The following is a 56,919-nucleotide window of genomic DNA, read 5'->3' as shown; positions in this document are numbered from 1 at the left end:
CTGGTATATGAGTTGATTGACCACCGTACATTTTACGTCCAACTATTCTTTTTGCGTATTGAATAGGGATTCTTCTTTCACCTTCAGATATTAATACGACTGCTATTACTATTAGTACTACTATTATTGCCATTATTATTATCGGAAGATAGTTTACTAGTCCATAATGAAGTTGTGATTTCCAACGACCTAATGTTTTTGGAAAGGATGCTATGATACCCATAAAGATTATTAAACTTGTACCATTTCCAAGTCCTTTTTCTGTTATGGTTTCACCCATCCATGTTACAAACATTGTTCCACCGATTAGAACTACGTTCATTACTAATTTTTGGAATGTCGTTGCGCTTGATAAAGCAGCTCCATATAAACCATTTGTTACTGCTATAGATTGAAATATTGCTAAAAATATTGTTACATATCTAGTATATTTTTGAATTTGTTTACGTCCTTGTTCACCTTCACGAGTTAGTTCTTCAAGTCGTGGAATTACTACTGTTAGTAGTTGCATTACGATTGAAGCTGTGATGTAAGGTTGTACTCCTAGGGCGAAAACTGAAAGTGTTGATAGGCCTCCACCTGTTAGCATATTAAGATAATCTACTAATGTGCCTTGGACATTTGAATAAGCATTTTTAAGTGCTTCTGGATCTATAAATGGTATTGGAATATTATTTCCTAACCTATAGATTAGCAACATTAGTAGAGTAAAATAGAATTTCTTTCTAATTTCTACTTCTTTTGATGCTTTTTTTATTGTTTCTAGCATTGCTTACCTCTTAGATTATTCAGTAATTTCTTTACTTTTTGATGGTTTTACCCATTTTTTTACTTCAATTTCCTCGTATGATCCGCCTGCTTGTTCAATTTTTTCTTTTGCACTTTTTGTGAATTTGTGAGCTTTTACATTTAGTTTTACTGTTAGCTCTCCATCGCCTAGGATTTTAACTCCATCTTTAGCTTTGTTCTTCTTTAGAAGTTTGCTTTCAAATAATAGTTCAGGTGTTATTTCTGTTCCATCTTCAAAAACGTTTAGACTTTCAACATTTATTGTTTCATATATTTTTTTGTTGAAATTTTTGAAACCTCTTTTTGGTAGAAGTCTGTATATTGGCATTTGACCACCTTCAAATCCTGGTCTTACTCCGCCACCGCTTCTTGATTTTTGTCCGTCTTGTCCACGACCTGCACGAGTACCGTTGCCGCTTCCTGGACCTCTACCTTTTCTTTTTTTCTTTTGTAATTTTTCATTAGGTTGTAATTCATGTAATTTCATCTTACACTCCTAGTTTATTTCTTTTACTTCTAGCATAAATGGAATTTTATTAATCATTCCTCTTATTGCTGGATTATCGTCTTTTACAACACTTTGGCCGATCTTTCTAAGACCTAAAGCTTTTGCTGTTGCAATTTGATCATCTTTTCTACCGATAAAAGATCTTTTAAGTTTGATTTCTAATTGTGCCATAGTTTTCTCCTTAATAATCGAATTCTTCTACCGATTTACCACGAAGTTTTGCTACTTCTTCAACAGTTTTCATCTTTGAGAATGCTTCAACACATGCGTTTATGATATTTCTTGGATTGTTTGATCCTAGATTTTTAGCACGTATATCTTTATAGCCCGCTAATTCGCATATAGCACGAACTGGACCGCCTGCTATAACTCCGGTACCTTCGCTTGCTGGCATTAATAGTACATGACCACTTCCTTTGTGTCCTTCAACTCTGTGAGGAATTGTTGTGCCTACTAGAGGAACTCTAATCATGTGTTTTTTCGCATCTTCGCCTGCTTTTCTGATTGCTTCTGGTACTTCTGTAGCTTTTCCTGTTCCTATTCCAACTGCTCCATTGGAATCTCCAACTACTACAAGTGCAGCAAATCTCATGTTACGTCCACCTTTTACAGTTTTTGCAACTCTATTGATTGCTACTACTCTATCTTCGAGGTTTAGCTTTTCTACTTCACTTCTTAATAAATAATTCATCTAATACCTCCTACTAAAATTTAAGACCAGCACTACGAGCGCCTTCTGCTATAGCTTTGATTTTTCCATGGTATAGGTTACCATTTCTGTCAAAAGCAACTTCTGTTATTCCAGCGTCTATAGCTTTTTTGCCAATAGCTTCTCCAACTTTACTTGCAGCTTCAAGATTAGATTTTGATGTTAGTCCTTCTGCTACGTCTTTTTGTAAAGTGTTAGCACTTACTAGTGTTATACCATTTACATCGTCTATAATTTGTGCATAGATATTTGTATTTGATTTATATACTGATAGTCTTGGTCTTTCAGGAGTACCGCTTACTTTAGCTCTAACTCTTCTTTTACGAGTTAGTAGTCTTTGTTTTTTGTTATCTTTAGCCATTTTTATCTCCTACTTACCTGTCTTACCAACTTTACGTCTTACATACTCGCCTTCATATCTGATTCCTTTGCCTTTGTATGGCTCTGGTTTTCTCCATTTTCTGATATTTGCAGCGTGTGAACCAACTAATTGTTTATCTATACCTTTTACAATTATTGTTCTATCGTTTGGTACTTCTGTTTCTATTCCTTCAGGATCTGGCATTGTTACTTGGTGTGAAAAGCCTAAGTTCATTACTAGGTTTTTTGCTTGTTTTTGTGCTCTATATCCTGTTCCTTCGATTTGAAGAGTTTTAGTGAATCCTTCAGTTACACCAACTACCATATTTGCAATTAGTGATCTAAATAAACCGTGGTCTATATTTTGTTGTTTTGTGTAATCTTCTGGAATTTTTATAAGAATTTGATTATCTTCTTCAGTTACTTCAATTGTTTTTGGGAAATCTTGAGTTAATTTACCTTTTGGTCCCTCAACTTTTATTGTGTTTCCTTCGATAGCAACTGTTACTCCAGAAGGTATATCGATTGGTTGTTTACCTATTCTTGACATATATTTCTCCTTACCATACGTAACAAATAACTTCGCCACCTACGTTTTCACTTCTAGCAGCTTTGTCAGTTAAAAGTCCTTTTGATGTTGAAATAATTGCTGTTCCAAGACCGTTTAGTACCTTTGGTACTTCATTTGCTTTTACATAAACACGAAGACCAGGTTTACTTATTCTTCTTAGTCCTGATATTACTTTTTCACCGTTGTCTGTGTATTTTAAGTCTATTGTAAGAATTCCTTGTTTGTTGTCTTCTTCTACGTCAAAACCGTTTATGAAGCCTTCATCAAGAAGAATTTGAGCAATAGCTTTTTTCTCGTTAGAAGATGGTAAGCTTACTTTTTTGTGATCAGCTTTTATACCATTTCTTATTCTAGTTAGCATATCCGCAATTGGATCTGTCATCATAATATTTATCCTCCCTAATTACCAGCTTGATTTTCTTACTCCTGGAATTTTTCCCTCATTTGCTAATTCTCTAAAGCAAATACGGCATATTCCATATTTTCTCAAATAAGCATGTGGTCTACCACAAATTTTACATCTATTGTATTCTTGAGTTGAGAATTTTTGTGGTCTCTTTTGCTTAGCTATCATTGACTTTTTAGCCATTAAGCGCTCCTTTTATTTTGTAAATGGCATTCCCATTAATTCTAAGAATGCTTTAGCTTCTTCATCTGTTTTAGCTGTAGTTACTATTGTAATGTCCATTCCGTGTAGGAAGTCTACATTATCATATTTGATTTCAGGGAAAATTAGTTGTTCTTTGATTCCCAAAGAATAATTTCCACGTCCGTCAAATGAATTTGGATTGATTCCTCTAAAGTCTCTTACACGTGGTAGTGAAATGCTGATTAATTTATCTAAGAAATCATACATTTTTTCACGTCTGATTGTAACTTTTGTTCCAATAGCTTGTCCTTCTCTTAGTTTAAAGTTAGCTACTGATTTTTTTGCTTTAGATTCGATTGGTTGTTGACCTGTGATTAAAGCAAGTTCTTTTTTTACTGAGTTTAGAAGGTTTTGGTTATCTTTAGCTTCGCCAAGTCCAACGTTTATTACTATTTTTTCAAGTTTTGGAACTTGCATTACGTTCTTATAGCCAAATTTTTCCATTAATTCTTTAACTACTTCATTTTCATATTTTTCTTTTAGTCTGTTTGCCATAATATCTCCTTAAAACTAGTCGAATTTCTCGTTTGTTTTATGGCAGACTCTAATCTTTTTGCCATCTTCAAAAACTCTGCTAACTCTTACACCTTTTTTAAGTTCTTCTGAATATAATAGAACTTTTGAAGCATCAATAGCTCCTTCTTTTTCTAATCTTCCAGATTCACCACCCATTTGTGTAGGTTTTTGGTGTTTGATATTTATGTTAGCTCCTTCAACTATTACTCTATTTTCTTTTGGAAAAGCTTGTAATACTTCTCCAACGTGGCCTTTATCTTTGCCTGATATTATTTGAACTTTGTCGCCTTTTTTTACGTGCATGGATTCCTCCTATAAAACTTCTGGAGCAAGGGATATTATTCTCATAAATCCTTCTCTTCTTAGTTCTCTTGTAACTGGTCCAAATATACGTGTTCCTACAGGAGTTTTGTCATCTTTAACGATTACTGCTGCATTTTCGTCAAAGTTGATTTTTGATCCGTCAACTCTTTTTAAGCCTCTTTTGCTTCTTACTATTACAGCTTTTACTATATCGCCTTTTTTTACCGCTCCGCCGGGTGTTGCACTTTTTACAGAGCAAACAACTACATCACCAATGTTTGCGTATCTTATGCCTGTTCCGCCAAGAACTTTGATTACTAATAATTCACGTGCTCCGGAGTTATCTGCTACTCTCATGCGAGTTTCTTGTTGTATCATTATAATCTCCTTAAATATTAAATAATTTCAGCAGTTTCGGCAATTCTTACCAGTCTCCATCTTTTTGTTTTTGATAGAGGACGAGTTTCCATTATTACTACTGTATCGCCAACTTTAGCCTCATTATTTTCATCATGAGCCTTGTATTTCTTACTTCTATTGATTCTTTTTTTGTAAACTGGGTGTGAAATTTTTTCTTCTACTAAAACTGTTATAGTTTTATCCATCGCATCACTTACTACGACACCACGTTCTACTCTTCTACTGTTTCTTTCCATGAAATTTAAGCCTCCCTATTTATATTAAGCTTTCTTTCAGTTTGAATTGTCTTAACTCTTGCGATGTCTTTTTTGACATTTCCAATTTCAGATGGATTTTCTAATTGGCCAGTTGCAAGTCTGAAACGAAGATTGAAAAGCTCACCTTGTAAATCAAATAATTTTTTATCTAAATCTTGATCTGATAAACTTCTGATTTCTTTTGCTTTCATTTTTATTCCTCCGTACCTGTCACTTCAAGTCTTTTGATGAATTTTGTTTTTACTGGAAGTTTTTGTGCTGCAAGTCTCATTGCTTCTCTTGCTATTTCTTCGCTTACTCCACTCATCTCAAATAGTACACGGCCTGGTTTTACTACTGCTACCCAATATTCTGGGGCACCTTTACCAGAACCCATTCTAACTTCTGCAGGTTTTTTAGATACTGGTTTATCTGGGAATACTTTAATCCAGATGTTACCACCTCTTTTTATATATCTTGTCATCGCACGACGGGCAGCTTCTATTTGGTTTGCTGTCATCCAGCAAGCTTCAAGGGATTGTAAACCATATTCACCATAAGCTAATTGATTTCCCTTTTGAGCCTTACCTTTCATTCTGCCTCTATGTTGTCTACGATATTTAACTCTTTTAGGCATTAACATAAGTTATCTCTCCTTATACAAATACTATTTGCTAGTATTTTCATTTGCTTTTCTGCTAGGACGTCTATTATTATTTCTTCTTTTTCTATTTTTGCTGTTTGCAGGTGTTTTCATTTTTGGTTCACGTACAGCTTTTTCTCCTGGAAGAATTTCACCTTTGTATATCCAAACTTTGCAGCCGATTTTACCATATTCTGTATCAGCTTCTGCAAATCCATAATCGATGTCAGCTCTTAGTGTTTGAAGTGGAATTGTTCCTTCGGAATATCCTTCGCTTCTTGCCATATCAGCTCCACCTAGACGGCCACTTACCATTGTTTTTATACCTTTTGCTCCTGCTCTCATTGTACGTTGGATAGGTTGTTTCATAGCACGTCTAAATGCCACCCTGTTTTCTAACGCAGATGCAATATTTTCTGCAACTAGTTGAGCGTTGAGGTCTTGGTATTTTATTTCTTCAACATTTATGATTGTTCTTTTGCCTGGAGCAACTTTTTCGATTTTTTTCTTTAATTCTTCAATTCCTGCTCCACCTTTGCCTATTACCATTCCTGGTTTTCCAGCAAAGATTGTTATCTTTAGATTGTTTACTGCTCTTTCGATTTCTACATCAGCAATACCTGCATCATAAAGTTCTTTTTTTATTAATTTTCTGATATTGTAATCTTCTACCAAAAGATCTGAGAAGTCTTTTTTGTCAGCAAACCACTTGCTATCCCAGTCTTTGATAACTCCAACTCTATATCCTTTTGGGTTTACCTTTTGGCCCATTATTTCCTCCTAGTCTTCTATATTTTCGATTAGTACACCAATGTGGCTACTTCTCTTAAGTATTGGATAAGCTGCACCTTTAGCTTTTGGTCTCCATCTTTTCATTGTTGGAGCATCATTTGCGTATGCTTTTTTAACATATAAGTTTTCTCTGTTTAGATTATTGTTGTTTTCAGCATTTGCAATAGCGCTTTTTAGTACATCAAATAGTAATTTTGCACCTTTTTTGTTTGTAAACTTTAGGATGTTTAGTGCTTCATCTACTTGCTTACCTCTGATTTCTTTTGCTATATAGTTAACTTTTAGAGGAGATATTCTTTGATATTTAGCTTCTGCTTTTACTTCCATTTTTATCTCCTAACGCATTTTGCTTTTCATTTCAGTTGCCTTTTTAGCGTGGCCTCTGAAGGTTCTTGTTGGTACGAATTCACCAAGTTTATGTCCTACCATATCTTCTGTGATATATATTGGAACGTGCTTTCTACCATCATGAACTGCTATTGTGTGTTCTACAAATTCAGGGAATATTGTAGAACGTCTTGACCATGTTCTTATAACTTTTTTCTCATTTTTTTCATTTAATTCTTCAATTTTTTTCATTAAATGATCATCGACAAATGGTCCTTTTTTTATTGATCTAGCCATTATATCCCCCTATTTCTCGTTTCTTCTTCTTACTATATATTGAGTAGAAGCTTTTTTGTTATTACGTGTTTTAAGACCGATTGCTTTTTGACCCCAAGGTGTCATTGGTGCAGGACGACCTACTGGTGTTCTACCTTCACCACCACCATGTGGATGGTCTACTGGGTTCATTGCTGATCCTCTTACATGAGGTCTTCTTCCTAGATATCTAGATTTTCCAGCTTTTCCTAGTCTAATAAGTTCGTGTTCTTGATTTCCAACTGTTCCTATTGTTGCTTTGCAATTTAGATGGATTAATCTTGTTTCACCAGATGGAAGTCTAAGGGTTGCAAATTTGCCTTCTTTAGCCATTAGTTGTGCTCCAACTCCTGCACTTCTTACTAGTAGTGCGCCTTGGCCTGCTCTTAATTCGATGTTGTGAACTGTTGTACCTACTGGTATATCTTTTAGTTCTAGAGCATTTCCTGGTTTGATATCAGCATGTTCTCCTGATAAAATCTCATCTCCAACATTTAGTCCTTTTGGAGCTAAGATATATCTTTTTTCTCCATCTTTGTAAGCTAGTAGAGCAATGTTTGCAGATCTGTTTGGATCGTATTCTATAGTTTTAACTCTTGCAGGGATACCATCTTTATCTCTTTTAAAGTCAATTATCCTATATTTTCTTTTTACTCCGCCACCTCTAAATCTTACTGTGGTTCTTCCAGTGTTGTTACGTCCACCTTTGCTTTTTAGATCAACTGTAAGAGATTTTTCTGGTTTGTTTGTTGTTATTTCTTCGAATGTTGAAACAGACATATTTCTATGGCCGTTTGAGGTTGGTTTTAATTTTCTTATAGGCATTTAAATCCTCCTTATAGACCTTCGAAGTATTCGATTTCAGCACTATCACTTGTTAATGTTACGATAGCCTTTTTCCAATCTGCTCTTTTACCATAACCAAAACGTGTTCTTACTTTTTTGCCTCTGTAGTTCATTGTTCTAACTTTTTTAACTTTAACTCCGTCAAAAATAGCTTCGATTGCTGCTTTGATTTCTGGTTTGTTGGCATTTTTGTCTACTTCAAAAGTGTATTTATTTTCATCTAGCAATCCCATGGATTTTTCTGTTATTATTGGTCTTTTTATTATTTCATAAGGTGATTTCATTAGATAAATACCTCCTCAAGCTTAGCAATTGCATCTTTTGTAATTACTAACTTGTTATGTCTTAATAGATCATATACATTTATTAGGTTTGCAGCACTTACACCAACACCTTCGATGTTTCTAAATGATCTATAAATTACTTGATCATTTTCAGCTGTAACAATGTAAGCTTTTTTACCAGCATCAATGTTGTTTAAGATTTCTGCTGCAGCTTTTGTTTTAAATGTGTCTAATTTTAATTCGTCTAAAACTACTAATTCATTATCATTAACTTTTGATGTAAGAACTGAATAAAGTGCCTTACGTCTAAGTTTCTTTGGAACACTGTAGCTATAATCACGTGGTTTTGGTGCAAATACAACACCACCGCCTGTATAGTGAGGAGCTCTTATAGAACCTTGACGTGCTCTACCTGTTCCTTTTTGTCTAAATGGTTTACGTCCACCACCACGAACTTCTGCACGTGTTTTAGCAGATTGTGTACCTTGTCTTTTATTAGCTAGTTGGTTTTTTACAACTTCATAAACTGTGTGTTCGCTTATTTTTGTTGCAAATAGAGTTTCATTTAGCTCTAATTCACCAACATTTTCTCCTTTTATATTTAATACGTTAACTTTAGGCATTGCTTCCTCCTTAGTTTTGACCCTTTACGGCTTGTTTTACTTCAACAAGGCCACCTTTAGGTCCTGGAACCGCACCTTTAACTAGGATGTAAGAATCTTCACTACTAACTTTAACTACTTTTAAGTTTTGAATAGTTACTCTTTCATTTCCCATTTTTCCTGAGCCTTTTCTACCTTTGAATACTCTAGCTGGATCTGATCCTGCTGCACGAGCACCGGCTACTCTGTGAGATTTTGAACCGTGAGCTTGTGGACCTCTACCATAGTTCCATCTTTTGATGGCACCTTGAGTTCCCTTGCCCTTGCTTATTGCAACTACATCTACGATTTCGCCTTCTTCAAAGATATCAACGTTGACTTTATCGCCAACAGCTAGGTCAACTTGGTCATTTCCAAAGTTTACTTCTCTTAAATATCTCTTATAAGATGCGCCTGCTTTGTCAAAATGTCCTCTTTGAGGTTTTCTGACATTCTTTTCTTTCTTGTCCATATAGCCAATTTGAGCTGCGTTGTAACCATCAACTTCTTCAGTTTTTACTTGTACAACTACATTTTCATCAGCTTTTAGAACAGTGACAGGAGTTATAACTCCGTCTTCATCGATGACTTGAGTCATGCCTACTTTTGTTGTAAATATACTCTTCATTTGAGTACCTCCTTAATTACAGCGGATTGAACTATCAATCATTCTAATTACAGTTATTATAACTTAATTTCGATATCAACACCTGCAGGTAAGTTTAATTTCTTAAGTGCATCAAGTGTTTTAGCATTTGGACTAATGATATCGATTAATCTTTTATGAGTTCTTTGTTCAAACTGTTCTCTAGAGTCTTTGTATTTGTGGACTGCTCTTAAGATTGTAATCTTTTCTACTTCTGTTGGAAGTGGAATTGGTCCAGATACTTCTGCTCCGCTTCTTTTAACCGCTTCTACGATTTTCTCTGCTGAGCTATCGATAACTTCGTGATCGTAAGCTCTTAGTCTAATTCTGATTTTTTGTTTGTTAGCCATTTTCCTCTCTCTTTCTTTACCACCCATCCGGGCGTTTGATATAATTTGGAAATCACTTAGAATGATCTCTAAGCTTGCTAGGCAAAAGTTCCCTTGATCCTTGGCCTAGGATTCAAGCAACATTTTGCTTCAAAGCACTTATATATAATACAACAAAGAAGCTTGCTTTTCAAGTGATTTTTTTTATTTTATATATATTTTTTTAAAAAATGAAGATATATAAAAAAAGAGCCATTACAGCTCTTTTTGTGAAGTTATTTTATATTTAATAGAATATATGATTTTAGCTTACTCTAAAAATTTTTTTATAAACACTAATGTAGGTTATTGGTATAGTGTAATTTTTTTCTAAATTCCTTTTTTAAATTTACTTAGGCTTAAATTATTCTAAAACTAACTTATTGTAAGTTTTTTCTGTTAGCTTAAAAGTAATTAAATAAAATATTATATAAAAGGCAAATACTGAAACTAAGCATATCATGTATAGACTTATGTTTGACAGACTTAATAATGCCAAGAATTTAGTAATTATTGGTATTGCAAATAAGGAGTGGACAAAGGCAAAGATTAGTGGTAGGAAAAAAACTAAGCCCATCTGTTTAGATATAGATTTTTTAGCTTCTGTATCTGTCATTCCCAGTTGTCTCATAGTTTTAAATCTCGCTTTATCATCTAAGCCTTCTGATAATTGTTTATAATATATTGCTAGAACTGTAGATACTAAAAAACCCAAACCAAGAATAATTCCTACAAAAAATATTCCTCCATAAATAGCTGTAAAATCTTTCCTAGCTTTAATATCATCATTAATGCTAAAAAAGCTGTCGTCAAATTCATTTATCAGTTCATCATGAATAATCTCGACCAATTCTGGATCGTATGGATCATCTATATCAAAGTTAATATTACATAAGGCTCCATAACCAGCGCTATCATCCAAAGCTAGAAGCTCTTTAACTTTGTCGAATTTGTCTGGATCCTTAAAAACTAGCATATCTTTTTTATTCAGTGATATATCTTTTATGGAAAAATTTATAGGATAATTATTTCTGTTTTCTTTCTTGACTTTAAGGTTCATATCTCCAATTTTTGTAATGTCAGTCTGCTCATCTTTGGCAAATAATATTGCATCATAATCTCCAAAATCATAGGTGGATTTTTCATCCAAAAATGTATGAATGCCATCTATATCTTCATCCCAAGCAAAGCTAGGTTCATAGTCCAGATGTTTAATCTTTGTTCCATCTCTGCTTACAGCTAAGTAATTACTTTTATATGAGTACATATTTCCATGTTTATTATTTTCTTTTAGAATAGTGGCTAGTAAATTTTCATAGTAGGAAATATCATTATCTCTTTCTGGAAAAGACATACTGTAATCACTTGGTAATAGATTATCTTCTATTTCGCTTATGCCAAAATATAAGGAAAATCCAGAAGTTAGTACTACAATTACCATAGTTGACAATATAGCTATGCTCGCTAAAGTATTGGCACTATTTTTAACCCTATATATAAGTCCAGACACTGCTGTAAAGTTTTCCTTTTTGTAATAGAAGCTTTTTCTCTTTTGTAAAAGTTTCAAAATCCCAGAAACAATTACCGTAAAGGCCGCATAAGTTCCTATTATTACAAGAAGAACTGCTAAGAAAAATGTCTTTAAGGCCTGGAGAGGATTTTCGGTTGTTAGGCTTATATAATATCCTGCACCTATACACAAAATACCAAATATTCCCATAGCTAGGGGATATTTTGGAGCCTTTTGTCCAGCCTTTGATTCATATCTAAAAGACATAGGGGTAAAGTTTCTCATTTTAAGAGTTTGATCTGCTAGTAATAGGATGAAAATCCCCAGAAAAATTAATGCTGTGAGAATTAGTGGTTCTAATACTGGTAGGATTCCACTATCCAAAACATTCAATTTCAAATTCATTAATCTTATAAATCCAGCAAATACCAATTTGTATATGACAGCTGAAATAAGCGTTCCTATAAGGATTGATCTTAAGTATAAATTTACTAGTTCATAAATGTAAATCTTAATTAAATGCTTTTTTTCCATACCCAAGGTTAAATAAAGGGCAGATTCTTCAGCCTTGTTTTTTTGGATAAATTTGTAATTAGTAAGCAAAGTAATAAGGGCAAAGATCAGTAAAATGATGGATCCCAAATTCATAAGCATTGTAATTGTAGTTGATCCAAAAAAGTTTGTCATCAATGGATCGCCACTTATGGATATACATATATTTATTAGAACTATAAAAAACACTGTAGTTCCAACAAAGGGATAGTAAAGTCTCTTGTGTCTTCTTATCCCATCAATGGCTAGTCTATGGTAGAGGGAATTCATCTTATATCACCTCTTTGGAGCATTTGCATGGTGTCGGCTATCTTCTGGCTCATCTCATAGTCAGAAAAACCAGAGTTATAAAGTTCGTGGAAGATCTTGCCGTCTTTTATGAATAGAACCCTCCTTGCTCCTGAAGCTGCTTGGATGGAATGGGTTACCATTATTACAGTTTGGCCATTTTCATTTAGTTCTTTGAAAACTTCCATCAATTCTCTAGAAGAATTAGAGTCCAGAGCACCTGTTGGTTCATCAGTAAGTAGCAATTTGGGGTTGATTATAAGGGCTCTTGCAACGGCACATCTTTGCTTTTGACCACCAGAAACTTCATAAGGATATTTGTTTAAAAGCTCATCTATCCTTAGGGGCTTGGCTACGGACAGAAGCTTCTCATCAAAACTTTTTGAATCATCTTCTGCAAGTATCAGCGGTAAAAGAATATTTTCTTTTAATGTAAGAGTATCTAAGAGGTTAAAATCTTGAAAAACAAAGCCCAAGTGTTCTCGTCTAAATTTTGAGATCTCAGAATCTTTAATTGTTGATAATTCTTTGCCTTCAAGTTTTATAGTTCCATTTGTAGGCTTGTCAAGTAAGGCTAAAAGGTTTAAAAGTGTAGTTTTCCCAGAACCCGACTCTCCCATAATTGCAATAAATTCGCCCTGTTCAACTCTAAAGCTTATTCCATTTAAGGCATGGACATTATTAGCCGAAAACCTGCTTTTGTAAATTTTATCTAAATTTGAAACTTCTAGTAACATAAAATCTTCCTTTCTTATTCTTCCTTTATTATAAAATAGAAAGAAATAAAAATCCTTGCATTAAAATAACAATTTCACAATTTAAGTGACAATTTGTTAGTTTAGCGTTCTCTTTAGATCCAATATTACTTCAGTTCCAATATTGACTTCTGATTTTATATAAACATCAATAGTTAATTTTTCACAGATAGTCTTTACCATATTAAGACCCAATCCTGTGGATTTCTGGTAAATCCTGCCATTATAACCTGTATATGATTTTTCAAAAACTCTTTTTAGATCTTCTTTTCTAATACCAATGCCAGTATCTTTTATCACAAGTTCACTTTCTTTAAGAAAGATAGAAATTTCTCCATTTTTTGTGTATTTATTGGCATTTGAAAATATTTGATCAAGAAGAAAACCAAACCATTTTTTATCTGTAGTTATTTTCACATTCGTTTCTTTAAAATTAATTTTGTTCTTTCTTAAAATAAAAACTTTGGAATATTTCTTGATAGATGTTCTAATTATTTCATCTAAACTCAGGTTTTCAAAGACATAATCAGTTGTTTTAGATTCTAATCTAAAATATGATAAAAGTGTTTGCATATATTCTTCAATTTCAAAAATTTCAGCCTTAGCTTGATGAATATCGATTGGATAATCATCTAATATCAGATTTAAAGAAAACAAGGGGGTTTTTATCTGATGGGTCCACATTGTCATATAATCTTTGAAATCTTCAATTTTTTTTGAATAATCATTGGAAAGTTCCACTTTTTCAGAAAACTCCTTGTTTAATAAATCATATACTTCAGAATTTTTAATAAACTCTGGCGGATTTTTGCTAGGGTCATTTATCCAATCAAGTAACTTCTCTTTTGTGTTTTTATAATTATTGTAAGATAAAACCATATAAATTAGAAAAATAAAACAAGAAATTAGACAAATATATAAAAGATATTTGTAATCTATTCCCAAATTTTTTGAAAATACAAGCAAAAAAACAAAAATTCCAAAGACAATTAGTTCTAGCTTTTTTAGCCTTATAAATCTACTCAGATCTTTCAAGATAATAGCCCACTTTCTTTTTTGTTTTGATTAAATTTCTTAAGCCAATTTCTTCAAGTTTTTTTCTTAGCCTCATAATGTTAACCGTTAGAGTATTATCATCTATAAATTCGTCAGTTTGCCATATCTTATCCATAAATTCTTCCCTTTTAAAAACTTTTCTAGGACTTTTAAACATCATTTCCAATATCATAAACTCATTTTTGCTAAGTGCTATTTCATATTCATTAAATTTTAAGGTCATTTTTTCCCTATCAAGGGATAAATCTTGATATATCAAATTATCATAAACTTCAACATACTCGTAAGTTCTTCTTAATAGTGCCTTTATTTTTGCAACTAGCAAATCCAGATCAAAAGGTTTGGTTATATAATCGTCAGCTCCCATATTCATTGCCATAATCTTGTTAAGATTTATGCTTGCTGAGGAAATAAATATAATGGGAATTTTAGAAACCGACCTTATTTTCTCACACCAATGATAACCATTAAAAAACGGCAATGAAATATCTATCAAAAGTAAGTCCGCCTTGAAATTTATAAATTCGTCAAAAACATTTTCAAAATCTTTGACTCCCGATACAATAAAATTCCAACTTTCTAAATATTTTTTTATAGCTTTAAAAATAACTTCATCATCTTCTATAATAAAAATACGAAATTCTTTCATATTCACCTCTTCTTATTAAAAAGTTAATCGTAAAATTAAAAAATCCTCCTAATTATTATATAATCAGAAAGATATTTTACTAATTTTAAATTTTATTTATGGTATGGGTGATTGTTGATTATCCTAAAGGCTCTGTAAATTTGCTCAAGCAAAATAACTCTCATCAGCTGGTGAGGGAAAGTCATTTTTGAAAATGACAATTTGTAATTTGCTCTTTGGCTAACAGCTTTGCTTAGCCCGTTTGAACCACCTATGACAAAAACTAAATTTCTGCCAAAGCCTTCTAGCATTTCATTTTGTATAAATTCGGCAAATTCCTCACTTGCCATTTGCTTACCCAAAATTTCTAGACTTATAAGATAATCATCATCGTTTATTTTTGCTAAAATTCTTTCTCCTTCTATTTCTTTGACTTTTTCAATTTCTTTCTGGCTTAAATTTTCAGCTGCAGGTTCATCAGTCACTTCCATGATTTCAACATCATTATAAGCTTTCATTCTTTTTAGATACTCGTCTATAGCAGCTTTGAAGAATTTTTCTTTGATTTTGCCTACTCCAATAATTTTTATTTTCATTTTTAACTTAAATAATGTTATCCAATTAACTGTATGTATGAAACATAAGAATCGTAAATCTTGCTAAAGCCTTCATTGTTCAAGGCTTTTTTTACCATTTCTTTTATTTCAGAAGTTTTAAAAACCTTTCTTTGATAAGCTTTCATACTATTTCTTACATCTTCCATAATATTGTTTAAGTCGGAAGTGTTTAAGTATTGGTCTTTAGACTTTGCTGCATCCTTAATAGATCTAAGGATCTTATCTTCAGAAAATTCTTCCAAATTTCCAGATCTTTTTATTACATACATATTTTTATCGTAAATACTATATAAAAATTCTGAAACCACATCCATTTGCAAATTTTCAGTTTCCTTTAGTACGTCTGTAATATCGTAATTTTTATCATTGAAATAGTCTATAATTAATTGAGTAAGTTCACGCATTTTTTGCCTCTTTTCTATATCTTTTTATAAATATACCCAATTTATTGTTATGATTGATTTTTTTAAGATTCTTTAAAGCTAGCATTTGCTAAGTAAACACCAGCTACAATAATTATTCCACCTATAAGTTGAGAAATTGTAAGCTTTTCCCCTAACAAGGATACTCCTGCTAGAACTGAAACAACAGTAGATATCCCAATAAAAGAAGAAGTCTTATTTACGCCAATATTTGCTATCGCAAAATTTGATAAGAAAAATGCAAAAACTGAGCAACCTATTCCTTGAAATAAAATGGCTTTTATCAAATTTTTATCACTTATAGCCAAAGCCAAGGTAGAAGATAGATTTCCATTGTTAATTGCCTCAGCTAGGGCAAGTATAAGAAAGAAAATGCAACCGCAAGTTATCATTGCATATGTGATTTCAACGCTTGTAAAATCACTAAGCTTAGAAACAGTAACACTATACATAGAATAGGCAGCTACGGCAATAAGCAAAAATAAATAACCTTTTAATGAAAAACTAGAATCAGTGCTTACTGCAAAAACTGTTATCATAACACCAACTAAAGTTACAAGAATACCAGAAATTTGAGTTTTACTTGGTTTTTCCTTTAAAAAGATAGTAGAGGCAGTCAAAGAAGCAACAGGAATACAAGCTAGAAAAATACCACTTTCAGAAGCAGTAGAATTAGCTATTCCGATAGTTTCACCAATAAAATAACAACAAGGATCAATAATTCCCAAAATTATAAGTGGTAAAATGCTCTTGCCCTTAAAATTTATTTTCACAACTTTAATAACCACTAAGATACTCATAACAACAAAGGCAACAAAAAACCTAAAAGCTAAAAGAGAAAACTCGCTAGTAGATTGGGTGGCTTGCTTAGTAAAAATATAAGATAAACCAAAAATAGCTTCACAAGAAATAGCAGCTAAGATACCAAGCTTTATAGATCTTTGATCATGATTTTTCAAAATATCCTCCACAAAAAATAATTACCTTAATATAATAACACAATCTGTAAATAAAAGGTAATTATTAAAATAAGTCTTGAGTAAAATAATGATAATACATTAATAAAATAGGGAAATCATAATACTGGAAATTTCCATTGAAAATTAGATAAAAGAAAAGCACCGTAAAAGATGGTGCGAATCTTGTGGGTCTTTAGAAACTCGAACTCTGGACCTAGTCCGCTGTGCGGTTTCAGATGCTTGCATCTGAAATCTCTGAGGTGAACGAAGTGAACCCAGAGAACTGTTAAGAGCCGAAAGGCTCATAACCGGTTCGTAAATATGTACCGATCATTATATAAAAAGAAAAGCACCATCAAAGATGGTGCGAATCTGGTGGGCCTCCAGGGACTCGAACCCTGGACCTAGTCCGCTGTGCGGTTTCAGATGCTTGCATCTGAAATCTCTAAGGTGAACGAAGTGAACCCAGAGAACTGTTAAGAGCCGAAAGGCTCATAACCGGTTCGTAAATATGTACCGATCATTATATAAAAAGAAAAGCACCATCAAAGATGGTGCGAATCTGGTGGGCCTTAAGGGACTCGAATCCTGGACCTAGTCCGCTGTGCGGTTTCAGATGCTTGCATCTGAAATCTCTGAGGTGAACGAAGTGAACCCAGAGAACTGTTAAGAGCCGAAAGGCTCATAACCGGTTCGTAAATATGTACCGATCATTATATAAAAAGAAAAGCACCATCAAAGATGGTGCGAATCTGGTGGCCCTTAAGGGACTCGAACCCTGGACCTAGTCCGCTGTGCGGTTTCAGATGCTTGCATCTGAAATCTCTGAGGTGAACGAAGTGAACCCAGAGAACTGTTAAGAGCCGAAAGGCTCATAACCGGTTCGTAAATATGTACCGTTCATTATATAAAAAGAAAAGCACCATCAAAGATGGTGCGAATCTGGTGGGCCTCCAGGGACTCGAACCCTGGACCTACCGGTTATGAGCCGGGCGCTCTAACCGACTGAGCTAGAGGCCCACAATATAACATTAATCTTAAAATATTCATAAACATTATGGTGGACCTGAGTAGACTCGAACTACCGACCTCACGCTTATCAGGCGTGCGCTCTAACCACCTGAGCTACAGGTCCATAAAATAAAATATTAAATTGGCAGGGGAGACAGGATTTGAACCCGCGACATCCGGTTTTGGAGACCGACGTTCTGCCAGCTGAACTACTCCCCTAGGATTATCTATGGTAAATAACCTAACCTCACGGATTATGATTAACCTAACCTTTATTAATGGTGCCCAGAGGCGGAATCGAACCACCGACACGAGGATTTTCAGTCCTCTGCTCTACCGACTGAGCTATCTGGGCAAAAATTATGGCGGAGAAGGAGGGATTTGAACCCTCGCATCCCTTTTGAAAGGATCTACTCCCTTAGCAGGGGAGCCTCTTCAGCCACTTGAGTACTTCTCCAAAATTAATAAACTATTTATATTATTAAGCATTAAAAAATAAGCTCTATCTGGCGGAGAGGAAGGGATTCGAACCCTTGTGAGCCAATGACTCTAACGGTTTTCAAGACCGCCCCGTTATGACCGCTTCGGTACCTCTCCAAATATTTATAAAAGTATTCAAATGGCAAAAAGATAAATGCTTTCTGATAATAGATGAGCCTATCTCGTGTGAAATAGGCTTATCTTAAATGGTGACCCATCGGAGATTCGAACTCCGGACACCCTGATTAAAAGTCAGGTGCTCTACCGACTGAGCTAATGGATCATATGGCTGGGATAGCAGGACTCGAACCTACGCATACCAGAGTCAAAGTCTGGTGCCTTACCGACTTGGCTATATCCCAATATAAAACATACAAAGATATTATACAAGATATAGGTCATCTTGCAAATCCTATTAACAATTATTATTGGCGCGCCTGGGAGGAATCGAACCCCCGGCACACGGATTAGAAGTCCGTTGCTCTATCCAGCTGAGCTACAGGCGCATATTTTATGGAGCGGGTGAAGGGAATCGAACCCTCGCAACCAGCTTGGAAGGCTGGGGCTCTACCACTGAGCTACACCCGCATACTCAAAATAGAAAACATGCAATAAATAACTTTATTTGGTGGGGATGAGCGGATTCGAACCACTGAAAGCAAAGCTAACGGATTTACAGTCCGTCCCATTTGGCCAACTCTGGAACATCCCCAAATATTAAATTATTGGAGCTGATGATAGGACTTGAACCTACAACCTATTGATTACAAATCAATTGCTCTGCCAATTGAGCTACATCAGCATATTGGATCACTATTGCAATCCAAATGGCGACTCGGATGGGGATCGAACCCACGACCTCCGCCGTGACAGGGCGGCATTCTAACCAGCTGAACTACCGAGCCATAAAGCTATTTAAAACTTAAAAATACTTTTTAAATAAACATCAAATATTTAATTGGTGGAAGTAACAGGGCTCGAACCTGTGACCCCCTGCTTGTAAGGCAGATGCTCTCCCAACTGAGCTATACTTCCATAATGGTGACCCTACCGGGATTTGAACCCGGGATACCACCGTGAAAGGGTGGTGTCTTAACCGCTTGACCATAGGGCCTCAAAAAATATAAAATCTAAAAACATTTATTAATTATAAATTGCAACAAAGTTGCAAGTGTCTTAGTCGACTCCATAACGAAATCAGAGATTTCTATTTCGCGACATTTGACCTACCATCGATTTATTTCATAAATCGGGTTAGGATCAAAAACCACTTGACCATAGAGCCATGTCAAATGACAAAAACTATTATAACATATAAAAAATTACTATGCAAGTTTTTTTTAATAATGGTTGCGGGAGCTGGATTTGAACCAACGACCTCCGGGTTATGAGCCCGACGAGCTACCAAACTGCTCTATCCCGCGATAATTTAACAGAAAATTTGGTGCCGAGGACCGGAATCGAACCGGTACGATGTTTGACCATCGCAGGATTTTAAGTCCTGTGCGTCTGCCAGTTCCGCCACCCCGGCACGTATAACATTAAATAATTGGCGCTCAGGGTGGGACTCGAACCCACAACCTACCGGTTAACAGCCGGGTGCTCCACCATTGAGCTACCTAAGCATATTTTTTTGTGTTCATTTAATTTTCTACTAGCCTATTGGCTAGTAGTTTTTAAATGTTTAGCAGCGTCCTACTCTACCGGGAGGCTTCCCTCCGAGTACCATCGGCGTTGTTGGGCTTAACTTCTGTGTTCGGTATGGTTACAGGTGTATCCCCAGCGCTATCGCCACTATATTTTTTTTAAACCTTCTAAATAGCAACCAATATTTCCAGTCAAGTTTTAATGGTTAGTATCCTTTAGCTTAATACATTACTGTACTTACACCTTGGACCTATCTAAGGTATTTTCTTTACCTTCTTTGAGAAATCTTATCTTGAGGGTTGCTTCGTACTTAGATGCTTTCAGTACTTATCAATTCCATACTTAGCTACCCAGCTATGCTTCTGGCGAAACAACTGGTGCACCAGTGGTATGTCCATCCCGGTCCTCTCGTACTAGGGACAGCTCCTCGCAAATTTCTTACGCCCACGCTGGATAGGGACCGAACTGTCTCACGACGTTCTGAACCCAGCTCGCGTGCCTCTTTAATGGGCGAACAGCCCAACCCTTGGGACCTACTTCAGCCCCAGGATGAGACGAGCCGACATCGAGGTGCCAAACCTCCCCGTCGATGTGGACTCTTGGGGGAGATAAGCCTGTTATCCCCGGGGTAGCTTTTATCCGTTGAGCGATGGCCCTTCCATTCGGAACCACCGGATCACTAAGTCCGTATTTCTACTCTGCTTGATTTGTCTATCTCGCAGTTAAGCTCGCTTGTGCCTTTGTACTCTTCGAATGGTTTCCGTCCATTCTGAGCGAACCTTTGAACGCCTCCGTTACTTTTTGGGAGGCGACCGCCCCAGTCAAACTGCCCAACTGACAATGTCCAATGCCCAGCTTCATGGGTCATTGTTAGAATTTTGATATTAGAGGGTTGGTATCCCAAGGATGACTTCGCCTACACTGGCGTGCAGGTTTCATAGTCTCCCAACTATCCTGTACGTCTAATCTCAAAATCCAATATCAGCCTACAGTAAAGCTCCACGGGGTCTTTCCGTCCTAGCGTGGGTAAGTCGCATCTTCACGACTACTACAATTTCACCGGATCCTTTGTTGAGACAGTGCCCAAATCGTTACACCTTTCGTGCGGGTCGGAACTTACCCGACAAGGAATTTCGCTACCTTAGGACCGTTATAGTTACGGCCGCCGTTTACTGGGGCTTAAGTTCTGGCCTTCGATTGCTCTAAGCCTTCCCCTTAACCTTCCAGCACCGGGCAGGTGTCAGCTCCTATACTTCATCTTGCGATTTTGCAGAAACTTGTGTTTTTGGTAAACAGTCGCTTGGGCCTGGTTTCTGTGGCCAGATCGCTCTGGCTCCCCTTCTCGCGAACTTACGGGGATATTTTGCCGAGTTCCTTAACAAAGGTTCTTCCGCGCGTCTTGGTATTCTCTACCTCCCTACCTGTGTCGGTTTTGGTACGGGCGCTTTGGTCTTGATAGTGACTTTTCTTGGCAATTTGAATTTAACTATTTCTCTACTTGTGTTTTCGATGCCTATCGCACATTGGCTGCTGATCAGCGGATTTGCCTACTGAAAAGCCTTTGTGTTTAGACTGCCTTCCATCAGGCAGCTAGTGTGTCCTCTTGCGTCATCACGTCTCTTTAACGACTTTAAGCGGTACAGGATTTTAAACCTGTTGTCCATCGGCTACGCCTTTCGGCCTTGCCTTAGGTCCCGACTTTCCCTGAGGGGACGAGCCTTGCTCAGGAGTCCTTAGGGTTTCGACGGGAGAGATTCTCACTCTCCTTCTCGCTACTCATGCCAGCATTCTCTCTTGTATAGGCTCCACTTTTGTTTTCACTTTGGCTTCTTCGCTTATACAATGCTCCTCTACCACTGATAGAGAGTTTAAATCTATTCATAAGTAACCACTTTTTTAGGTTTTTGAATACTTTTACCAGGTTCATACTTTTGTATGTCTGTTTCGGTGATAATTTCATGACCTAACCCCAAAACTTGTTTTGGTTGGTAGGTCAGACGTCGCACTGTTTCAAATCTTCGATTTGTCAGAGTGCCGACGATAGTAATTTACAACTTACTTTTTTTTTTATTTACGTAATTTGATTTGTTACTCGTTTATCTTGATTGTTTTTTTATATTTCCTAGTTAAGTTTTCTTTTGCCTTTTTTTATGGTTTCCTTTTTATGAGATAGATTTAAATTCTCTATCAATCCGAAGCTTCGGTACTGGATTTTAGCCCCGTTTATTTTCGGCGCAAACCCACTTGACCAGTGAGCTATTACGCATTCTTTAAATGTATGGCTGCTTCTAAGCCAACGTCCTGGTTGTCTTAGTAGGTTCACATCCTTTTCCACTTAATCCAGATTTTGGGACCTTAGCTGTCGGTCTGGGCTGTTTCCCTTTCGACTTAGGAGCTTATCCCTCTAAGTCTGACTCCATGATTTGATTTTTTGGCATTCGGAGTTTGATAGGCTTTGGTACGTTAACCGCCCTAGGCCATTCAGTGCTCTACCTCCTTAAATCTTTGATCATAGGCTAGCCCTAAAGCTATTTCGAGGAGAACCAGCTATCTCCGGGTTCGTTTGGTTTTTCGCCCCTAGCCACAGTTCATCCGATGCGTTTTAAACCGCACCCGGTTCGAGCCTCCAGTGAATTTTACTTCACCTTCACTCTGACCATGGCTAGATCACCCGGTTTCGGGTCTATCATAGTAAACTTTCGCCCTGTTAAGACTCGCTTTCGCTTGGACTTCGCATCTTAAATGCTTAATCTTGCTTGCTATGATAACTCGCTGGCCCATTCTACAAAAGGTACGACATCAATCTTTTGATCTCTGTCTGCTTGTAGGCTTAAGGTTTCAGGTTCTATTTCACTCCCCTTGCGGGGTTCTTTTCACCTTTCCCTCACGGTACTTGTTCACTATCGGTCACATGTTAGTATTTAGCCTTAGGGGATGGGCCCCCTATCTTCACAGCAAATTCCTCGTGTTCACTGCTACTTGCCCCCAAAAATTTGTTTTCTTTTGTCTACAAGACTTTCACTTTCTTTGGTTCATTTTCCCAAATGATTTGACTAAAAAACATATTTCTTATTGGGTTGGGCTGTTTTCTTTTCGCTCGCCGCTACTTGGAAAATCGAGTTTTCTTTCTTTTCCTCCTGCTACTTAGATGTTTCAGTTCGCAGGGTCTGGCTTCATAAGACTATGTGTTTATCTTATGATGTCTAATTCTTCATTAGACGGGTTTCCCCATTCGGAGACCTAGGGGTTGGTGCTTGTTGTGAGCTTACCCTAGTTTTCGTTCACTTACGTCCTTCTTCGCCTTCATGTGCCAAGGCATCCACCTTGAGCCCTTTCTTTCTTGACTGGAAATATTGTTTGCTATTTAGTTTTGTCTCATTGCTGAGTGGTTCGATTTAATGACTCTATCTTTAGCCAGACTCGTCGGCTTGCTGACAAAGTTGCTTGCAACTTTGATTCGCAGCGACGTCTGATCTTCCATCAATTTTGCTTTGCAAAATTGGAATAGGTCATCATGGTGGAGGTAAAGAGATTCGAACTCTTGACCCCCTGCGTGCAAGGCAGGTGCTCTCCCAGCTGAGCTATACCCCCATGTAATATCAATGATTATTTTTCTTTTCTAATTTTGAGTTACTTTTCTAGTTTTTCTAGTTTTCTCTCTGTTGAGAAGTCGACTTGTCGACTTCTCAATCCTTAGAAAGGAGGTGATCCAGCCGCACCTTCCGATACGGCTACCTTGTTACGACTTCACCCCAGTTACTGACCCTACCTTCGACTGCTGCATTCCTTACGGTTTGCTCACAGGCTTCGGGTATTGCCAACTCCCATGGTGTGACGGGCGGTGTGTACAAGACCCGGGAACGCATTCACCGCGACATGCTGATTCGCGATTACTAGCAACTCCAACTTCATGATCTCGAGTTGCAGAGATCAATCCGAACTGGGACAGGCTTTTTGAGGTTCGCTTGATTTTGCAATTTCGCTGCTCTCTGTTCCTGCCATTGTAGCACGTGTGTAGCCCAAGTCATATAGGGCATGATGATTTGACGTCATCCCCACCTTCCTCCGGTTTGTCACCGGCAGTATTGCTAGAGTCCCCAACTTAATGATGGTAACTAGCTATAAGGGTTGCGCTCGTTATGGGACTTAACCCAACATCTCACGACACGAGCTGACGACAACCATGCACCACCTGTAATACAGCCTTCCGAAAGAAGTAAGGAACTATCTCTAATCCCCTCCGTATTATGTCAAGACTTGGTAAGGTTTTTCGCGTTGCTTCGAATTAAACCACATGCTCCGCTGCTTGTGCGGGTCCCCGTCAATTCCTTTGAGTTTCACACTTGCGTGCGTACTCCCCAGGCGGAGTGTTTATTGCGTTAGCTGCGGCACCCAGATTTACTCCAGACACCTAACACTCATCGTTTACGGCGTGGACTACCAGGGTATCTAATCCTGTTTGCTACCCACGCTTTCGTACCTCAGCGTCAGAATATGACCAGAAAGTCGCCTTCGCCACCGGTATTCCTCCTAATATCTGCGCATTTCACCGCTACACTAGGAATTCCACTTTCCCTTTCATTTCTCAAGTTATACAGTTTTAGAAGCTTACTATAGTTGAGCTATGGGATTTCACTTCTAACTTATTTAACCGCCTACGTACCCTTTACGCCCAATGATTCCGGATAACGCTCGGTCCATACGTATTACCGCGGCTGCTGGCACGTATTTAGCCGGACCTTATTCGTATAGTACTGTCATTTTCTTCCTATACAAAAGATTTTTACAACCCGAAGGCCTTCTAAATCACGCGGCGTCGCTGCATCAGGGTTTCCCCCATTGTGCAAAATTCCCCACTGCTGCCTCCCGTAGGAGTCTGGGCCGTGTCTCAGTCCCAATGTGGCCGTACACTCTCTCAAGCCGGCTACTGATCGTTGCCTTGGTAGGCTTTTATCTTACCAACTAGCTAATCAGACGCAAGTCCATCTTAGAGCGAGATTCTTTGATAAGGCTATCATGCGATGGCTTTATGTTATTGGGTATTATTCTCAGTTTCCTAAGGCTATCCCCATCTCTAAGGCAGGTTACTCACGTGTTACTCACCCGTTCGCCACTAATCCACTTATTTTCATTCCGAAGAAATCAAATGAGTTTCATCGTTCGACTTGCATGTGTTATGCACGCCGCCAGCGTTTATCCTGAGCCAGGATCAAACTCTCATGAAAATTATATGAGAGCTTTTGATTCAAGCTCTTAATTCATTTACACTGATTTAATCAATGCGTGATTTAAGTTTATCCATCCATTTATCATAGATTGAAATCATTTTTTAGACAATTTGTTTTTGTCTATAAGGTTACTCAAATTAATTGATTTTTGTTTAATTACTATTTAATTTATTGGATAAGTTTTCTTATCCGGTTCTTGTGTCGCTTGTTAACGACAAGATATATAATACCATCTTTATTTTAGCTTGTCAAATATTTTTTTAATATTTTTAAGCTTTTGCTAGAAAATTTACCTTTTAGCAGGTGTGGTATTGATATATAATACCCTACTTTAAGAAATTTGTCAAATTGCTTTTGTCGATAATTTCTAAAGTGGTGCTAATTATATTACTATATTTTTCTCTTTTTGTCAAATATTTTATTTTGCCTTATAAAGAACATTTTGGAGTTTTATTTTTTCAAAAAAATAGACCTAACTAATCTCTTTATCTTAGCTAGGTCTATTTGCTAAAGTATATTAATTTACTTTTTGGTATTCTTTTGTTTCTATGGTTATTTTTGATTTATCGCTTTTTACAAGTTCTTCTTTTAATGATAAATTTTCTATTGATAAGTTGCTTAGGCCACTAGCTTTTTTTGGAAATGATATACATTCTTCTGTTTGACAATCAAATATATAGGTGTTTTCCATGTTAATTCCTATTGGAATTTCAATGTTTGACCTTATTGGGGCAGATGAATCAAAACGCATTACTATTATTTCATTGTTTTCTTTTAGCAAGTAACCGTAGGTATCTGAACCCATATATTCTACATTGTCAAATTTTACTTTTATGTTGGAGTTTGCCTTATAGGAAAATTCTTCGCTTCTTACTCCAAATAAAATTTTGTTGTTTTGATTTGTATATCTTAAAAGATCTTTTGTTTTTGATATTGGTAGAGCTAATCTTTGTCCAAATATATCTACATAGTAATTTGAACCATCTCTGTGTAGATTTGTTTCTATTACGTTCATTTTTGGCGATCCTATAAATTCAGCTATGAATCTATTTTTAGGATGGTAATAAAGATTTAGGGGGCTATCAAATTGTACTAGCTCTCCTTGATTTAAGACTGCGATCCTATCTCCCATTGTCATAGCTTCAATTTGATCGTGGGTTACATAGATAAATGTCGTGGCTAGTTTTTTGTGAAGCCTTACTATTTCTGATCTCATCTCTACTCTTAGCTTTGCGTCGAGATTTGATAATGGTTCATCTAGCAAAAATACTTTTGGATTTCTAACCATAGCACGACCTAGGGCAACTCTTTGCCTTTGGCCTCCTGATAATTGTGCTGGTTTTCTATCCAGAAGTTCTTCTAGTTTTAAAGTTTTTGCTATTTCATTTACTTTTTCCTCGATGGTTTTTTTATCTACTTTTTGCATTTTTAGTGCAAAACCTATGTTTTCTCTAATTGTCATGTGTGGATATAAGGCGTAGGATTGAAATACCATTGCTATGTCCCTATCTTTAGGGGAGATATTGTTCATTCTTACATCGTCAATATAAAAATCTCCTTTTGATATTGACTCAAGTCCTGCTATCATCCTAAGTGTGGTTGATTTTCCGCAACCTGAAGGGCCTACTAATACTACAAATTCTTTATCATTTATTTCAAGATTTATATCTTTCGCACCTTCAAATCCATTTTCATAAATTTTATATATGCCTTCTAATTTTACTTTTGCCATTTTTTAACCTTTTACCGCTCCTTGTGTTAATCCCTTTACCATGTTCTTTTGAGCAAACATGAATATTATTAAAGATGGTATCATACAAACTACAACTCCTGCTATCATCAAAAGCATGGATTGAGCATCGGCTGAGTTTAACATTGAAATACCAATTTGTACCGTTCTATAACTATCAGCTCCAGTTATCAAAAGTGGCCACATATACATATTCCATGCACCCAAAAACGATTGAACTGCAAGAGCTCCAATTGTTGGCTTTGATAGAGGAATTAATATTCTAAATATAAAACCTATGTCACTTGCACCGTCAATTTTGCTTGCTTCATAAATTTCCATTGGAAATGTTTTGAAGGCTTGCCTAAACAAAAAAATTCCCATGGCGCTTGTAAGATATGGTGCAACAAGTCCGAAGAAGGAATCTTGAAAACCCCAGCCTGAAATCATTAGAAAATTTGAAATTATCGTTGTTTCTCCAGGAATCATGGTTGTTGCCATAATTATTGCAAATAACAGTCCCTTTTGCTTAAAATGCAAAAAGTGTAAGGCGAAAGCAGCAAGAATGGCCGTCACCATTTGAAATGCAGTTATTATTACAGAAACTATAAGTGAGTTTATAATGTAGCCTTCTATGGGTGCAATTTTAAATACGTCTTTGTAATTTTGTAAAGTCGGATTAGCTGTAAAAAAAGTTTTGTCATATAGTTCATGGCTTGGTTTTACACTCATTACAAAGGCGTAAATAATTGGAAATAGTACAAATATTACAACTATTACATTTAGAATAAGTCTAATAATTTTACCTGTATCAAGGCTTTCTTTTCTAAGAGTTTTTTTGTTATTTAAGCTTTTTAAAAATGATATGCTATTATTACTTACTTGCATTTTTATCTCCATTTGACCTAAAAGCTATTATAGTTAATATCATGACTATAAAAAAAAGAACCACTGATTCTGCTGAAGCGTAGCCGTATCTGTAATTCATAAAAGCATTTTTATAGATATCATGAACTATTACATTTGTTGCTTCCCCCGGTCCACCTTGGGTAAGAAGTTTGATTTGACCAAAGGATTGAAAAGCATTAATGATATTTGTAACTACTACAAAAAACATAATCGGTCTTACTGATGGAAGAGTAACGTGTTTAAATTGATTAAAGCCGTTTGCTCCATCTATAGAAGCCGCCTCATACAAACTATCGTCAATTCCAGATAGTCCAGATGAGAAATACAAAAAATTCATACCTGAATTTAGCCAAGCTGTTAATACTCCAACGCTTATCAAGGCCCATTTTGGATCTGATAACCAATTGATGTTAGTTTTAAAAATTACATTTAATATACCCACAGATTGGTTAAGCATTACCTTAAAAACCAAGGCCATTCCAGATGAGGCAATAGCTATAGGAAGAGAATAAGCTGCTGAAAAGACTCTAATGCCAGGAAAATTTACCCTACACAACAAAGCTGTTGCAAAGCCTAACAAAACTCCTATAACTACTACTATAATTACATAAATAAAACTGACTTTTAAGCTATTCCAAAAAGATGGAGAAGACAAAAGGTCAGAGTAATTTTTAAATCCAATAAAGATAGTATTGGCTCCCATATTATCCGTAGCGTACAGACTACGAATTATAGTCTGTACGAATGGATAAAATACAAAAACAGTTAAGAAAGCCAATGCTGGTAGCATGTATAGATAGGCTTTATTATTGTATTGTTTCATTTTTTGTTAACCTTGTTATAAGATTCTAAAGCCTCATCTATTTCTTTTGCCATGGCCTTACTTGCATCTTCTGGAGAAGTATTTCCATTTAGCATTTCTTCTATATATTTTTCCATGATTTGACGAGATTCTTGGTAAACTGTTGCAAGTGCGCCTTGATCTTCTGGCTTAGAATCATGCAATTGATCTATAGCTGTTTCAAATTGTGGTGATTTTTTGATTAGTTCTTTAAATTCGTCTGTATCAAGAACTCCCTTATTTACCGGGAAATATCCTGTATTTGCATTCCAATAAATTTGAGAGTCGACGCTTACTAGGAATTTTATGAAGTCCCAAGCTCCCTTCATTTTTTCTTCATCACCTGAGTTAAGGGCATATAGAGAAGCTCCACCGATTGAAACTCCGTTTTTGTCAGAATCTTTTACAGCTGGGAAATATGCAGTTCCAACTTCGAATCTATCGCCAACTTCTGAAAGAATTTGGGTTAATGACGCTGTTGAAGCAAAAGTCATAGCGCTTGTTCCTGAGTTAAATTCTGGTATTCCGCCTTGTTTGCCAACATTTGGTGCAATCCCCTCATCTTCAAGTGCTTTCCATTGTTCAAGAATATTTAAAATTCCCTTGTTTTCTTCAAATACTGTCTTGTTTGGATTTGCTTTTCTACCATTTTCATTATCGAAAATATCAAGACCTTCTTTGTTCATAAATTGGTCAATCCACCAACCATAAACACTAAATGAAATCGGCATTTCTGTAACTCCAGATTCTTTTAATTTCTTGCCAACTGTCATCATTTCTTCCAAAGATTTTGGTGGCTTTACACCTGCTTTGTCAAACATATCTTTGTTGTAATACAAAAGTGGTGTAGATGAGTTAAATGGCATAGAATTTAGTTTGCCATCAACAGTGTAATAGGCAAGAAGATTATCTTCTAATTGTGATGTATCGTATTTTTCTTCATCGACAAATTCTTGAATAGGTTTAATTAGACCAGAGTCAATCATATATCTTGTTCCAAGTTCAAATACTTGTACGACATCAGCGCCTACATCTTTTCCTGAAGCAGATGATCTAATTTTTGTTAATGCATCATCATATTCGCCTTGGAATTCTGCTTTTACAAGATACTTATCTTGAGATTTGTTATATTCTTCTACAAGATGATCAATAGCTTCATTTAGATTTCCACCCATTGAGTGCCAGAAAACAATAGTGGTTTTTCCATCCGTTGAATTCTTATCTGAACTTTCTTTATCCTTACTTTCACTTGCTTCTTTAGTTTCATTGCTAGTTGTTTTTGAACTATCAGTTGATGAATTATCATCCTTACGACCTGCACAAGCTGTTAAGCTTATAAACATCAAGACTAACATTAGTCTACTAAAAATTTTTTTAAACATATATCCTCCAATGTTTTTAATACTTTATGATTATAAATAAGCTTTATAAAATCTAAATACGAAAAATGTAAGATTTTTGTAAAAAATAACATAAAAATAGGATATAAGGATAGCTTTTAAAATAAGCCTTCCTTATATCCAAATCTATCTTTCTATTAATTTTTTAACCTTATCTGGATAATCTGTTATCAATCCACTTACGCCTTCTATTAGATATTCGCTAAAGTCGTAATCTGAAATTCCAAACCAAACATTTATGCCTATATTATTTTCCCTCATTTTTTCAATAACTTCATTTGTAAGAGTGAAATTTAAGGGGTGGAAATATTCCATTCCCAAATTTTTTACGTATTCCCAAGGCTTATATAGTCTTGATGATTCCAAAACTCCACATTTGATGTTTGGAGCAAGTTCTTTAAATCTTATTAGTGAATTATGGTTAAAGGATGAGATGATTATTTTTTCTTCCATGTCATATTCTTTGATCAAATCATAAGTCATTTTTTCTATATTTTCATAATCAATTATAGATGTTTTTAGTTCGATATTGGTGATTATCTCCCAATCTTTTGCCAAGTCAAAATACTCTCTAAGTGTTAAAATCTCTTCTTTTTCATATTGGGGAAATAATTTTGAAGCGTTAAGTTCTTTTAATTCTTTTAAACTTTTATCTTTAATAAGTCCACTGCCATTTGTAGTTCTTTCCAAGCTTTCATCGTGGATTATTACAATTTCTCCATCGTTAGTTAGGTGGATATCAAATTCTATACCGCTTGCTCCAGCTTCTATGGCTTTTTTGAAAGCAAGTCTTGTATTTTCTGGATATTTTCCCCTAAAACCTCTATGTGCAAAATTTATCATAAAGCCTCCTTTAATAATTAAGAAAATCCTAGCAAAAATATGTAAAGTTTTTATATGAATTTTGTAAGTTTTTTATTATCTTCAATTTTTTTTATTTTCTGATATAATGTAGTATAACATATTTTAAGGATTTTGGAACAAACAAGTATTTTAAGGAATGATATATGATTGATAATAATAAATTAAAACAAAGGGATGGATTTACTGATAAATTAGGTTTTACCTTAGCTTCTATTGGCTCAGCTGTTGGCATGGGCAATATTTGGCGTTTTCCTCTTATGGTTTCCATGTGGGGAGGCATGAGTTTTTTGCTAGTCTATGTATTTTTTGTTTTTATAATTTCAAAAACAGGACTTATAGAAGAATTTGCCCTAGGTAGGCTTACAAATTCTGGCCCTGTCGGAGCTTTTTCATATGCTGCAAAAGATAAGGGCAAGGAAAATTTAGGCAAAAAACTTGGTTTTATACCAGTTTTGGGATCTCTTGCCCTAGCTATAGGCTACACTTGCGTAATGGGTTGGATTTTTAAATATGTTTTTCTTGCTATTAACGGAGATCTTTCTTCTTTTGGATCTGATATGGATTTGATTGGAGGAACTTTTGCCAATACTGCAAGTGCTTTTGCTAACAATTTATGGCTAATCATTGCAATTATTTCTTCAATGCTTATTATGAGCTTGGGAATCGCCAAAGGAATTGAAAAGGCCAACAAAATTTTGATGCCGGTTTTATTTATCTTGCTATTGATTTTGGCAATTTATGTTGGATTGCAAAAAAATTCCATCGATGCCTATAAATACATATTTGCCTTAAATTTTTCAAAATTAAAGGATATTAGACTTTGGATTTTCGCCTTCGGCCAAGCTTTCTTTTCCCTATCCATAGCGGGAAATGGTTCTGTTATTTACGGTTCATATTTGCCAAAAGATGAAGATATTGAAAGCTCCGCTGCAAATGTTGCCTTATTTGATACTCTTGCAGCGCTATTGGCAGCTCTTGTAATAATTCCAGCAATTGCAGTTTCTGGTGGCAAATTAAGCGAGGGCGGCCCTGGCCTTATGTTTATTTATTTGGTTAATGTTTTTAATCAGATGGCTTTTGGAAGAATTGTTATGATCATATTTTATTTGGCAGTTCTTTTTGCAGGCATCAGCTCAATAATAAATTTATATGAAGCTCCTGTTGCTTATTTACAAGAAGAATTTAATTTTGATAGAATCAAGGCTTCAATTACTATCCACCTTATCGGTCTATGCTCTGCAATTTTAATTCAAGGCATAGTTGGTCAATGGATGGATGCGGTTAGTATTTACGTTGCCCCATTTGGAGCATTTCTTGCTGGTCTAATGTTCTACTATTTCCTTGATGAGGATAAGGCTATAGCCGAAGTTAATAGAGGAAGAAAAAAACCTATAGGCGACTGGTTTTATCCGCTTGGAAAATTCATTTATTGTCCACTAGCTATTATAGCTATGATTTTAGGAATTATTTTTGGCGGAATTGGTTGATAAAAAATAAAAACTCTTGCTAGATTTTATCTTGGCAAGAGTTTTTTTCTTTGTTAAATTTTTAAATTATCGCTTTTCTTAAATCTTTTAGAGCATTTCTTGCAACTTTCATTGCACTTTCCATTGCATCTTTGTTGGTCATATCTACGCCTGCTTTTTTGAGAACTTCTAGTGGATATTCGCTTTCACCTGCTTTTAGATAGTTTAGGTAAGCAGTTCTATCTTCGTCAGTTCCTTTTAGGATTTTTTGGCTTAAAGCAACCGCAGACATAAAGCCTGTTGCATATTGGAATACATAGTAGAACATATAGAAATGTGGTATTCTTGACCATTCTACTGAAATGTAATCATCAACATTAATATCAGATCCAAAATAATCGCGGTTTAAATCTCCATAAATTTTATTAAGTCTAGCTGCAGGAATTGGTTGGCCATCTGCTACTAATTTATTTACTTCATGTTCAAATTCTGCAAACATACTTTGTCTAAATACTGTTGATTTGAATTGATTTACAAAGTAGTTTAGTAAGTAAGCTTTTTCTTCTTCGCTTTGGCTATTTTTTAGCATATAATCAAGTAGCAACAATTCATTTGTTGTAGATGCTATTTCAGCTAAGAATATTGAATAAGAACCATAAACAAATGGTTGAGTTTTTCTTGTGTAATAAGAGTGCATGGAATGTCCTAGCTCATGGACAATGGTAAATACATCGTTAATTGTGTTGGTGTGATTTAGCAAAATATATGGTTGGGTGTCGTAAGATCCCCAAGAATAAGCACCAGATCTTTTGCCTTCATTTGGCATAACGTCAAACCATCTTTGCTCAAAGCCTTCGCGTGCAACTTTTACATATTCTTCTCCAAGAGGTTTGATAGCTTCAAGAACAATTTCGCGAGCCTCATCAAATTCGATTTTTCTATCGTAATTATTTACCAATGGCACATAGATATCGTGGAATCCAAGGTCATCTACTCCAAGAAATTCTTTTCTTAAGCTTGTGTAATCTCTGTGAATATCCATATTTTCATGGATTACTTCAAGTAAGTTGTCGTAGATTTTCTCATCTATATTGCCTGCTGCAAGGCTCATTTGACGAGCAGAATCATAGCCACGAAGTTTTGCTACTATATTATGACTAGTAATTTCACCATCAAGTAGGGATGCGGAAGTATTTTCAAATTGTTTGTAAACTTTATAATAAGTTTCATAAACATTTCTTCTAAATTCTCTATCCTTATCTTCTTCTAAGCTTGTAAAGTTTGCATCAGAAAGTTCTATCTCTTTGCCATCTTTTTTCACATTTGGAAATCTTAAGTCGGCATTTGAGAAAGTCATGTAGGTTGTTACAGGATTTTCGCTTAATTTTGAATAGCTTGCAAGAATTTTTTCTTCATTTTCGCTAAGAACGTGCTCTTTTTCTCTAAAGAGATCTTCAAAATAATGTTCATAGATTTTTAGTTCTTCTTTTTCTTTAAGCATTGCTTGTATTTTTTGATAATCTTCATTTAGAATTTCTGGTTTGATAAATGATAATTTTTGTGAAAGCTCTGATTCAACAATTGTAATGGTTTGAGTCATTTCTTGGTATTTTGTAACTGTTGTATCTTCGTCATTTCTTAGGTGAGAATATACGCTTGCTTTAGAAAATATTCTTCCGTATTTTTCGTATTCTTCTAGGAATTTTAAAAGGCTATCGGCATTTTCTGTGATTTTGCCCTTAAATTTGCATAAATCGTCTGCTAGTTTTTTGACTTCTTCGACATCTTTATAAAAATCTTCGTCATTTGCATAGATTAATTCGATATTCCAAGTCAAATTTTTATCAACTTCGTTTCTTTTCATTTTTTCTCCTTTATTTTAGATCAATATTCATAGGATTTGAACTTGTATTTGCAAGTAAAATCCTGTTTTTTTCTTCAATATCGGCTATATAGCCAATTTCCATTTTTTTACCTTCCACATAGGAAGAAACAGCCTTTGTCTTTACTCCATAAACATCTAACAAAGTTTTTAGATATTCATTTTCTGTTGCAATTCTATTGTTGATAGCTTCTTCAAGGCTTCCTTGTCTTGGGCTATCTGGATATTCTATAACTTCTCCTAGCCTTTCAACAGTAGTATCTACATTATCGATCGAAGTTCTAAAAACTAGATAATCCATAAGGCCCATAAATTTGTTGAACAAGTAATATGCCGAAAAACTTTTGCCATCGAAAACACTAACCTGACTAATTAGAAGTAATTTGCCCGATTGTGAATCGAGCATATCATAGCTAACTGTACTTGCTAGATCATTAAAGCCAGCAAGAGGGCCAAATTCTCTTTCCACTAAATTTCCATCTTTCTTGTAGGAAATAAAAGTTGAATAGCCTCCAGGACTTTGCACAGATTCTAGCAAGGAAATTCCAATTTGAGTATCGTCAATTTTTGTATCTATAAGATTTCCCATAGAATTTTTGGCATCAAGATTTTCTCCAAGAGATCCCTTACCGTAAATTTCTTTGAAATTTATCTTATCTTCATCAGAATTATTTTCCTTATCATCTTCTTGGTTGAAATCATCTTTTACATAAGTTATTTTTGGAAAATCCATGTTATTTGAAAGATTTTTTTCTTTATTAATTTCTGCCTTAAAATCCGATCTTGATTGATAATCACATCCACTTAGGATAAAGCATAGGCTTAAAATAATTATAATTTTTTTCATTTTTAACTCTTAATTAACTGACCTTAGACCAATTGTTATTAGTAAGTAAATCAAAACTATTATAGCTGCTATAGAAATTATCCTAACTTGTGAGTTTAGTTCTCTATTTATTACAGGAAAAATTCCTGAAAGTAAAAGACCTCCAACAAGTCCACCCAAATGTCCAAGCATTCCAACTCTCGGATTTAGGAATGAATAAACTATATTTATAGCTATTATTGAAAGAAAACTTGCGCCAAAGCTATGAAGTATGGCATCGTTTTTGTAATTTAACATAAGACCAAGGGCAAGACCAAACATTCCGTATAAGGATGTAGAAGCTCCAGCACTTATGGAAAATTCTGAACCAAAAGCAAAGCTTGCAAGATTTCCCAATATTCCTGCTATAAGATATATAAGCAAGAAATTAATACTTCCATAAAGCCTTTCAAAAGTAGGGCCTAGTTGGTACAAAAAATACATATTAAAGAGAATATGCATAAGTCCTATGTGGATAAATGATGCTGTAAGAAGCCTCCACCACTGGCCTTGGGCAATTAAGCCTTTTACCACAGCCCCGTAACGGACTAAATTTTCCGTATTTTCGCTTCCTCCTGTTAGCGTCATCAGGGCAAAAACTATTACGTTTAAAGCTATTAGTACAAAAGTCACCTTATTTTCTCCGAAATTTTTAATTTTATTCATGAAGTCATTATACTACTTTCTAAATTTTTCCCAGCAACTTCTCACTAACATCTCTTGCCAAAGCTCTAATGGCACTTAGCATATCTTTTCTTTCAAAATCATCGGAAATATAATATTTGTAAATCAAATCAAAATTTTCTCTTTTGCCTATTTCTTTGCCATTTCCATCTTCTAGGAAAACTATCTTTATATTTTCATTGTAGGCTTTGGCAAAGGTAGAAACATTTATTGAGCTTGCCCCATCAAATTGTTCTAGATTTTCTCCCAAAATCAAAACGTCATTTTCTTTTACAAGTTTTTCAAAATTTAATTTCTCCAAAATTATATCCATTGATCTTGATATTTTTGCCTTAAAAAATACATACAAGGCCCAAGCAACTCCGCCTCCAGATCCCAAGGAAGGCAAATCTATAGAATCAACTCCCAAGGTGTCTTCGATTACTTTTTTGAAATTTTTGCTTCCATTATAAAGATAAGCTATATCTTCTATGCTGGCGCCTTTTCTATAAATTCTATTTTCCAAAAATGAATTATCTCCAAAAAGGGTTGTATCAGAGCTTGTTGCTATCTGAATTTTTCTATTATAAATCCTATGATCTATATTATCTATATCTACTCTTGAAACTTTTGCCATATTTGAAGCTATTGGATTTAGTTGATTGTCATCTTTATCGTAAAACCTTGCTCCCAAAGCATAGAGCATGCCCATGCCCAAGTCGTTGGTTGCTGTATCTCCAATTCCTACAAAAAGAGATTTGGCGTCATTTTCTAGGCCATCGACAAGCATTTCACCAAAGCCTAGGGAAGAAGAATTCATTACATCCAAATCTTCCTTATAAAGTAGGCGAAGACCAGAGCTTTCTGCCATTTCCATAACCGCATAATCATCTTTCATTACATATCGAGCAGTGATTACTTCATTTAAAGGATTGTGGACATTTACATAATGGTAAGTTCCGTCAAGAAATTCTTTCATGGACTCAACAGTGCCAATGCCGCCATCAAAAAACGGCATTATATATGTATTTGACTTAAATTCCTCTTTAAATATTTGTCCTATTTCTACTGAATTTTCAAAATTTTTTATAGAATCTATTGCTAGTAAAATATTCATATATTAGTTTTAGACCTCCATTTTTATTTTACCCAAAAATACAAAATTTATTTATAAATATACAAGCTTTACAAATTCAACGTTTTTATATATAATAGTCATGAAAGTCAAAAACTTTCGCTGTTTAACTCAGAAATCTTATGAAGATTTCAACCATCAAAGACCATTACATTTTAGTAATGGTTTTTTGTTTATTCTTTTGCGAAAATAATAAATTATTATCGGCAAAACAAGCCCTTTATTTCTCATAATTTATAAATTCGGAAATTAGATACAAAGACCCACACCAAATTACAAGATCTTTTGGCCCAGCTATATTTTTTGCATATTGATAAGCCTTTTTCCTATCTTCTATGGCTAGAGGATTAGGAAAATATTTTTTGCTAATGTCTAAAAGATCTTCAAATTCGAAGGCTCTTGGATTATCAAGGCTTGTTACTATGAGCTTATCAGCCTTTTGGCTAAGACTTTTTATTATATAAATGTAGTCCTTATCTTTTAGGACGGAAAATCCTATAATTAGTTTATCATAAGTGAGTTTATCTATAAATTTAATCAAAGCATCAATTGCCTCTCTATTGTGAGCTCCGTCTATTATTATTCTCGGATTTTTGCAAATAGTCGTTAGTCTTCCAATATTTTTGGCCTTTGCCAAGGATTTTTTTATTGCTTCCCTTTCTAAATTAAATTCGTCTTTAAAATAATCCATCACCATCAAGGCCAAGGAGGCATTAAATATTTGATGGTTGCCGACTAATTCTATTTTCACATCCTTATAATCTCTAAAATCAAAGATGTTGGAATTGTCATCAGATTTTTTGATATTGATCTCATCTTTTGTAAAAGTATAAAGTTTGGAATTTTTTTCTTTTGCCTTTTGGCTAAAAATTTGAAAAACTTCCTTACTTTGAGGATACAAAAATACCGGCGAATTTTCCTTTATTATTCCAGCTTTTTGATAAGCGATTTCTTCTATGGTGTCACCCAAGATGTTCATATGGTCCATGGAAATTGTCGTAATTACTGAAGCAAGTGGCTTTTTTATTATATTTGTACAATCAAGTAGTCCTCCAAGACCTGTTTCAACGATGGCTATATCGACTTTTTGTTCGTAAAAATATATATACATCATGGCTGTAAGAACTTCAAAATATGATAGATAATATTCTTTTTCTGCCAATTCTTTTACATAATCTTTCAATCTGTTAACCAAATCGGCAAAATCCTCATCGCTAATATTTTTGCCATTTATAGAAATATTTTCATTTATTTCTAACATATAAGGCGAGGTGAAAAGTCCAGTTTTATACTTTGCAGAAAATACACTGGCCAACATATTGCTAGTTGAACCCTTGCCGTTGGTGCCTGCTAGGTGGATAACTTTGATTTTATCTTGTGGATTGTCAAATTTTTCTAGCAAAAGAGCGATTTTTTTTAGGGTGTGAACTCCCTTAGCTGCTGGTAAAGCCAATACAAATTCTTTTGCCTGTTTTATATCAAGTTTTGTCATTAAAGCTCCTAAGTTTTAAGATCTTAAAATTTTTCATATAATTACTAAAAATCTCTATAACTATATTATCTCATTTATGTTAAATAAAGTTAAATTTTTTATACTAGTCAATTTATATTTTTTGATTAAATATTTCTAAAAACTGTTGATGTTTTACTCTTTTTGAGCTATCATTGTTGATGAAAAGAGAAAGATATGAATTTAAAGAATGTAATTATTAGACAAATTATAATTTTAATATTTCAAGTTGTTTTGTATTTTGGCTGTGAATTTTTTCAAAAAAATCCCAAAAATATGGACTTGCCAATCGATAAAAAAATCCCGACTCTTCCTTATTTTGCCCTTATTTATGTATTGTGGTTTCCTTTGATTGCAATTTTTCCTATAAGTTTATTTAAGGAGGCTAAAAATCTCTATGAGCTTTATGTAATTTGTTGGATTACTGATATTGTTATTAGCGTAATTATTTATTTGGCATATCCAACAACTTGCACAAGGCCAAAGGATTTGGAAAATATAAGATGCGGCTGGATGCTAAAAATCCTCTACAAATTTTCCTACAAGGGTCTAAATTGTTCGCCAAGTATGCACTGCTCAATTTCTACCCTCGTATTAATATTTGCAATCAAAACTATTCAAATTCCAACAATCTTAAGGATTAGTTACGCATCTTTATCCATTGCAATAATGTTGTCGACTTTATTTACTAAACAACATGTAATAATTGATCTTATAAGTGGCGTTTTACTGACATTGTTGGTTTTTATTGTTTTAAGTGTTTTTTTAGTTTAAATTATAAATTCTTAACCTTATCACTATTAAAGCAAGCTAGCTTATGATCTTTTTCATAAGCTTTCAATTTTGGTTCTTCTTTTGAACAAATGTCGGTTTTGTAAGGACATCTTGTTTGGAAAACACAACCTTTTGGCAAATTAATAGGACTTGGTATATCGCTTGATATGGTTTTTAGCAATTTCGTTTTATCTTTTCTTGGAATAGGATCCAGAACCGAATTTAATAATCCGATGGTATAAGGATGCTTAGGATTTTTATATATTTGATAAGCTTCTCCAATTTCTACTAGATGGCCCATATACAATACTCCTATCCTGTCTGAAATATGCTCCACCATTGCTAAATCGTGGGCGATGAATAAATATGTTATCCCTAAATCTTTTTGTATATCTTCTAGGAGGTTTACAATTTGAGCTTGAATTGATACATCAAGTGCTGATATAGGCTCATCGCATAGAATAAATTCTGGATTGGTTGATATGGCTCTTGCTATACTTATTCTTTGGCGCTGACCTCCAGAAAACTCTCTAGGTTTTTTCTCCATATAATCAGCCGAAATACCAACTTTTTCCATAAGACTCGCCACTTTTTCTTTTATTTGATTTTCTTTTAATTTTTCTTGATTTCTGATTGGTTCTGCAATTATTTCAAAAATATTTAGTGTAGGATTTAGTGACGAATAGGGATCTTGAAATATTGCTTGAATGTTGTTTCTAAAATCTTTTATTGTTTTATCGTCAGATTTTATTATGGACTTATCCTTATATAAAATTTCTCCATCACTAATTTCTTCTATTTTCGTTAGACATTTGCCTATCGTTGATTTACCTGATCCTGATTCTCCAACCAAACCAAATGTTTCACCTTTATATATGTCAAAACTTACGTCATCCACTGCTTTTAGGTATTTATTTGCTCCAAACAAGGATTTTTTGATTGGATAATATTTTTTTAAGTTTTTAACTTGATATAATTTTTCCATATCTACTCCTAGTACAAGTGACAATAAACTTTATGACCATTATCGAAAAGTTTTTCTTTTGGATTTATTTTATCACATTCTTTTTTTCTATCTGGACATCTGTCGAAGAAGGGACAAGATTCCAATTTTTCGTGAATTACAGGAGGATTTCCCTTAATAGGAATAAGCCTTTGATTATTACCTATGATTGGCAAAGAATTTAAAAGACCTCTAGTATAAGGATGCTTAGGATCTTGAAAAACTTCATCGACTTTACCCATTTCCATTATTCTACCCCCATACATTACAAGCATTCTATCGCAAGTATTTGCCACAACACCTAAATCATGAGTAATCATCATAATTGAATTTTGGTTATCGTGGCGAATTTCGTTTAAAAGATTTAGAACTTGAGCTTGAATAGTAACATCAAGAGCTGTTGTCGGCTCATCTGCTATTATTAATTTCGGGTTAAGACAAAGGCTCATTGCAATCATAACTCTTTGGCGCATACCTCCAGAAAATTCGTGAGGATAAGAATTCATTCTATTTTCTGCATCTGGAATCCCTACCAAATCTAGATAATTAATTGATTTATCATAGATTTCTTTATCAGATAAATCTTTTCTGTGCCTTTTGATTAATCTCTTCATTTGTGTTCCTATCTTGAATAAAGGATTTAAAGAAGTCATTGGATCTTGAAATATCATAGATATTTCATTTCCTCGTATATCTCTTAAATTCTTTTCTGCCATAGAAAAAATATCTTCTCCTTTAAACAAAATTTCTCCACTTGTTTTGGAGCTTTTATCTAATAATCTTAAGATGGATTTCGCACTAACGGATTTGCCTGAACCTGATTCTCCAACTATCCCTAAGCTCTCATCTTCAAAAACGTCAAATGAAACACCATTTACAGCATAGGTCTTTATACCTTTATTTTCAAATCTTACATTTAAGTTTTTTACTTCCAATAATATTTCCATTAGTATTCCTCCCTTAGATAATCACCTATAACGTTAAAGCTAAGGACTGTTATTAATATTAATAGACCCGGAAAGAATGCAAGGTAAGAATAATCTCCTAAATATTGTTGAGCATCTTTTAGCATTGAACCCCAAGAAGATGCAGGTTGTCTTACTCCAAGACCCAAAAAGCTTAGTGAAGATTCAGTGAGTATCGCCCCTGCAACATTTATTGAAACTGCAACGGATAAGGTTGGCAAAACATTTCTAAAAATATGCTTTAACATAATTTTTTTATCGCTTATTCCAATCATTTTTGCATAAGAAACATATTCTCTTTGCTTAATTGATAAAGTTTCTGCTCTCATAAGTCTTGCAATGCCCATCCAGTTAAATAAACCGATTATTATAATAATATTTTGTATACCTGGTTTTAAAACTGCATTTAGGATTAAAATTAAGAAAAATGATGGAACACTCATCAAAACATCGACTATCCTCATAATGATTGCATCAACTTTACCGCCGAAATATCCGCTTGTGATACCTACAATGCTACCTATTATGGTTGAAACTATTACAGATATTATTCCAACAGACAAGGACGCACGAGCTCCATGTAAGGCTCTGGCAAAATAATCACGTCCCAAATCATCTGTTCCAAACAAATGGGCACTTGATGGCTTTTGTAGGGAATTAAGAATATCAGTATCAATTCCATTTTGTGGATAAAAATCAGCAAGAGCCGCCGCTAATATTAAAATTATTATTGCAATAACTGAAAATTTAAAGGAAAGCGGGCTATATTTGAATTTATTTTTTAAGTTCTTCATCATTGTGCCTCTTTTATTCTAGGATCTACTATCATATATAAAATATCGCTTAAAAGATTTCCAAATATTAATAATAAGGATGCAAACATTGTTGTAGCCATTATTAGCGGATAGTCATACTTAAATATCGCATTCATTCCAAGTTGTCCAAGTCCTGGCCAACCAAATATACTTTCTGTTATAAAAGCACCTGATATAAGTCTAGGTAGTCCCATTCCTAAGATTGTAATTATTGGTAAAAGAGAGTTTTTTAAGATACTTTTGAAAAATAAATCTGTTTTTGAAAAGCCTTGAGCTCTTTCCGTCATTACATAATCCTCTTTTAGTTCGCTTACAACTCTAGCTCTAACATATCTTGAAATAGTTGCAGTATCAGAAATAGATAAGGTTAAGACAGGCATTATTGAATGCTTTATCAAATCAGCCGTTGTATCAACTCCCAAAGTTCTCATACCAATTGAAGGCAGCCATCCTAATTTTAGTGATAAAATATGAATCAAAATCATAGCAAACCAAAAACTAGGTATAGAAATTCCAACATATGATAAGAAAGTAAAGATTTTGTCAAAAATTCCTCCGTTATTCATAGCAGAAATAATTCCTATTATTGTTCCGATTACTAAAGAAATTATCAAGGCTGAAACCATCAAACCTAAAGTTTGTGGCAATCTTTCAACTATTTGCTCTAGAACCGGTCTGTGATTTGAAAATGAATACCCGAAATCGCCTTGTAAAACTGCCTTGGCCCATCTCGCATATTGAACCAAGTAATTATCATTTAAACCCATGGCCTCTCTTATTCTTTCTATATCTTCAAAGGACGATTCGGGAGTAACCAAGGCCCTTACAGGATCTCCAGGAGCAACCCTAATTAGCAAAAAAGATACAATTGATATTGTTATTATCATCGGTATGCTTTGTGCTAATCTTTTTAATATCATTTTTACCATTTTTTTCTCCTATAAAAAGTAGTAGGCAACATATGTCACCTACTTACTTTAAATCTTCTTTAATTGTCACTGTCTACTTTTTTGTAATTTTGTTATAGTATTGTAGCATATAGATTGGAGCTGGAGTTGCTTCTTCTATATTTCCAAATTCGCTGTTTGCAGCAATTATTGATTTGGTGTTTACTAATGAATATTGAACAGCATCATCTACTAAGATTTGTTGGATTTTCTTATAAATCTCACTTCTCTTAGCTTCATCCATCTCAGTTTTTCCTTCAGCAAATAGTTTATCTATTTCTTCATTTGAATAACCACTGAAGTTTTCTGCACTTCCAGTTTTAAATAGATATCCATAGCTATCTGGGTTATCTCCCATTACATATCCATTTATAGCCATTTCAAAATCTTGGTTTTTAGGATCTAGTAATTTTTCAATAAATGTTGCTCTTTCCATTGGTAGAAGTTCTAGATTTACTCCAATTTCTTTTAGCATTTCTTGGATTAGTAAAGCTTCTTTTTCAGTAGCTGGGCTTCCTGATGTATACATTAATCTTAGATTTAGATCTTCTTTTTTAACATCTTTTACTAATTCTTTAGCTTTTTCTACATTATAATCATATTTTTCTACATCATCTGTTACAAATTGTGTTTCAAGTGAGAATGGTGAATAAGCTGGTGTTGCATATTCTTCTCCGTTATAAGCTCCTTGGATTAGTTTGTTCTTATCAATTGCATAAGAAATTGCTTTTCTAAAGTTTTTATCTTGCATTTTTGGATTTGAAACCTTGAAGAATATTGTATCTACCATTCCTTCTGAGAATGTGTACAAATCAAACTTATCATTGCCTTTAAATTTGTCAACATTTTGTGATTTTACATAAGATGCAGAGATTTCACCATTTTCTAATGCTAAGTTTTGTGCATTAGCATCTGGAATAACCTTAAAAGCTATGCCATCTAGTTTTGCTACATCTCCATGATAATCATCAAATCTTTCAACTTGATATAATTCACCAGTTTTGTGTTCTTTGAATTTGAAAGAACCACTTCCTATAGGATTTTTGTTCTTTTCGCTTTTTGCAAGGTCAGCTTCGCCTTCAAATATATGTTTTGGAACTGGTACGATTCCTGCTAACCCTTGGATAAATGTTGCATCTGGTTTTTCTAATTTAAACTCAACTGTCAAGTCATCTAATTTTTTATAAGCTATTGGCTTATCATTATTCATAAGATCAGAATGACCTTTTGTTTGTTGTTTTTCATCTAATACTACATCGTAAGTATAGATTAAATCGTCAGCTGTTATAGCTTCTCCATCGTGCCATTTTAGATTTTCTTTTAATTTTAGTGTGTAAGTTAAGTTATCATCTGATGGTGTGATTGATTCTGCTAGACCATCATAAATAATTTCGCCTTTTTTTACATTATAAACATTATCATATAGAATGTGGGTTAATGTTAGTGAAACCCTATCGTTAGCGTATAAAGGATTTACTATAGATGGGTCAGATCCAATTCCTAGGACAAAAAGTCCACCTTCTTTTGCTTGACCTTGATCATCCTCTTTTGAAGATTCATCATTTTTTTCTTCATTGTTAGCAGCTTCTTTATTATCATCTTTATTTTCTACTGCTTCTGTTTGCTTAGTTTCTGTAGCTTGATCAGTATTTTTTGCATCTTCATTTTTGCCACACCCAGCAAAAACAAGAGTTAATGCAGTTAACAAAGCTATTGATTTAAGTTTATTCATGTTTCCTCCTTAAATAAATCTACTAAAATAATATATCATAAATTTAATTTTTATCAAAGTAATTTAATATTTTTCTATCTCTTTTCTCTTAAAACTTTTATAAATCATTATCGCCAAGAGAATTAATCCCAAATAGCCATATTTAATCTGACAAAAATTTAGTCTATAAGCTCTGATCAAGTAGCAATTATATCATAATTTCAATAATTATGAAAATTGTGGCCTTTATTTTTTATAAATATACAAATTCCCCTATGATAAAATAAAAAAATCCCAAGATTTTATTTTCTTTTACTATAAGAAAAAATCTTGAGATTTGCTCGTTTTTTATATGAAATTTTACTTGCCATCTAAAACTGTATCAGAAAATACTATGAATAAATTTAAGCCTTCTTGGTTAAAGATTGAAAGTACCCCATATTCGACCAAAGTTAATTCAGGATTGTCTTTGTATCTTTTATCCAAGCTCCCATCTTTGTTTAGGTGTTCATAGGTTTTGCCGATAACTGTTGCATCAGCGGCCACATTTCCTTCTTCTAAAAAAGTCATTTTACCCAAATTTAGCTCAACTTCTTTTAGACTTAGGGCGGTTTTGCCACTTGGATCTTTAATAAAAATTGAATCCGGCAAAAATATTATCTTCTTATTTGCTCCTTCTAGGGTATAAGTTTTGACATTTGTTTGAATTTCATCATTGCCTTCTCTAAAAGTTAGAGGCGTTCTATCGATAATTTTCATATCGGCTTGATTTTCTTCATCTAAATCAACGCTTTCATTTACCAAAAAAACTTCGTCAGATTCCATAATTCCTTCAAGAAACTTATTTGTGCTATCAAGCTCCTCTTTGGCATCTTCGCTCATTTCGTAGTCTATCCTAATTGTTTGATTATTTCTATTGTAAAGGAAAAAAACCACACCACAAAGAGCTATTAAAAATAAAATCGGATTGATAAAGCCAAGGCCAAGACCAGCCAAAATCAAAATAATGCTTATAATATTATTTGTTTGATTTTTTTTGCTAGCTTGTAAAACATCACCCATATCGGAAGCTTTGATATTTTTCAAATCATTTTGAAAGCTTTTGATATTTTCATTTTCCGCTATATCTTTTTTGGCTCTTGAACTTGTGGCCTTTTGGGCCGTTTTCTTAGCAAAAGGGTTTGAAAACTCTTTCTGATAGCCAATTCCTGTTCCTGGTATATAAGCTGTTCCACGAATATTTCCCTTAGCAGTTCTCGTTAGTCTAAAGCCTGTGCCTCCCCAAGAAAAACCAGGGCCTGATTTGCTCAAATTTATCCTAAAGCCCTTGCCAAGATTGATACTTTTTCTAAATCTAAATCCCATAATAATCTCCTTATAAATATTATAGCACAGTAAAATAAATTTTATAAGTTTATTATAATTAAACTTGATTTTCATAAAATTAAAGTATAATGATATTGTAAATAAATAAAATTTAAACTCATTTTAAGAAAGGAGTTTTTATGAATAAACTTAATAAAATTAGAACAGCAATTCCAACTTTTTTTAGAGCCTTAAAAAGTAAGGATACTCCAAAGGGAGCAAAAATCGCAGTAATTCTTGCAATTTTATATGCAATATTGCCAGCAGATGTGATTAATGATTTAGTTCCATTTCTAGGCTGGTTTGACGATGCAATAGTAATGGCGGTTTTATTTACAATGGCAAATAAAATGATCCCAGAATATGTCAAGGAAGAAAATAAAGTTGAGCAATTAAATGATTAATGCCATAAATTTTTAAAAGGCCTAGATTTTTCTAGACCTTTTTTAGTTAGATTGTTTGTATGAAAATAGCTTATTTTAATCTAAGCTAATTACCAATTCATACAATACATCTATTGCTTTTTCAAAGTAATTGTAAGGTGTAAATTCTTCTGGGCTATGGCTTCTGCCGTTGATGCTTGGTACAAATATCATTGCTGTTGGATGATATTTTGCAATTATCATTGTGTCATGGCCTGCTCCTGATGGTAATACATAATAGGAGTAGTTTTTCTTTTCGGCGATATTTTCCATCATATCCATTAATTTTTCATCCATCATGGCAGCTTTTACATCCATTGTTTGCCTTGATTCGTAAGTAGCTCCTACTTTGCTGGTAAGTTCATCTAAAAGCTTTGTAACTTTTGAGTAGACTTCGCTTACAACGTCATTATCTATCGATCTAATATCAAGAGAAAATTCTACTTCAGATGCTACTATGTTCATGCCGCCTGGCTTAGCGCTTATAAAACCTGTTGTTGCAACTGTATCTTCTCCAGTTTCTTTTGCAAAATCAGCAACTTTTGCTATAACTTTTGTTGCAATATCCATAGGGTCTTTTCTCATGTTCATTGGTGTAGTTCCAGCATGATCTGCACGGCCTTTTACTTTTATCATATATCTTTGCATGCCGAATATGCCATTAACTATTCCTAGTTCAATCTTTTTTTGATCAAGGACTGGACCTTGCTCTATGTGAAGTTCTAGGAAGTAGCCAATTTTTTTATCATCCCATCTAGCATCTTTGATATTATCTGGATCTAAGCCATAATTTTCCATAGCTTCTCTTAAAGTCATGCCAGATTTGTCTTTAAAATTATTTATTTCATCTTGGCTAACTTCGCCCATTATCGCCCTTGAGCCAAAATAACCATTGCCAAATCTTGTTCCTTCTTCATCCATGAAAGCTATTACAATATAATCTCTTTCTAAAGTTATATTATTTTCATCAAGAGTTTTTGCAATTTCAATTGCTGACATAACCCCAGCTATTCCGTCAAAATTTCCACCATTATAGACTGAATCATAGTGTGAACCGCAAACTATGGCAGCTTTGCTAGAATCTTTTCCTTTTCTAATTCCGAAAATATTTCCGCAAAGATCTTTTGTAACTGTCAAGTTTGCATCTTCCATAAGCTCTACTAGCTTATAACCTGCATCTTTGATTTCTTTAGAAAAAGCAAGCCTAGAGCAACCATTGCCAGGTGTCGCCGAAAACTTCTCAAAATCTTTCAAATTTTTTTCTACTCTTTTTATATTGACCATGTACTCTCCGTTATATTTTTTATTCTTAAACTACTTATTTGAAGACTTGTCAAATAAGTATAAGAAGTCGTCCTTGTCATAACCATCTACTTGATAGGCTTTTTCATTTACATAAACTTTATCGTCCATGAAAGATATGAGGATAATCCCTCCTCCCTTTTCTTCTAGTTTGAATAAATATTGCCAGCCTTTTTCATTTTCATCTTTTATTTCTTTTATGGAATAGGAATTTAATTTATTTATCAAGTTCTCAAAATTTTCATTTTTAATAACAAGATCTTCTTTTGGATCTGTCATTTGAGTTGAAATTGTAATCTTTTCTATTAGTTCTGGGTTTATATTCAATGAATCATCTTCTTTTGAATTTTTAGAAAAGCAACCTCCAAGAAATACAAGACAAATAAGCAAAGTAAAAAATCTTTTCATGATAAATCCCTTATAAAATTATAATCTAATATAATTAAAAAATAAATTCTACCAACTAAGAAATTTACAAATAAAAAACCCAAGATCTCATTAAAACCATCCTCCTTACAAAATTTAAGTTAAACAACTTATTTCAATTGACTAATTTTTCTCTTAACTGGTATTGTTAAGGGCTTTTGTAATTTTATGATCTTAATTACTTGGGTTTAGTGATTTCTTCAAAGTAAATTTCTTTACTTACTTATATTTAAAACTATATTGAAACTGGCATGTGGTATATCATGCTCTTTTTCTTTCTAAGTTTCAACGCGATATATATTTTTTAAGTTTCTATTAATATTTTCTCTAAAGAAGATTTGCTTTTGCGTATTCAATTATATCGTCAGATTCATACATTGCCTTGCCATCTATAACCATACATGGTACTTGTACCTTTCCTCCGATTTCTTCTAATTTGCGTTTATTTTCCGCACCGCAGGTTCTATCTTCTATGTTATAGGATGGAAATTTGATGATTTTATTTTCACTGAAGAAATTTAAAACCTTCAAGCAATATGGACAATCTGGCTTAAAGTAAAGTTCGAAGTCGTTTTCACTTTTCATTGGACTGTCCCTCCATTTCTATTCATTTTGAAAAATATTTTTCTTATTTATATGATACCCTCTATTTTTCATTTTAAACATATTTTTTAAATTTTTTTAATAATTTCTTAATTTTTTAGTTAAAGGCTACAGGTGCCATCAAAACTTTCCCTGTTCCTCTGTAAACATTTACAAGTCCCTCTCCGCTCACAGCTGATCCAACCAAGGATTTTGTTGATTTTTCTACTGTAAATTTCAAAGAGCCAGACCAAGCTATGGCAAATGATCCGTCTATTTTGATTTCATCATCTTCTAGTTCAACTTCTATAAGTTCATTTTTTGCTACTGGAGATTCCAATGCACAAACTCCATCTCCAACAAGAGCTAGGTTGAAAATCCCCTCATTGCCTGCTATAGCTGATGAAAAATTAGTTCTTGCTACTAATTTTTGTTTTAATCCTGCTTCTGCTGCCAAGAAAAGTCCATCTTCAAGGACTATAGAATTATTCCAAGAAGATACATCTATCAAAACTATATGCTTAAAAGTCGGCTCCAAGACAACCATTCCGCTTCCATTGTATTCTGGTTTTACCGCAGATTCGTTTGTTACCTTACTCATGATTCCTTTGCCTATGAAATCTCCTATGCCTTTTATACCAGTAGATGCTTTTACATCTCCTACCAACCATTGCATAGCTCCTTTTTGAAGGACTACTGGGCTAATTTTTAAATCACATATTAGTTGTTTTAGTCTAACTCCCATTTCTCCTGCAAAATATTCTCTTTGTGCACTTTCTTTTGTTACTGACAGATCTCTTTTGTATTCTGCCACTTTAAAAGCTCCAAGTTGTTGAGTTATCAATATATCGTCATTATCTAAAAAATTATTTATCTTAAACATTTCCCCTCCCTAGGTTTTCTTACTTTTATTATATCAAAAAAAGACGAGATTTTTGATATGGATTACTAAATAGAAATCCATATCATTTATTCTCGTCTTTGAATATTATAGAAATAGCGCAAGTAATAGCAAAGGGCCAATTACTATTAGTAGTCCTGGCAAGAATACTTTCATTGCTGCCAAAAACATTGCTAATCTATCGCCTTTTTCTAGATTGCTTTCATCTAAGAGATTTTCTTTTTCATAGATTTCTTCTCTGCTTTTGTTTGAAAATCTATTTATTGGTCCTCTCATAGAGCACTCATCTCTTCTAGTTCGTGTTCTTCTTTTTCTCTTAATTCTTTATTTTTCTCATAGGCTTTTTGTTTTTCTTCTTCGCTTACTTCCATTAGGTGGCAAGCTACAAAGTGACCATTGTCATAGTCCTTAAGCTCTGGTTCATAAGTTCTGCAGATATCCATTGCATATTTACATCTGGTATGGAAACGGCATCCTTTTGGAGGATGTACTGCTGATGGGATATCGCCTTCTATTACTTGTAATTCTTGTCCTTGATCTACGTCAGTTCTTGGAATTGCTTGTAATAGGGCTTGGGTATATGGGTGAAGTGGTTTTTCGAATATTTTATCAGATTCTGTTAATTCTACCAATACTCCCAAATACATTACTCCAATTCTATCAGAGATATATTTTACTACTGATAGGTCGTGAGTGATAAATAAATATGTTAGGTTGTTTTCTTCTTTTAGGTCTTGTAGCAAGTTTATAATTTGTGATTGGATTGATACGTCAAGGGCAGATACAGCCTCATCGCAAACTATAAATTTTGGTTTTAATGCAAGAGCTCTTGCTATTCCAATTCTTTGTCTTTGTCCACCTGAGAATTGGTGAGGATATCTGTGAAGGAAATATGGCGCTAGTCCGCATTTGTCCATAGTCTCTTGGATATATTCATTGTAACCCTTATCATTACGTGATTTGAATAATTCGTGACCTAAAACTCCCTCGCCTATGATATTTCCTACAGTCATTTTGGTATCTAGTGAACCATATGGGTCTTGGAAGATCATTTGTAGGTCTTTTCTAAGGCCTCTCATCTCTTCATTGGTTAATTCTGATAGGTCGATACCACTATCTTTATGGCTTTCAAGTTCTTCAAAGTTTTCCTTATCTTTTAGAGTATTTCTAAATTCTTCGATTCTTTGAGATTTTTCATCAACTTTTTTTGAAAGTTCATCTTTTTTGCTTATAAGTTCTTTGTATTTGCTATCATTATCGCGGAGATTGTAATAAGTATCCCAATCTCTACATCTCATTTTTAGTTTATCTTCAAAAGTTTCTATATTTTCTAAGACAACAGCACGTTCTTTTAGAGCTTGGTAATAATCTAATAATAGGTTTGATACTTTTGATAAATCATCGCTTGCAAGAAGGCCTCCCGCAATTCTAATCATATTTAGGTATTTATCTTCGATTTCACGACGTTTGTGCATAGCAGCTTCGTTGGCTTTTGCACGTTCTTCATCAGTTTCTGCCTTATCGAGGCTATCATAGATTTCATTTAGCTCTGTGCTTGCTTTATCGTAATTTTGAAACTGACTTGGAATATTTTTGATCATTTTTTCCATATATTCTGGAGCAAATTCTTCTAGAGTCTTTCCATAGTAAAGAGTTGTTCCCTCGGTTTGATCATATATTTGAAGAAGAGTTCTACCAAATGTTGATTTTCCACAGCCTGATTCTCCTACAAGTCCTAGGGTTTCACCTTGATAAATATCTAGATTGATAGACTCGTTAGCATGAACGTATTGTTGTGCGCTTCTATCAAAAATGCCCTTTTTCTTAAGAGGGAAATATTTTTTAAGACTTCTTATCTTAAATAAGACTTTCTTATCTTCGGTATGTTCCATCTTCTCTTTCCTTTCTATTTGGATAGTGACATCTAATCCTTTGCTGATCAGTAACTTGTACTAATTCCGGCATTTGATTGATACATTTTTCTGTTGTGAATTTACATCTATCTGCAAATTTACATCCAGGTGGTAGGTTTAGTGGGTGTGGTACAGATCCTGGTATTATATCAAGTCTTTGGTTTCTATCACTTGTTATTGATGGGATAGAATTTAGCAAAGCTACTGTATATGGATGGTTAAAATCTGTAATGTCGGTTTTAAATATATATTCTACTGGAGATTGCTCTACAATTTGTCCAGAATACATTACTGCAACTTCATCTGCCATTTGATTTATAACTCCAAGGTCATGGGTGATGAAAAGTATAGATGTGTTTAGTCTGTGCTTTAAATCATTCATAAGTCTTAGAATTTGCGCTTGAATAGTTACATCAAGGGCTGTTGTAGGCTCATCTGCAATTAGTAGTTTTGGCTCACAGGCAAGTGCCATGGCAATCATAACTCTTTGGTTCATACCACCTGATAATTCAAATGGGTATTGCTTGGCAACTATGTGTGGGTTTGGTATTTTTACAGAAGCTAGAAGTTCTTCACATCTTTTGGCAGCTTCTTTTTTGTTCATGTGCTTATGGAGGATCAAAACTTCAGATATTTGTTTTTCTACTGTAAATACTGGGTTTAGCGAACTCATAGGCTCTTGGAAAATCATAGAGATATCATTACCTCTTATATGTTCCATTTCGCCTTTTTTAAGTTTTGTTAGATCACGTCCATCAAAAATAATTTCGCCTTGGTAAATTTTTTGGTTAGGTTCAAAAAGTTGAAGAATACTCATAGCAGTTTGACTCTTACCTGAACCAGATTCTCCAACAAGTCCTAGAGTTTTTCCTTCATCAATAGTATATGACACTCCATTTACAGCCTTTATTAGTCCACGTCTTGTGGAAAAATAGGTGTGGAGTTTTTTTATTTCTAATAAACTCATATTCATCTACCTCTCATTTGCTCTTGGGTCAATTGCATCTCTTATGGCATCACCAATAAGGTTAATTGAAAATGATACTAAGAATACTGCAAGTGCTGGGAATACCCATCTCCACCAGTAAAAGTTTAGTACATCTGATTTTTGAGCTGCAGTTAACATATTGCCCCATGACGGTGTTGGCTCTTGTACACCAAAACCAAGGAATGATAAGCCTGATTCTGATAGTAAGTTACCAGCATAATCTAGTGTCGCATTTACTATAACTATTGATAGGACATTCGGGAAAATGTGCTTCATAATTATTGACCAGTTTTTTACACCCAAAGCACGGGCTGCTGTTATATAATCTCTTTCTCTTTCAGCCAAGATTTGACCACGAACTAAACGTGCAAGTCCTGTCCAACCAAGTAAACCTAAAAGGATCATTACCATGGTAATTCTTTGTGTTTGGCTTGCTCCTGGTGGCAACAATGCTGAAAGTGAAATTAGCATAGGATAAAATGGGAATGATGAAATAATTTCAGAAATTCTCATCAATACATTATCAACACGACCTCCGGCAAAACCTGAAATCATACCGATAAGTACTCCTAGTACAAGTTGGATTACTGTAGAAACTAAAGAAATTAGCATGGTCATACGTCCGCCGTGGATAAGTCTTGTAAATATATCACGACCTTGATCGTCTGAACCAAATCTAAAACCATTTAGTCCCCAAGTTTCAATCTTTCCATCTTTAGTTACTGCATAATTGTTGAAAAATGATGTAAATATTTGTTGGTATTCTCCATCTGGAGTATTTAGTTCACCGTAGTTATCTAGACCCCAGTTATAAATTTTGCCATTTTCATCTAGGGCTGTGAAAGTTGTTTCTCCACCTTGAATATCGACGATTTTTCCGTCAAATTTTGGAATATTGTCCCCTGCTACTCCAGCTCTACTTGGACCCCAAACATAAACTTTACCATCTTCATCAACTGCTGCAGCTGAGTTAGCTGTTAGAGCAACTTTTTTAACTTTTACGCTTCCATCAGTTAATTCTTTTGGCATATTGGTTTGGTTTTCAGCACCCATTACACCGATTAATTGGATAGTTCCATCAGTTTTTGCAACTAACATATTAATAGATGAAGTATCAAAGTCTTCAACTTGTCCTTGTATTGTTGATGGGATCATATTTAGACGGCTTGCGAGCGTTGAACCCCAAACGACTAAGTTTTTCTTGTTGGTTAAAATAGCTGAATATTGAACACCTGCTCCAAGTTTCTTGATGCCTTCTTCTTTGATTTGACTTTCTGACATTGGTGGCATTTTGGTTTGGTCAAAGGAATTATTACCCCAACCATAAATTTGATTATCTTCTGTTGCAAAAATAATATGTCTATCACCAGCAGCCACGTCTATAACTTTTTGGTTTTTGAGGGCTTCTTTGGCTTTTTTAGGGATGGTAAGAATCTTATCTTCATTATCAGAACCCCAAACATAAATATTTCCCTCGTTGGTTAAACCTATGGCAAAAGTATTACCAATAGATATTTTCTTGGTTCCTTCACTTTCCATTTCCTTTGGAAAATTCATGTAAGCACCTCCTGGTGCGACATTTGTAAGGTTACCTTGAGAATAATATTGGTTAAAAGGAAGTATTGCGCTTCCAACAAATACTACTAGTATTAAAGATATAAATAATACTAATCCAAATACTCCCAAAGGGTTTCTAAGAAAGTTTCTAAGGGCAACTTGGCCTGGAGATCTAATTGCTTCTTCTTTTAATGCATCGTTCTCATTAGAAGAATTAGGAGTTTTATTTGAATTATTATTGTTTGCTTTTTCTTCTTCAGCTTTTCTTTTCTCAGCGTCTTTTCTTTCACTTTCATAAATATCGCTATCTGATGCGAAAGTAAAACCACGGATGAGTAATGTTTTTAAAAATCTCTTATATGAAGAAAATGATTTACGAATTAAACTATTCATTGCCCACCTCTTACGCTTCTAATTTTACTCTAGGATCTACTAGAGCATAAGCTATATCCATTATCAAGTTCCCAATCAAGGTTAAAAGTGCATAAAACATTGATAAGGTTAAAATTACATTGTAGTCTTGTGCTATTACGGCAGTTATAAGCTCATTTCCTATTCCTCTGTAGGCAAAAATCCTCTCAGTAATAGCAGAGCCTGAAAACATTCCAAGAACTGCCCAAGTTAAAGCTGTAACTACTGGAATAAGTGCGTTTCTAAAGGCATGAGAATAAACAACAGTCTTTTCTTTTAGACCCTTAGATCTTGCAGTTCTAATATAATCTTGGTTAAGGGCATCAAGCATTGAGTTTCTAACATATCTTGAAAGTCCTGCAAGAGAGCCTATGGTCAAGGTTATAGTTGGTAAGGTCAAGTATTTTATCCATTCTGGGAATGTATTATTACGTGGCATACCATTTGCAGGGAAAGCACCTGCCTTAAAAGCTAATAGGTAAATTAAAATAAGTCCTATGAAAAATACAGGGACACTTATACCTATCAGCGTTAGAGTCTGGAAGGTTTTATCAAAGACTCCTCCTCTGTGCGTTGCCGATCTAATACCTATCAATACCGAAAGTACAAAGGATATTACTGTAGAACCTAAGTTAAGATAAATTGTATTTCTCAAAGGTTCTTTCAAATATTCCCTTACTGGCTTTTTAACTCTGGTTGATTCACCAAAATCTCCCTTTAATGATCTACCCAACCACATTATGTATTGTTCAGGTAGTGACTTATCATATCCGTAGCGATGTTGTAATTGCTTGTATAAACTTTCTTGCTGAGCTTTAGTCATACGAGTTCCAGTTGGAATCATAGCCCTAATTGGATCTCCAGGCATAGCTTTAGAGAAAGCAAAAAGCATAATAGAAATAATTATAGCTACTGGTATAAGATTTATCATTCTCTTTACTATATAACGAAACATAACTTCCCTTTCTTTGTTATTTGGAATTGTAAAATTATTAATTTATTTGTATTAAATAATCGCGACTTTATTTTATGTAAAAGCTTGTCTTTAAATAGATAAAGTATTCCAAAAACAACAATTTTATTATTACTATATTAATGTATTTGACAAATTTTGTCAAATAAAAAAGATTAATTTTTTTCTAAAAAAACGTATTTTCCCTTTGTTAATTTTTTTACATTATCTATATATAAAAATTCAAATTAATTTATAAAAGTACACGATTACATATTTTAATAATTTATTGGCAAAAACTAAAAAAGCTCACTCCTCGTGAGCTAATTTAGTATTATTTTTATATTACTTGCCAAGTGACATAGCGTTGATTTGTTCTACTACGCCCCAAACTGGTGTACATACGTCAAATCCTTGTACTCTGTTTGTATATCCTGTGTGATATTGGTTAGAGTATAGTGGAATTTCTGGTAGATAGTCGTTATACCAAATTTGGAATTCTTCCCAAGCATCTAGGTAACCTTCTTTATCTTCTGGATCTGTCTTACGAAGTTTTTCTGTAATTTCGTCTGCTTTTGGATCATTAGTCTTTGTCTTATTATCAAATCCTTTTGAGTTGTATTGATAGTAAGGATCATATGGTGTACCAAAGCTTAAGCCCATGTTAAATGCTGTATACTCAGCATCTTCTTTTGGTGTTGTGTAGTATTCTAGTAGTGTTGCAAATGAACCTGCTGTTACGTTATATTCCATACCAACTTGTTTAGCGTTTACTGGAAGTTGGTTAGAAATTAATGTTGTAATAGGTGATTCATCAGAACCGTATTGGTTAACTACAAGTTGTTTACCCTTATCATCATATCTCCAATAATTGTATCCTTCAGCATCTTTTGCAAATGCTTCGTCAGATTTTTTCTTATCCCATGGAGTTTTTCCATCAGCTTCGAATTTATATGGTGTTTTATCAAGTAATTCATTAGCTTTCTCTAAGTTTAGTTGCCAGTTAACAATCTTGCCACCTGTTTCTAGATCTGCTCCTCTTTCTTTGTACATCCATTGGCTTGTACCATACATACCGTTAGTTACGACACCGTAACCACCAGCAAATTGTTGTACGAAAGTATTTCTATCCATTAAGCTTGCTATAGCTTGACGAACTTCTTTATATTGAGTAGCTCCTCTATCTGTGATAAATGAAAGATCTCCATAACCATTTCTTTCAAATGTGTTGTATTTGATCTTTCCAGCATCAGTAGCAGCTCTCATTTGGTCGATCTTACCACCGTCAGCTTCTTCTTCCCAAATATCGATATCGCCATTTTCTAGTAAGTCTACAGCAATATTTGCGTTAACTGTTTGTACTATGATGTGTGGGATTGTAGCCTTATCACCTTTGAAGTTTCCAGCATATTCTGGGTTTAGTGATAGTTTAACCATGTTATTTTCAAATCCCTCATATACATAAGGTCCTGTTACAGCTTTTGGATTTGTTCTGTAGTTGTTAGCAACGTTAAGCATAGCTTGTTCAATCAATAAGATTGTTGG

At 34.3% G+C, this 56,919-nt stretch carries 58 protein-coding genes, 19 tRNA genes and 3 rRNA genes (2 of these 80 cut by a window edge); 3 read left to right on the top strand and 77 right to left on the bottom strand.

The window, feature by feature from the left end; genetic code table 11:
- From secY to CS884_RS09425, 56 genes are all read right to left on the bottom strand, one after another.
- A protein-coding gene (gene secY / locus CS884_RS09700; protein ID WP_099321617.1) for a preprotein translocase subunit SecY crosses the window boundary here: on the bottom strand, positions 1-769 show its 5' portion. Its footprint begins 506 nt before the window's first position; the window shows 769 of its 1,275 coding nt (coding positions 1-769); its start codon is at positions 767-769; its stop codon lies beyond the left edge, outside the window.
- 15 nt (positions 770-784) lie between these two features.
- Entirely contained in the window at positions 785-1,276 is a 492-nt protein-coding gene (gene rplO, locus CS884_RS09695) for a 50S ribosomal protein L15 (protein ID WP_099321616.1), read from the bottom strand.
- Positions 1,277-1,285: 9 nt separating this feature from the next.
- Positions 1,286-1,468, bottom strand: coding sequence for a 50S ribosomal protein L30 (rpmD, locus tag CS884_RS09690; RefSeq protein WP_099321615.1), 183 nt, complete (start codon positions 1,466-1,468; stop codon positions 1,286-1,288).
- A gap of 10 nt (positions 1,469-1,478) precedes the next feature.
- The gene (gene rpsE, locus CS884_RS09685) at positions 1,479-1,988 is read right to left on the bottom strand and encodes a 30S ribosomal protein S5 (RefSeq protein WP_099321614.1); all 510 of its coding nucleotides are present in this window, start codon (positions 1,986-1,988) and stop codon (positions 1,479-1,481) included.
- A 13-nt stretch (positions 1,989-2,001) separates the two neighbouring features.
- Complete coding sequence (gene rplR / locus CS884_RS09680) at positions 2,002-2,367, bottom strand: 50S ribosomal protein L18 (RefSeq protein ID WP_099321613.1); 366 nt, start codon at positions 2,365-2,367, stop codon at positions 2,002-2,004.
- Between the two features lie 9 nt (positions 2,368-2,376).
- On the bottom strand, positions 2,377-2,916 hold the full coding sequence (rplF, locus tag CS884_RS09675) for a 50S ribosomal protein L6 (RefSeq protein ID WP_099321612.1): 540 nt from the start codon (positions 2,914-2,916) through the stop codon (positions 2,377-2,379).
- Positions 2,917-2,926: 10 nt separating this feature from the next.
- Positions 2,927-3,322, bottom strand: coding sequence for a 30S ribosomal protein S8 (gene rpsH / locus CS884_RS09670; protein WP_099321611.1), 396 nt, complete (start codon positions 3,320-3,322; stop codon positions 2,927-2,929).
- 18 nt (positions 3,323-3,340) lie between these two features.
- Positions 3,341-3,526: a type Z 30S ribosomal protein S14 gene (locus tag CS884_RS09665; protein ID WP_099321610.1), complete on the bottom strand. Its 186-nt coding sequence runs from the start codon at positions 3,524-3,526 to the stop codon at positions 3,341-3,343.
- 12 nt (positions 3,527-3,538) lie between these two features.
- The gene (gene rplE / locus CS884_RS09660) at positions 3,539-4,081 is read right to left on the bottom strand and encodes a 50S ribosomal protein L5 (protein ID WP_099321609.1); all 543 of its coding nucleotides are present in this window, start codon (positions 4,079-4,081) and stop codon (positions 3,539-3,541) included.
- A 15-nt stretch (positions 4,082-4,096) separates the two neighbouring features.
- On the bottom strand, positions 4,097-4,405 hold the full coding sequence (rplX, locus tag CS884_RS09655) for a 50S ribosomal protein L24 (RefSeq protein ID WP_099321608.1): 309 nt from the start codon (positions 4,403-4,405) through the stop codon (positions 4,097-4,099).
- Positions 4,406-4,414: 9 nt separating this feature from the next.
- Entirely contained in the window at positions 4,415-4,783 is a 369-nt protein-coding gene (gene rplN, locus CS884_RS09650; protein WP_099321607.1) for a 50S ribosomal protein L14, read from the bottom strand.
- A gap of 17 nt (positions 4,784-4,800) precedes the next feature.
- Positions 4,801-5,061 carry a 30S ribosomal protein S17 gene (gene rpsQ / locus CS884_RS09645; RefSeq protein ID WP_099321606.1) on the bottom strand — a complete coding sequence of 87 codons (261 nt, stop codon included), beginning with the start codon at positions 5,059-5,061 and terminating at the stop codon, positions 4,801-4,803.
- Positions 5,062-5,066: 5 nt separating this feature from the next.
- Positions 5,067-5,273, bottom strand: coding sequence for a 50S ribosomal protein L29 (gene rpmC, locus CS884_RS09640; RefSeq protein WP_099321605.1), 207 nt, complete (start codon positions 5,271-5,273; stop codon positions 5,067-5,069).
- Between the two features lie 2 nt (positions 5,274-5,275).
- Positions 5,276-5,704 carry a 50S ribosomal protein L16 gene (gene rplP / locus CS884_RS09635; protein WP_099321604.1) on the bottom strand — a complete coding sequence of 143 codons (429 nt, stop codon included), beginning with the start codon at positions 5,702-5,704 and terminating at the stop codon, positions 5,276-5,278.
- A 24-nt stretch (positions 5,705-5,728) separates the two neighbouring features.
- Positions 5,729-6,475: a 30S ribosomal protein S3 gene (gene rpsC / locus CS884_RS09630; RefSeq protein ID WP_099321603.1), complete on the bottom strand. Its 747-nt coding sequence runs from the start codon at positions 6,473-6,475 to the stop codon at positions 5,729-5,731.
- Positions 6,476-6,484: 9 nt separating this feature from the next.
- On the bottom strand, positions 6,485-6,823 hold the full coding sequence (rplV, locus tag CS884_RS09625) for a 50S ribosomal protein L22 (protein WP_099321602.1): 339 nt from the start codon (positions 6,821-6,823) through the stop codon (positions 6,485-6,487).
- A gap of 9 nt (positions 6,824-6,832) precedes the next feature.
- A complete protein-coding gene (rpsS, locus tag CS884_RS09620) occupies positions 6,833-7,120 on the bottom strand; it encodes a 30S ribosomal protein S19 (RefSeq protein WP_099321601.1) in 288 nt (95 codons plus the stop codon).
- Positions 7,121-7,129: 9 nt separating this feature from the next.
- Positions 7,130-7,963, bottom strand: coding sequence for a 50S ribosomal protein L2 (rplB, locus tag CS884_RS09615; protein ID WP_099321600.1), 834 nt, complete (start codon positions 7,961-7,963; stop codon positions 7,130-7,132).
- An 11-nt stretch (positions 7,964-7,974) separates the two neighbouring features.
- Entirely contained in the window at positions 7,975-8,268 is a 294-nt protein-coding gene (rplW, locus tag CS884_RS09610; RefSeq protein WP_099321599.1) for a 50S ribosomal protein L23, read from the bottom strand.
- Complete coding sequence (gene rplD, locus CS884_RS09605) at positions 8,268-8,891, bottom strand: 50S ribosomal protein L4 (RefSeq protein ID WP_099321598.1); 624 nt, start codon at positions 8,889-8,891, stop codon at positions 8,268-8,270. The genes rplW and rplD overlap by 1 nt, the downstream gene beginning before the upstream one ends.
- A 10-nt stretch (positions 8,892-8,901) precedes the next feature.
- Positions 8,902-9,537, bottom strand: a complete 636-nt coding sequence (gene rplC, locus CS884_RS09600) for a 50S ribosomal protein L3 (RefSeq protein ID WP_099321597.1) — start codon at positions 9,535-9,537, stop codon at positions 8,902-8,904.
- 56 nt (positions 9,538-9,593) lie between these two features.
- Positions 9,594-9,905 carry a 30S ribosomal protein S10 gene (gene rpsJ / locus CS884_RS09595; protein ID WP_099321596.1) on the bottom strand — a complete coding sequence of 104 codons (312 nt, stop codon included), beginning with the start codon at positions 9,903-9,905 and terminating at the stop codon, positions 9,594-9,596.
- Positions 9,906-10,287: 382 nt separating this feature from the next.
- On the bottom strand, positions 10,288-12,255 hold the full coding sequence (locus CS884_RS09590; RefSeq protein WP_099321595.1) for an FtsX-like permease family protein: 1,968 nt from the start codon (positions 12,253-12,255) through the stop codon (positions 10,288-10,290).
- The gene (locus CS884_RS09585; protein ID WP_099321594.1) at positions 12,252-13,010 is read right to left on the bottom strand and encodes an ABC transporter ATP-binding protein; all 759 of its coding nucleotides are present in this window, start codon (positions 13,008-13,010) and stop codon (positions 12,252-12,254) included. The genes CS884_RS09590 and CS884_RS09585 overlap by 4 nt, the downstream gene beginning before the upstream one ends.
- A 96-nt stretch (positions 13,011-13,106) precedes the next feature.
- Positions 13,107-13,994: a HAMP domain-containing sensor histidine kinase gene (locus tag CS884_RS09580; protein WP_143434423.1), complete on the bottom strand. Its 888-nt coding sequence runs from the start codon at positions 13,992-13,994 to the stop codon at positions 13,107-13,109.
- Positions 13,995-14,046: 52 nt separating this feature from the next.
- A complete protein-coding gene (locus CS884_RS09575; RefSeq protein ID WP_099321592.1) occupies positions 14,047-14,733 on the bottom strand; it encodes a response regulator transcription factor in 687 nt (228 codons plus the stop codon).
- A gap of 92 nt (positions 14,734-14,825) precedes the next feature.
- Positions 14,826-15,308 carry a 23S rRNA (pseudouridine(1915)-N(3))-methyltransferase RlmH gene (gene rlmH / locus CS884_RS09570; RefSeq protein WP_099321591.1) on the bottom strand — a complete coding sequence of 161 codons (483 nt, stop codon included), beginning with the start codon at positions 15,306-15,308 and terminating at the stop codon, positions 14,826-14,828.
- A gap of 17 nt (positions 15,309-15,325) precedes the next feature.
- A complete protein-coding gene (locus CS884_RS09565; protein WP_099321590.1) occupies positions 15,326-15,733 on the bottom strand; it encodes an ATP cone domain-containing protein in 408 nt (135 codons plus the stop codon).
- A 62-nt stretch (positions 15,734-15,795) separates the two neighbouring features.
- The gene (locus CS884_RS09560; protein ID WP_099321589.1) at positions 15,796-16,710 is read right to left on the bottom strand and encodes a DMT family transporter; all 915 of its coding nucleotides are present in this window, start codon (positions 16,708-16,710) and stop codon (positions 15,796-15,798) included.
- Positions 16,711-17,653: 943 nt separating this feature from the next.
- A tRNA-Ile gene (locus CS884_RS09555) sits at positions 17,654-17,730 on the bottom strand.
- Between the two features lie 38 nt (positions 17,731-17,768).
- A tRNA-Ile gene (locus CS884_RS09550) sits at positions 17,769-17,845 on the bottom strand.
- A gap of 19 nt (positions 17,846-17,864) precedes the next feature.
- Positions 17,865-17,940 (bottom strand) — tRNA-Trp (locus tag CS884_RS09545).
- Between the two features lie 60 nt (positions 17,941-18,000).
- Positions 18,001-18,076, bottom strand: a tRNA-Phe gene (locus CS884_RS09540).
- A gap of 8 nt (positions 18,077-18,084) precedes the next feature.
- Positions 18,085-18,178, bottom strand: a tRNA-Ser gene (locus tag CS884_RS09535).
- Positions 18,179-18,228: 50 nt separating this feature from the next.
- Positions 18,229-18,318: transfer RNA gene (locus CS884_RS09530), tRNA-Ser, on the bottom strand.
- Positions 18,319-18,408: 90 nt separating this feature from the next.
- A tRNA-Lys gene (locus CS884_RS09525) sits at positions 18,409-18,484 on the bottom strand.
- Between the two features lie 3 nt (positions 18,485-18,487).
- Positions 18,488-18,563: transfer RNA gene (locus CS884_RS09520), tRNA-Gln, on the bottom strand.
- Positions 18,564-18,630: 67 nt separating this feature from the next.
- Positions 18,631-18,707: transfer RNA gene (locus CS884_RS09515), tRNA-Arg, on the bottom strand.
- 8 nt (positions 18,708-18,715) lie between these two features.
- Positions 18,716-18,789, bottom strand: a tRNA-Gly gene (locus CS884_RS09510).
- Positions 18,790-18,827: 38 nt separating this feature from the next.
- Positions 18,828-18,913 (bottom strand) — tRNA-Tyr (locus tag CS884_RS09505).
- A 14-nt stretch (positions 18,914-18,927) separates the two neighbouring features.
- Positions 18,928-19,003 (bottom strand) — tRNA-Thr (locus CS884_RS09500).
- 26 nt (positions 19,004-19,029) lie between these two features.
- A tRNA-Asp gene (locus CS884_RS09495) sits at positions 19,030-19,106 on the bottom strand.
- A 54-nt stretch (positions 19,107-19,160) separates the two neighbouring features.
- A tRNA-Val gene (locus CS884_RS09490) sits at positions 19,161-19,236 on the bottom strand.
- 4 nt (positions 19,237-19,240) lie between these two features.
- Positions 19,241-19,315, bottom strand: a tRNA-Glu gene (locus tag CS884_RS09485).
- Between the two features lie 233 nt (positions 19,316-19,548).
- Positions 19,549-19,625, bottom strand: a tRNA-Met gene (locus CS884_RS09480).
- Positions 19,626-19,643: 18 nt separating this feature from the next.
- Positions 19,644-19,732 (bottom strand) — tRNA-Leu (locus CS884_RS09475).
- Positions 19,733-19,751: 19 nt separating this feature from the next.
- A tRNA-Asn gene (locus CS884_RS09470) sits at positions 19,752-19,826 on the bottom strand.
- A gap of 57 nt (positions 19,827-19,883) precedes the next feature.
- Positions 19,884-20,000 (bottom strand): 5S ribosomal RNA (gene rrf / locus CS884_RS09465).
- Positions 20,001-20,035: 35 nt separating this feature from the next.
- Positions 20,036-23,194 (bottom strand): 23S ribosomal RNA (locus CS884_RS09460).
- Between the two features lie 169 nt (positions 23,195-23,363).
- Positions 23,364-23,439, bottom strand: a tRNA-Ala gene (locus CS884_RS09455).
- Between the two features lie 106 nt (positions 23,440-23,545).
- Positions 23,546-25,073, bottom strand: a 16S ribosomal RNA gene (locus CS884_RS09450).
- Together the 16S, 23S and 5S rRNA genes with 19 tRNA genes alongside form the textbook arrangement of a ribosomal RNA operon.
- 520 nt (positions 25,074-25,593) lie before the next feature.
- Positions 25,594-26,808: an ABC transporter ATP-binding protein gene (locus CS884_RS09445; protein WP_099321588.1), complete on the bottom strand. Its 1,215-nt coding sequence runs from the start codon at positions 26,806-26,808 to the stop codon at positions 25,594-25,596.
- Between the two features lie 3 nt (positions 26,809-26,811).
- The gene (locus CS884_RS09440; protein ID WP_099321587.1) at positions 26,812-27,693 is read right to left on the bottom strand and encodes a carbohydrate ABC transporter permease; all 882 of its coding nucleotides are present in this window, start codon (positions 27,691-27,693) and stop codon (positions 26,812-26,814) included.
- Positions 27,680-28,537 carry a carbohydrate ABC transporter permease gene (locus CS884_RS09435; protein ID WP_099321586.1) on the bottom strand — a complete coding sequence of 286 codons (858 nt, stop codon included), beginning with the start codon at positions 28,535-28,537 and terminating at the stop codon, positions 27,680-27,682. The genes CS884_RS09440 and CS884_RS09435 overlap by 14 nt, the downstream gene beginning before the upstream one ends.
- Positions 28,534-29,937, bottom strand: coding sequence for an ABC transporter substrate-binding protein (locus CS884_RS09430; RefSeq protein WP_099321585.1), 1,404 nt, complete (start codon positions 29,935-29,937; stop codon positions 28,534-28,536). Before CS884_RS09430 ends, CS884_RS09435 begins: the two co-directional genes overlap by 4 nt.
- Before the next feature lie 144 nt (positions 29,938-30,081).
- A complete protein-coding gene (locus CS884_RS09425; RefSeq protein WP_099321584.1) occupies positions 30,082-30,798 on the bottom strand; it encodes a glycerophosphodiester phosphodiesterase in 717 nt (238 codons plus the stop codon).
- Between the two features lie 164 nt (positions 30,799-30,962).
- Between CS884_RS09425 and CS884_RS09420 the strand changes: the two genes are divergently transcribed.
- Positions 30,963-32,306: a sodium-dependent transporter gene (locus CS884_RS09420; RefSeq protein ID WP_099321583.1), complete on the top strand. Its 1,344-nt coding sequence runs from the start codon at positions 30,963-30,965 to the stop codon at positions 32,304-32,306.
- 61 nt (positions 32,307-32,367) lie between these two features.
- On the opposite strand, the gene pepF is transcribed toward CS884_RS09420, so the two are convergent.
- From pepF to CS884_RS09395, 5 genes are all read right to left on the bottom strand, one after another.
- Positions 32,368-34,149 carry an oligoendopeptidase F gene (gene pepF, locus CS884_RS09415; RefSeq protein ID WP_099321582.1) on the bottom strand — a complete coding sequence of 594 codons (1,782 nt, stop codon included), beginning with the start codon at positions 34,147-34,149 and terminating at the stop codon, positions 32,368-32,370.
- A gap of 10 nt (positions 34,150-34,159) precedes the next feature.
- Positions 34,160-35,014, bottom strand: coding sequence for a hypothetical protein (locus CS884_RS09410; RefSeq protein ID WP_099321581.1), 855 nt, complete (start codon positions 35,012-35,014; stop codon positions 34,160-34,162).
- 9 nt (positions 35,015-35,023) lie between these two features.
- A complete protein-coding gene (locus CS884_RS09405; RefSeq protein WP_099321580.1) occupies positions 35,024-35,698 on the bottom strand; it encodes a rhomboid family intramembrane serine protease in 675 nt (224 codons plus the stop codon).
- Between the two features lie 19 nt (positions 35,699-35,717).
- A complete protein-coding gene (locus tag CS884_RS09400) occupies positions 35,718-36,812 on the bottom strand; it encodes a glycerate kinase (protein ID WP_099321579.1) in 1,095 nt (364 codons plus the stop codon).
- 238 nt (positions 36,813-37,050) lie between these two features.
- Positions 37,051-38,322 (bottom strand): folylpolyglutamate synthase/dihydrofolate synthase family protein, encoded by a 1,272-nt coding sequence (locus CS884_RS09395; RefSeq protein ID WP_099321578.1) that lies wholly within the window; start codon positions 38,320-38,322, stop codon positions 37,051-37,053.
- A gap of 195 nt (positions 38,323-38,517) precedes the next feature.
- Between CS884_RS09395 and CS884_RS09390 the strand changes: the two genes are divergently transcribed.
- On the top strand, positions 38,518-39,114 hold the full coding sequence (locus CS884_RS09390; RefSeq protein ID WP_099321577.1) for a phosphatase PAP2 family protein: 597 nt from the start codon (positions 38,518-38,520) through the stop codon (positions 39,112-39,114).
- A 1-nt stretch (position 39,115) separates the two neighbouring features.
- Here the strand turns inward: CS884_RS09390 and CS884_RS09385 are convergent, their stop codons facing one another.
- From CS884_RS09385 to CS884_RS09360, 6 genes are all read right to left on the bottom strand, one after another.
- Positions 39,116-40,099: an ABC transporter ATP-binding protein gene (locus CS884_RS09385; protein ID WP_099321576.1), complete on the bottom strand. Its 984-nt coding sequence runs from the start codon at positions 40,097-40,099 to the stop codon at positions 39,116-39,118.
- An 8-nt stretch (positions 40,100-40,107) separates the two neighbouring features.
- Entirely contained in the window at positions 40,108-41,064 is a 957-nt protein-coding gene (locus tag CS884_RS09380; protein ID WP_099321575.1) for an ABC transporter ATP-binding protein, read from the bottom strand.
- Positions 41,064-41,879 carry an ABC transporter permease gene (locus tag CS884_RS09375; protein WP_257875779.1) on the bottom strand — a complete coding sequence of 272 codons (816 nt, stop codon included), beginning with the start codon at positions 41,877-41,879 and terminating at the stop codon, positions 41,064-41,066. The genes CS884_RS09380 and CS884_RS09375 overlap by 1 nt, the downstream gene beginning before the upstream one ends.
- A complete protein-coding gene (locus CS884_RS09370) occupies positions 41,876-42,826 on the bottom strand; it encodes an ABC transporter permease (RefSeq protein ID WP_099321574.1) in 951 nt (316 codons plus the stop codon). The genes CS884_RS09375 and CS884_RS09370 overlap by 4 nt, the downstream gene beginning before the upstream one ends.
- 73 nt (positions 42,827-42,899) lie before the next feature.
- Entirely contained in the window at positions 42,900-44,576 is a 1,677-nt protein-coding gene (locus CS884_RS09365) for an ABC transporter substrate-binding protein (protein WP_099321573.1), read from the bottom strand.
- A 339-nt stretch (positions 44,577-44,915) separates the two neighbouring features.
- On the bottom strand, positions 44,916-45,920 hold the full coding sequence (locus CS884_RS09360) for a DUF4236 domain-containing protein (RefSeq protein ID WP_099321572.1): 1,005 nt from the start codon (positions 45,918-45,920) through the stop codon (positions 44,916-44,918).
- Between the two features lie 140 nt (positions 45,921-46,060).
- Between CS884_RS09360 and CS884_RS09355 the strand changes: the two genes are divergently transcribed.
- Positions 46,061-46,324 carry a YkvA family protein gene (locus CS884_RS09355; RefSeq protein WP_099321571.1) on the top strand — a complete coding sequence of 88 codons (264 nt, stop codon included), beginning with the start codon at positions 46,061-46,063 and terminating at the stop codon, positions 46,322-46,324.
- Positions 46,325-46,399: 75 nt separating this feature from the next.
- On the opposite strand, the gene CS884_RS09350 is transcribed toward CS884_RS09355, so the two are convergent.
- The 10 genes from CS884_RS09350 to CS884_RS09305 form a co-directional block, all read right to left on the bottom strand.
- Positions 46,400-47,626, bottom strand: coding sequence for a M20 family metallo-hydrolase (locus tag CS884_RS09350; protein ID WP_099321570.1), 1,227 nt, complete (start codon positions 47,624-47,626; stop codon positions 46,400-46,402).
- A gap of 30 nt (positions 47,627-47,656) precedes the next feature.
- Positions 47,657-48,052, bottom strand: a complete 396-nt coding sequence (locus CS884_RS09345; RefSeq protein ID WP_219350588.1) for a hypothetical protein — start codon at positions 48,050-48,052, stop codon at positions 47,657-47,659.
- A 345-nt stretch (positions 48,053-48,397) separates the two neighbouring features.
- Positions 48,398-48,655, bottom strand: a complete 258-nt coding sequence (locus CS884_RS09340) for a glutathione S-transferase N-terminal domain-containing protein (RefSeq protein ID WP_099321569.1) — start codon at positions 48,653-48,655, stop codon at positions 48,398-48,400.
- Between the two features lie 115 nt (positions 48,656-48,770).
- A complete protein-coding gene (locus CS884_RS09335) occupies positions 48,771-49,535 on the bottom strand; it encodes an AIM24 family protein (protein WP_099321568.1) in 765 nt (254 codons plus the stop codon).
- Between the two features lie 105 nt (positions 49,536-49,640).
- Positions 49,641-49,829: a hypothetical protein gene (locus CS884_RS09330; protein ID WP_099321567.1), complete on the bottom strand. Its 189-nt coding sequence runs from the start codon at positions 49,827-49,829 to the stop codon at positions 49,641-49,643.
- Complete coding sequence (locus CS884_RS09325; RefSeq protein WP_099321566.1) at positions 49,826-51,445, bottom strand: oligopeptide/dipeptide ABC transporter ATP-binding protein; 1,620 nt, start codon at positions 51,443-51,445, stop codon at positions 49,826-49,828. Before CS884_RS09325 ends, CS884_RS09330 begins: the two co-directional genes overlap by 4 nt.
- Entirely contained in the window at positions 51,426-52,433 is a 1,008-nt protein-coding gene (locus CS884_RS09320) for an ABC transporter ATP-binding protein (RefSeq protein ID WP_099321780.1), read from the bottom strand. Before CS884_RS09320 ends, CS884_RS09325 begins: the two co-directional genes overlap by 20 nt.
- Positions 52,434-52,439: 6 nt before the next feature.
- On the bottom strand, positions 52,440-54,404 hold the full coding sequence (locus CS884_RS09315) for an ABC transporter permease subunit (RefSeq protein ID WP_099321565.1): 1,965 nt from the start codon (positions 54,402-54,404) through the stop codon (positions 52,440-52,442).
- Positions 54,405-54,414: 10 nt separating this feature from the next.
- Entirely contained in the window at positions 54,415-55,377 is a 963-nt protein-coding gene (locus CS884_RS09310) for an ABC transporter permease (RefSeq protein WP_099321564.1), read from the bottom strand.
- 342 nt (positions 55,378-55,719) lie between these two features.
- Positions 55,720-56,919 carry the 3' portion of an ABC transporter substrate-binding protein gene (locus CS884_RS09305; RefSeq protein ID WP_099321563.1) on the bottom strand. The gene runs 1,059 nt beyond the window's last position, so only the last 1,200 of its 2,259 coding nucleotides appear in the window; its start codon lies beyond the right edge, outside the window — the gene reads right to left on this strand; the stop codon is at positions 55,720-55,722.

Origin of the sequence: Anaerococcus sp. Marseille-P3625 (assembly GCF_900232825.1) — a bacterium.
GTDB lineage: Bacteria > Bacillota > Clostridia > Tissierellales > Peptoniphilaceae > Anaerococcus.
This window is presented reverse-complemented; position numbering and strand designations above follow the sequence as displayed.

What these genes read in the sequence shown, in the direction of transcription:
- rplO (WP_099321616.1), bottom strand. Translation starts at nt 1,276, where the DNA reads ATGAAATTACATGAATTACAACCTAATGAAAAATTACAAAAGAAAAAA.
- rpmD (WP_099321615.1), bottom strand. Translation starts at nt 1,468, where the DNA reads ATGGCACAATTAGAAATCAAACTTAAAAGATCTTTTATCGGTAGAAAA.
- rpsE (WP_099321614.1), bottom strand. Translation starts at nt 1,988, where the DNA reads ATGAATTATTTATTAAGAAGTGAAGTAGAAAAGCTAAACCTCGAAGAT.
- rplR (WP_099321613.1), bottom strand. Translation starts at nt 2,367, where the DNA reads ATGGCTAAAGATAACAAAAAACAAAGACTACTAACTCGTAAAAGAAGA.
- rplF (WP_099321612.1), bottom strand. Translation starts at nt 2,916, where the DNA reads ATGTCAAGAATAGGTAAACAACCAATCGATATACCTTCTGGAGTAACA.
- rpsH (WP_099321611.1), bottom strand. Translation starts at nt 3,322, where the DNA reads ATGATGACAGATCCAATTGCGGATATGCTAACTAGAATAAGAAATGGT.
- CS884_RS09665 (WP_099321610.1), bottom strand. Translation starts at nt 3,526, where the DNA reads ATGGCTAAAAAGTCAATGATAGCTAAGCAAAAGAGACCACAAAAATTC.
- rplE (WP_099321609.1), bottom strand. Translation starts at nt 4,081, where the DNA reads ATGGCAAACAGACTAAAAGAAAAATATGAAAATGAAGTAGTTAAAGAA.
- rplX (WP_099321608.1), bottom strand. Translation starts at nt 4,405, where the DNA reads ATGCACGTAAAAAAAGGCGACAAAGTTCAAATAATATCAGGCAAAGAT.
- rplN (WP_099321607.1), bottom strand. Translation starts at nt 4,783, where the DNA reads ATGATACAACAAGAAACTCGCATGAGAGTAGCAGATAACTCCGGAGCA.
- rpsQ (WP_099321606.1), bottom strand. Translation starts at nt 5,061, where the DNA reads ATGGAAAGAAACAGTAGAAGAGTAGAACGTGGTGTCGTAGTAAGTGAT.
- rpmC (WP_099321605.1), bottom strand. Translation starts at nt 5,273, where the DNA reads ATGAAAGCAAAAGAAATCAGAAGTTTATCAGATCAAGATTTAGATAAA.
- rplP (WP_099321604.1), bottom strand. Translation starts at nt 5,704, where the DNA reads ATGTTAATGCCTAAAAGAGTTAAATATCGTAGACAACATAGAGGCAGA.
- rpsC (WP_099321603.1), bottom strand. Translation starts at nt 6,475, where the DNA reads ATGGGCCAAAAGGTAAACCCAAAAGGATATAGAGTTGGAGTTATCAAA.
- rplV (WP_099321602.1), bottom strand. Translation starts at nt 6,823, where the DNA reads ATGGAAGTAAAAGCAGAAGCTAAATATCAAAGAATATCTCCTCTAAAA.
- rpsS (WP_099321601.1), bottom strand. Translation starts at nt 7,120, where the DNA reads ATGGCTAGATCAATAAAAAAAGGACCATTTGTCGATGATCATTTAATG.
- rplB (WP_099321600.1), bottom strand. Translation starts at nt 7,963, where the DNA reads ATGCCTATAAGAAAATTAAAACCAACCTCAAACGGCCATAGAAATATG.
- rplW (WP_099321599.1), bottom strand. Translation starts at nt 8,268, where the DNA reads ATGAAATCACCTTATGAAATAATAAAAAGACCAATAATAACAGAAAAA.
- rplD (WP_099321598.1), bottom strand. Translation starts at nt 8,891, where the DNA reads ATGCCTAAAGTTAACGTATTAAATATAAAAGGAGAAAATGTTGGTGAA.
- rplC (WP_099321597.1), bottom strand. Translation starts at nt 9,537, where the DNA reads ATGAAGAGTATATTTACAACAAAAGTAGGCATGACTCAAGTCATCGAT.
- rpsJ (WP_099321596.1), bottom strand. Translation starts at nt 9,905, where the DNA reads ATGGCTAACAAACAAAAAATCAGAATTAGACTAAGAGCTTACGATCAC.
- CS884_RS09590 (WP_099321595.1), bottom strand. Translation starts at nt 12,255, where the DNA reads ATGAATTCCCTCTACCATAGACTAGCCATTGATGGGATAAGAAGACAC.
- CS884_RS09585 (WP_099321594.1), bottom strand. Translation starts at nt 13,010, where the DNA reads ATGTTACTAGAAGTTTCAAATTTAGATAAAATTTACAAAAGCAGGTTT.
- CS884_RS09575 (WP_099321592.1), bottom strand. Translation starts at nt 14,733, where the DNA reads ATGAAAGAATTTCGTATTTTTATTATAGAAGATGATGAAGTTATTTTT.
- rlmH (WP_099321591.1), bottom strand. Translation starts at nt 15,308, where the DNA reads ATGAAAATAAAAATTATTGGAGTAGGCAAAATCAAAGAAAAATTCTTC.
- CS884_RS09565 (WP_099321590.1), bottom strand. Translation starts at nt 15,733, where the DNA reads ATGCGTGAACTTACTCAATTAATTATAGACTATTTCAATGATAAAAAT.
- CS884_RS09445 (WP_099321588.1), bottom strand. Translation starts at nt 26,808, where the DNA reads ATGGCAAAAGTAAAATTAGAAGGCATATATAAAATTTATGAAAATGGA.
- CS884_RS09440 (WP_099321587.1), bottom strand. Translation starts at nt 27,693, where the DNA reads ATGCAAGTAAGTAATAATAGCATATCATTTTTAAAAAGCTTAAATAAC.
- CS884_RS09435 (WP_099321586.1), bottom strand. Translation starts at nt 28,537, where the DNA reads ATGAAACAATACAATAATAAAGCCTATCTATACATGCTACCAGCATTG.
- CS884_RS09430 (WP_099321585.1), bottom strand. Translation starts at nt 29,937, where the DNA reads ATGTTTAAAAAAATTTTTAGTAGACTAATGTTAGTCTTGATGTTTATA.
- CS884_RS09425 (WP_099321584.1), bottom strand. Translation starts at nt 30,798, where the DNA reads ATGATAAATTTTGCACATAGAGGTTTTAGGGGAAAATATCCAGAAAAT.
- CS884_RS09420 (WP_099321583.1), top strand. Translation starts at nt 30,963, where the DNA reads ATGATTGATAATAATAAATTAAAACAAAGGGATGGATTTACTGATAAA.
- pepF (WP_099321582.1), bottom strand. Translation starts at nt 34,149, where the DNA reads ATGAAAAGAAACGAAGTTGATAAAAATTTGACTTGGAATATCGAATTA.
- CS884_RS09410 (WP_099321581.1), bottom strand. Translation starts at nt 35,014, where the DNA reads ATGAAAAAAATTATAATTATTTTAAGCCTATGCTTTATCCTAAGTGGA.
- CS884_RS09405 (WP_099321580.1), bottom strand. Translation starts at nt 35,698, where the DNA reads ATGAATAAAATTAAAAATTTCGGAGAAAATAAGGTGACTTTTGTACTA.
- CS884_RS09400 (WP_099321579.1), bottom strand. Translation starts at nt 36,812, where the DNA reads ATGAATATTTTACTAGCAATAGATTCTATAAAAAATTTTGAAAATTCA.
- CS884_RS09395 (WP_099321578.1), bottom strand. Translation starts at nt 38,322, where the DNA reads ATGACAAAACTTGATATAAAACAGGCAAAAGAATTTGTATTGGCTTTA.
- CS884_RS09390 (WP_099321577.1), top strand. Translation starts at nt 38,518, where the DNA reads ATGAATTTAAAGAATGTAATTATTAGACAAATTATAATTTTAATATTT.
- CS884_RS09385 (WP_099321576.1), bottom strand. Translation starts at nt 40,099, where the DNA reads ATGGAAAAATTATATCAAGTTAAAAACTTAAAAAAATATTATCCAATC.
- CS884_RS09380 (WP_099321575.1), bottom strand. Translation starts at nt 41,064, where the DNA reads ATGGAAATATTATTGGAAGTAAAAAACTTAAATGTAAGATTTGAAAAT.
- CS884_RS09375 (WP_257875779.1), bottom strand. Translation starts at nt 41,879, where the DNA reads ATGATGAAGAACTTAAAAAATAAATTCAAATATAGCCCGCTTTCCTTT.
- CS884_RS09370 (WP_099321574.1), bottom strand. Translation starts at nt 42,826, where the DNA reads ATGGTAAAAATGATATTAAAAAGATTAGCACAAAGCATACCGATGATA.
- CS884_RS09365 (WP_099321573.1), bottom strand. Translation starts at nt 44,576, where the DNA reads ATGAATAAACTTAAATCAATAGCTTTGTTAACTGCATTAACTCTTGTT.
- CS884_RS09360 (WP_099321572.1), bottom strand. Translation starts at nt 45,920, where the DNA reads ATGGGATTTAGATTTAGAAAAAGTATCAATCTTGGCAAGGGCTTTAGG.
- CS884_RS09355 (WP_099321571.1), top strand. Translation starts at nt 46,061, where the DNA reads ATGAATAAACTTAATAAAATTAGAACAGCAATTCCAACTTTTTTTAGA.
- CS884_RS09350 (WP_099321570.1), bottom strand. Translation starts at nt 47,626, where the DNA reads ATGGTCAATATAAAAAGAGTAGAAAAAAATTTGAAAGATTTTGAGAAG.
- CS884_RS09345 (WP_219350588.1), bottom strand. Translation starts at nt 48,052, where the DNA reads ATGAAAAGATTTTTTACTTTGCTTATTTGTCTTGTATTTCTTGGAGGT.
- CS884_RS09340 (WP_099321569.1), bottom strand. Translation starts at nt 48,655, where the DNA reads ATGAAAAGTGAAAACGACTTCGAACTTTACTTTAAGCCAGATTGTCCA.
- CS884_RS09335 (WP_099321568.1), bottom strand. Translation starts at nt 49,535, where the DNA reads ATGTTTAAGATAAATAATTTTTTAGATAATGACGATATATTGATAACT.
- CS884_RS09330 (WP_099321567.1), bottom strand. Translation starts at nt 49,829, where the DNA reads ATGAGAGGACCAATAAATAGATTTTCAAACAAAAGCAGAGAAGAAATC.
- CS884_RS09325 (WP_099321566.1), bottom strand. Translation starts at nt 51,445, where the DNA reads ATGGAACATACCGAAGATAAGAAAGTCTTATTTAAGATAAGAAGTCTT.
- CS884_RS09320 (WP_099321780.1), bottom strand. Translation starts at nt 52,433, where the DNA reads ATGAGTTTATTAGAAATAAAAAAACTCCACACCTATTTTTCCACAAGA.
- CS884_RS09315 (WP_099321565.1), bottom strand. Translation starts at nt 54,404, where the DNA reads ATGAATAGTTTAATTCGTAAATCATTTTCTTCATATAAGAGATTTTTA.
- CS884_RS09310 (WP_099321564.1), bottom strand. Translation starts at nt 55,377, where the DNA reads ATGTTTCGTTATATAGTAAAGAGAATGATAAATCTTATACCAGTAGCT.